The sequence below is a fragment of the Streptomyces sp. NPDC044003 genome (assembly GCF_056435185.1).
This window is the reverse complement of record NZ_JBWKFA010000006.1, coordinates 1-56,540: the sequence shown is the minus strand read 5'-3', so window position 1 is coordinate 56,540 and position 56,540 is coordinate 1. Positions and strand designations below refer to the sequence as shown.

The 56,540-nt window shown below is 69.6% G+C and carries 54 protein-coding genes (1 of these 54 running past the window's edge); 25 read left to right on the top strand and 29 right to left on the bottom strand.

Annotated elements, in window-relative coordinates; genetic code table 11:
- From gnd to dnaA, 3 genes are all read right to left on the bottom strand, one after another.
- Positions 1-354, bottom strand: the start of a protein-coding gene (gene gnd, locus AC07AW_RS23640; RefSeq protein WP_478817438.1) for a phosphogluconate dehydrogenase (NAD(+)-dependent, decarboxylating). Its footprint begins 525 nt before the window's first position; 354 of the gene's 879 nt are visible here — the first part of the coding sequence; its start codon is at positions 352-354; its stop codon lies beyond the left edge, outside the window.
- A gap of 111 nt (positions 355-465) precedes the next feature.
- Positions 466-1,596, bottom strand: coding sequence for a DNA polymerase III subunit beta (dnaN, locus tag AC07AW_RS23635; RefSeq protein WP_478817437.1), 1,131 nt, complete (start codon positions 1,594-1,596; stop codon positions 466-468).
- Between the two features lie 828 nt (positions 1,597-2,424).
- On the bottom strand, positions 2,425-4,197 hold the full coding sequence (gene dnaA, locus AC07AW_RS23630) for a chromosomal replication initiator protein DnaA (protein ID WP_478817436.1): 1,773 nt from the start codon (positions 4,195-4,197) through the stop codon (positions 2,425-2,427).
- Positions 4,198-4,594: 397 nt separating this feature from the next.
- On the opposite strand from dnaA, the gene rpmH reads away from it, so the two are divergent.
- The 9 genes from rpmH (at position 4,595) to AC07AW_RS23585 (ending at position 11,254) form a co-directional block, all read left to right on the top strand.
- Complete coding sequence (rpmH, locus tag AC07AW_RS23625; protein ID WP_469754110.1) at positions 4,595-4,732, top strand: 50S ribosomal protein L34; 138 nt, start codon at positions 4,595-4,597, stop codon at positions 4,730-4,732.
- A 21-nt stretch (positions 4,733-4,753) separates the two neighbouring features.
- A complete protein-coding gene (rnpA, locus tag AC07AW_RS23620; protein ID WP_478817435.1) occupies positions 4,754-5,125 on the top strand; it encodes a ribonuclease P protein component in 372 nt (123 codons plus the stop codon).
- Positions 5,122-5,448 (top strand): membrane protein insertion efficiency factor YidD, encoded by a 327-nt coding sequence (gene yidD, locus AC07AW_RS23615; protein WP_369145306.1) that lies wholly within the window; start codon positions 5,122-5,124, stop codon positions 5,446-5,448. The genes rnpA and yidD overlap by 4 nt, the downstream gene beginning before the upstream one ends.
- 3 nt (positions 5,449-5,451) lie before the next feature.
- Complete coding sequence (yidC, locus tag AC07AW_RS23610; protein WP_478817434.1) at positions 5,452-6,765, top strand: membrane protein insertase YidC; 1,314 nt, start codon at positions 5,452-5,454, stop codon at positions 6,763-6,765.
- Positions 6,766-6,795: 30 nt separating this feature from the next.
- A complete protein-coding gene (locus AC07AW_RS23605; RefSeq protein WP_030685783.1) occupies positions 6,796-7,308 on the top strand; it encodes a Jag family protein in 513 nt (170 codons plus the stop codon).
- A gap of 118 nt (positions 7,309-7,426) precedes the next feature.
- Positions 7,427-8,143: a 16S rRNA (guanine(527)-N(7))-methyltransferase RsmG gene (rsmG, locus tag AC07AW_RS23600; RefSeq protein ID WP_369145308.1), complete on the top strand. Its 717-nt coding sequence runs from the start codon at positions 7,427-7,429 to the stop codon at positions 8,141-8,143.
- Positions 8,144-8,379: 236 nt separating this feature from the next.
- Positions 8,380-9,456, top strand: coding sequence for a ParA family protein (locus AC07AW_RS23595; RefSeq protein WP_478817433.1), 1,077 nt, complete (start codon positions 8,380-8,382; stop codon positions 9,454-9,456).
- Entirely contained in the window at positions 9,453-10,481 is a 1,029-nt protein-coding gene (locus AC07AW_RS23590) for a ParB/RepB/Spo0J family partition protein (protein ID WP_478817432.1), read from the top strand. Before AC07AW_RS23595 ends, AC07AW_RS23590 begins: the two co-directional genes overlap by 4 nt.
- A 155-nt stretch (positions 10,482-10,636) precedes the next feature.
- On the top strand, positions 10,637-11,254 hold the full coding sequence (locus tag AC07AW_RS23585; RefSeq protein ID WP_392158936.1) for a GNAT family N-acetyltransferase: 618 nt from the start codon (positions 10,637-10,639) through the stop codon (positions 11,252-11,254).
- Between the two features lie 69 nt (positions 11,255-11,323).
- Here the strand turns inward: AC07AW_RS23585 and trxA are convergent, their stop codons facing one another.
- The 7 genes from trxA to AC07AW_RS23550 form a co-directional block, all read right to left on the bottom strand.
- On the bottom strand, positions 11,324-11,662 hold the full coding sequence (gene trxA, locus AC07AW_RS23580) for a thioredoxin (RefSeq protein ID WP_478817431.1): 339 nt from the start codon (positions 11,660-11,662) through the stop codon (positions 11,324-11,326).
- Positions 11,663-11,707: 45 nt separating this feature from the next.
- Positions 11,708-12,673, bottom strand: coding sequence for a thioredoxin-disulfide reductase (gene trxB, locus AC07AW_RS23575; protein ID WP_478817430.1), 966 nt, complete (start codon positions 12,671-12,673; stop codon positions 11,708-11,710).
- Positions 12,674-12,812: 139 nt separating this feature from the next.
- Complete coding sequence (locus tag AC07AW_RS23570) at positions 12,813-13,745, bottom strand: zf-HC2 domain-containing protein (protein WP_478817429.1); 933 nt, start codon at positions 13,743-13,745, stop codon at positions 12,813-12,815.
- Complete coding sequence (gene sigM / locus AC07AW_RS23565) at positions 13,742-14,452, bottom strand: RNA polymerase sigma factor SigM (RefSeq protein WP_478817428.1); 711 nt, start codon at positions 14,450-14,452, stop codon at positions 13,742-13,744. The genes AC07AW_RS23570 and sigM overlap by 4 nt, the downstream gene beginning before the upstream one ends.
- A 106-nt stretch (positions 14,453-14,558) precedes the next feature.
- Positions 14,559-16,283, bottom strand: a complete 1,725-nt coding sequence (locus AC07AW_RS23560) for a protein kinase family protein (RefSeq protein ID WP_478817427.1) — start codon at positions 16,281-16,283, stop codon at positions 14,559-14,561.
- Between the two features lie 118 nt (positions 16,284-16,401).
- Entirely contained in the window at positions 16,402-18,624 is a 2,223-nt protein-coding gene (murJ, locus tag AC07AW_RS23555; RefSeq protein ID WP_478817426.1) for a murein biosynthesis integral membrane protein MurJ, read from the bottom strand.
- 45 nt (positions 18,625-18,669) lie between these two features.
- Positions 18,670-21,048: a DUF6049 family protein gene (locus tag AC07AW_RS23550; protein ID WP_478817425.1), complete on the bottom strand. Its 2,379-nt coding sequence runs from the start codon at positions 21,046-21,048 to the stop codon at positions 18,670-18,672.
- A 164-nt stretch (positions 21,049-21,212) separates the two neighbouring features.
- Between AC07AW_RS23550 and AC07AW_RS23545 the strand changes: the two genes are divergently transcribed.
- Entirely contained in the window at positions 21,213-22,655 is a 1,443-nt protein-coding gene (locus tag AC07AW_RS23545) for a CCA tRNA nucleotidyltransferase (protein WP_478817424.1), read from the top strand.
- 88 nt (positions 22,656-22,743) lie between these two features.
- Here AC07AW_RS23545 and AC07AW_RS23540 read toward each other — a convergent pair whose 3' ends face one another.
- From AC07AW_RS23540 to AC07AW_RS23530, 3 genes are all read right to left on the bottom strand, one after another.
- Complete coding sequence (locus AC07AW_RS23540; protein ID WP_478817423.1) at positions 22,744-24,003, bottom strand: MFS transporter; 1,260 nt, start codon at positions 24,001-24,003, stop codon at positions 22,744-22,746.
- Positions 24,004-24,078: 75 nt separating this feature from the next.
- The gene (locus AC07AW_RS23535; RefSeq protein ID WP_015034875.1) at positions 24,079-25,161 is read right to left on the bottom strand and encodes an inositol-3-phosphate synthase; all 1,083 of its coding nucleotides are present in this window, start codon (positions 25,159-25,161) and stop codon (positions 24,079-24,081) included.
- A gap of 48 nt (positions 25,162-25,209) precedes the next feature.
- Positions 25,210-25,890, bottom strand: a complete 681-nt coding sequence (locus AC07AW_RS23530; protein ID WP_189804943.1) for a PadR family transcriptional regulator — start codon at positions 25,888-25,890, stop codon at positions 25,210-25,212.
- A gap of 371 nt (positions 25,891-26,261) precedes the next feature.
- Here AC07AW_RS23530 and AC07AW_RS23525 point away from each other — a divergent pair, with 371 nt between their 5' ends.
- Together AC07AW_RS23525 and AC07AW_RS23520 are read left to right on the top strand one after the other, a co-directional pair.
- Positions 26,262-28,997, top strand: a complete 2,736-nt coding sequence (locus AC07AW_RS23525; protein WP_478817422.1) for a transglycosylase domain-containing protein — start codon at positions 26,262-26,264, stop codon at positions 28,995-28,997.
- Positions 28,998-29,122: 125 nt separating this feature from the next.
- The gene (locus AC07AW_RS23520; RefSeq protein WP_478817421.1) at positions 29,123-30,628 is read left to right on the top strand and encodes a glycosyltransferase family 87 protein; all 1,506 of its coding nucleotides are present in this window, start codon (positions 29,123-29,125) and stop codon (positions 30,626-30,628) included.
- A gap of 84 nt (positions 30,629-30,712) precedes the next feature.
- On the opposite strand, the gene AC07AW_RS23515 is transcribed toward AC07AW_RS23520, so the two are convergent.
- The 3 genes from AC07AW_RS23515 to AC07AW_RS23505 all read right to left on the bottom strand — a co-directional run bounded on the left by AC07AW_RS23515 (position 30,713) and on the right by AC07AW_RS23505 (position 33,370).
- Positions 30,713-31,744, bottom strand: a complete 1,032-nt coding sequence (locus AC07AW_RS23515) for an alanine racemase (protein WP_478817420.1) — start codon at positions 31,742-31,744, stop codon at positions 30,713-30,715.
- A 73-nt stretch (positions 31,745-31,817) separates the two neighbouring features.
- Entirely contained in the window at positions 31,818-32,936 is a 1,119-nt protein-coding gene (locus AC07AW_RS23510) for a lipid II:glycine glycyltransferase FemX (protein WP_086823884.1), read from the bottom strand.
- Between the two features lie 119 nt (positions 32,937-33,055).
- On the bottom strand, positions 33,056-33,370 hold the full coding sequence (locus AC07AW_RS23505; RefSeq protein ID WP_478817419.1) for a hypothetical protein: 315 nt from the start codon (positions 33,368-33,370) through the stop codon (positions 33,056-33,058).
- A 285-nt stretch (positions 33,371-33,655) separates the two neighbouring features.
- Between AC07AW_RS23505 and rpsF the strand changes: the two genes are divergently transcribed.
- The 4 genes from rpsF (at position 33,656) to rplI (ending at position 35,378) form a co-directional block, all read left to right on the top strand.
- Positions 33,656-33,946, top strand: coding sequence for a 30S ribosomal protein S6 (gene rpsF / locus AC07AW_RS23500; protein ID WP_015034882.1), 291 nt, complete (start codon positions 33,656-33,658; stop codon positions 33,944-33,946).
- 74 nt (positions 33,947-34,020) lie between these two features.
- The gene (locus AC07AW_RS23495; protein WP_478817418.1) at positions 34,021-34,620 is read left to right on the top strand and encodes a single-stranded DNA-binding protein; all 600 of its coding nucleotides are present in this window, start codon (positions 34,021-34,023) and stop codon (positions 34,618-34,620) included.
- Positions 34,621-34,676: 56 nt separating this feature from the next.
- On the top strand, positions 34,677-34,913 hold the full coding sequence (gene rpsR / locus AC07AW_RS23490) for a 30S ribosomal protein S18 (RefSeq protein WP_005315025.1): 237 nt from the start codon (positions 34,677-34,679) through the stop codon (positions 34,911-34,913).
- Positions 34,914-34,931: 18 nt separating this feature from the next.
- Entirely contained in the window at positions 34,932-35,378 is a 447-nt protein-coding gene (gene rplI, locus AC07AW_RS23485; RefSeq protein WP_053640001.1) for a 50S ribosomal protein L9, read from the top strand.
- A gap of 92 nt (positions 35,379-35,470) precedes the next feature.
- Here the strand turns inward: rplI and AC07AW_RS23480 are convergent, their stop codons facing one another.
- The gene (locus AC07AW_RS23480) at positions 35,471-36,808 is read right to left on the bottom strand and encodes an MATE family efflux transporter (RefSeq protein WP_478817417.1); all 1,338 of its coding nucleotides are present in this window, start codon (positions 36,806-36,808) and stop codon (positions 35,471-35,473) included.
- 424 nt (positions 36,809-37,232) lie between these two features.
- Between AC07AW_RS23480 and dnaB the strand changes: the two genes are divergently transcribed.
- Entirely contained in the window at positions 37,233-38,714 is a 1,482-nt protein-coding gene (dnaB, locus tag AC07AW_RS23475; RefSeq protein WP_478817416.1) for a replicative DNA helicase, read from the top strand.
- Positions 38,715-38,759: 45 nt separating this feature from the next.
- The gene (locus AC07AW_RS23470) at positions 38,760-40,142 is read left to right on the top strand and encodes a serine hydrolase domain-containing protein (protein ID WP_478817415.1); all 1,383 of its coding nucleotides are present in this window, start codon (positions 38,760-38,762) and stop codon (positions 40,140-40,142) included.
- A 58-nt stretch (positions 40,143-40,200) separates the two neighbouring features.
- Here AC07AW_RS23470 and AC07AW_RS23465 read toward each other — a convergent pair whose 3' ends face one another.
- The 3 genes from AC07AW_RS23465 to AC07AW_RS23455 form a co-directional block, all read right to left on the bottom strand.
- Positions 40,201-40,653: an N-acetyltransferase family protein gene (locus AC07AW_RS23465; protein WP_478817414.1), complete on the bottom strand. Its 453-nt coding sequence runs from the start codon at positions 40,651-40,653 to the stop codon at positions 40,201-40,203.
- A gap of 25 nt (positions 40,654-40,678) precedes the next feature.
- Positions 40,679-41,137, bottom strand: coding sequence for a MarR family winged helix-turn-helix transcriptional regulator (locus tag AC07AW_RS23460; RefSeq protein WP_392158741.1), 459 nt, complete (start codon positions 41,135-41,137; stop codon positions 40,679-40,681).
- A gap of 86 nt (positions 41,138-41,223) precedes the next feature.
- Positions 41,224-42,087, bottom strand: coding sequence for a GNAT family N-acetyltransferase (locus tag AC07AW_RS23455; protein WP_478817413.1), 864 nt, complete (start codon positions 42,085-42,087; stop codon positions 41,224-41,226).
- A gap of 113 nt (positions 42,088-42,200) precedes the next feature.
- On the opposite strand from AC07AW_RS23455, the gene AC07AW_RS23450 reads away from it, so the two are divergent.
- Both AC07AW_RS23450 and AC07AW_RS23445 read left to right on the top strand, forming a co-directional pair.
- A complete protein-coding gene (locus AC07AW_RS23450; protein WP_478817412.1) occupies positions 42,201-42,863 on the top strand; it encodes an HAD family hydrolase in 663 nt (220 codons plus the stop codon).
- Between the two features lie 104 nt (positions 42,864-42,967).
- Positions 42,968-44,161, top strand: coding sequence for a globin domain-containing protein (locus AC07AW_RS23445; RefSeq protein ID WP_478817411.1), 1,194 nt, complete (start codon positions 42,968-42,970; stop codon positions 44,159-44,161).
- On the opposite strand, the gene AC07AW_RS23440 is transcribed toward AC07AW_RS23445, so the two are convergent.
- The 5 genes from AC07AW_RS23440 to AC07AW_RS23420 all read right to left on the bottom strand — a co-directional run bounded on the left by AC07AW_RS23440 (position 44,158) and on the right by AC07AW_RS23420 (position 47,813).
- The gene (locus tag AC07AW_RS23440) at positions 44,158-44,637 is read right to left on the bottom strand and encodes an NUDIX domain-containing protein (RefSeq protein ID WP_116159956.1); all 480 of its coding nucleotides are present in this window, start codon (positions 44,635-44,637) and stop codon (positions 44,158-44,160) included. The genes AC07AW_RS23445 and AC07AW_RS23440 overlap by 4 nt on opposite strands.
- 35 nt (positions 44,638-44,672) lie before the next feature.
- Positions 44,673-45,569 (bottom strand): LysR family transcriptional regulator, encoded by an 897-nt coding sequence (locus tag AC07AW_RS23435; RefSeq protein ID WP_478817410.1) that lies wholly within the window; start codon positions 45,567-45,569, stop codon positions 44,673-44,675.
- A 229-nt stretch (positions 45,570-45,798) separates the two neighbouring features.
- Positions 45,799-46,938 (bottom strand): cystathionine gamma-lyase, encoded by a 1,140-nt coding sequence (locus tag AC07AW_RS23430; RefSeq protein ID WP_478817409.1) that lies wholly within the window; start codon positions 46,936-46,938, stop codon positions 45,799-45,801.
- Positions 46,935-47,426, bottom strand: coding sequence for a low molecular weight protein-tyrosine-phosphatase (locus tag AC07AW_RS23425; protein ID WP_478817408.1), 492 nt, complete (start codon positions 47,424-47,426; stop codon positions 46,935-46,937). The genes AC07AW_RS23430 and AC07AW_RS23425 overlap by 4 nt, the downstream gene beginning before the upstream one ends.
- Before the next feature lie 9 nt (positions 47,427-47,435).
- Complete coding sequence (locus tag AC07AW_RS23420; protein ID WP_369145338.1) at positions 47,436-47,813, bottom strand: phage holin family protein; 378 nt, start codon at positions 47,811-47,813, stop codon at positions 47,436-47,438.
- A 51-nt stretch (positions 47,814-47,864) separates the two neighbouring features.
- Here AC07AW_RS23420 and AC07AW_RS23415 point away from each other — a divergent pair, with 51 nt between their 5' ends.
- The 4 genes from AC07AW_RS23415 (at position 47,865) to AC07AW_RS23400 (ending at position 50,272) form a co-directional block, all read left to right on the top strand.
- The gene (locus AC07AW_RS23415) at positions 47,865-48,182 is read left to right on the top strand and encodes a cupin domain-containing protein (RefSeq protein ID WP_478817407.1); all 318 of its coding nucleotides are present in this window, start codon (positions 47,865-47,867) and stop codon (positions 48,180-48,182) included.
- Between the two features lie 284 nt (positions 48,183-48,466).
- Positions 48,467-48,685, top strand: a complete 219-nt coding sequence (locus AC07AW_RS23410) for a DUF5326 family protein (RefSeq protein WP_478817406.1) — start codon at positions 48,467-48,469, stop codon at positions 48,683-48,685.
- Positions 48,686-48,922: 237 nt separating this feature from the next.
- A complete protein-coding gene (locus AC07AW_RS23405; protein ID WP_478817405.1) occupies positions 48,923-49,693 on the top strand; it encodes an IclR family transcriptional regulator in 771 nt (256 codons plus the stop codon).
- Between the two features lie 138 nt (positions 49,694-49,831).
- Positions 49,832-50,272 (top strand): SsgA family sporulation/cell division regulator, encoded by a 441-nt coding sequence (locus tag AC07AW_RS23400; protein ID WP_189804987.1) that lies wholly within the window; start codon positions 49,832-49,834, stop codon positions 50,270-50,272.
- A gap of 63 nt (positions 50,273-50,335) precedes the next feature.
- On the opposite strand, the gene AC07AW_RS23395 is transcribed toward AC07AW_RS23400, so the two are convergent.
- A complete protein-coding gene (locus AC07AW_RS23395) occupies positions 50,336-51,706 on the bottom strand; it encodes a YibE/F family protein (RefSeq protein WP_478817404.1) in 1,371 nt (456 codons plus the stop codon).
- A 199-nt stretch (positions 51,707-51,905) separates the two neighbouring features.
- On the opposite strand from AC07AW_RS23395, the gene thiC reads away from it, so the two are divergent.
- Positions 51,906-53,690, top strand: coding sequence for a phosphomethylpyrimidine synthase ThiC (gene thiC / locus AC07AW_RS23390; RefSeq protein WP_478817403.1), 1,785 nt, complete (start codon positions 51,906-51,908; stop codon positions 53,688-53,690).
- 29 nt (positions 53,691-53,719) lie between these two features.
- On the opposite strand, the gene AC07AW_RS23385 is transcribed toward thiC, so the two are convergent.
- From AC07AW_RS23385 to AC07AW_RS23375, 3 genes are all read right to left on the bottom strand, one after another.
- Positions 53,720-54,358: a hypothetical protein gene (locus AC07AW_RS23385; RefSeq protein WP_478817402.1), complete on the bottom strand. Its 639-nt coding sequence runs from the start codon at positions 54,356-54,358 to the stop codon at positions 53,720-53,722.
- A gap of 159 nt (positions 54,359-54,517) precedes the next feature.
- Positions 54,518-55,960, bottom strand: a complete 1,443-nt coding sequence (locus AC07AW_RS23380; RefSeq protein WP_478817401.1) for a metallophosphoesterase — start codon at positions 55,958-55,960, stop codon at positions 54,518-54,520.
- Positions 55,961-56,246: 286 nt separating this feature from the next.
- Positions 56,247-56,540 (bottom strand): substrate-binding domain-containing protein (locus AC07AW_RS23375; protein ID WP_478817400.1); only part of this gene is annotated, 294 nt, incomplete at its 5' end.

Below are 56,540 nucleotides of genomic sequence, written 5' to 3'. Positions count from 1 at the left end.
CAGGCCCCACACACCGCCGGAGACGCCACAGTCGACGAAGCCGATGCCCTTGGCGGCGAGCTCCTCGGCGTGCTTCTCGTCGTCCGTCCAGCGCGAGTTCCCGCCGTCCACGACGATGTCGCCGGGGGAGAGCAGGTCGGCCAGCTCGTCGATGGTGGACTGGGTCGCGGCACCGGCCGGAACCATGACCCACACGACGCGCGGACCCTTGAGCTTGTTCACAAGCTCTTCCAGGCTGTGGACATCGGCGAGGTCCGGGTTGCGGTCGTATCCGATGACGGTGTGGCCTGCGCGGCGGATGCGCTCGCGCATGTTGCCGCCCATCTTGCCGAGACCGACGAGACCGAGCTCCATCAGAGATTCCTTAAGCGTCGTGTGCGGTTTACCCGGGTCCGAGCCTACGCCCGGACCCGGGTGCACACCTGTGGGGTCAGCCGCTCAGGCGATGCCCCCGTTCTGGGCCGATCAGCCGCTCAGCCGCACCGGCATGATCAGGTACTTGTAGGCCTCGTCCGCCTCCGCGTCGAGCGCGGGCTTGCCGCTCAGCAGCGCCGGCTTCGTGGAGGTCGTGAAGGAGAGCTGGGCGACGGGGGAGCCGATCGCGCTCAGGCCCTCCAGCAGGAAGGTCGGGTTGAAGGCGATCGAGATGTCGTCGCCGTCCAGCTGCGCGTCCACACGCTCCACAGCCTGTGCATCGTCGCTGGAGCCGGCCTCCAGGATGAGCACGCCCTGCTCGAAGCTCAGCCGGACCGGGGTGTTGCGCTCGGCCACCAGGGCCACACGCTTGACGGCCTCCACGAAGGGGGCGGTCTCGATCACCGCGATCGAGTTGAACTCGGTGGGGAAGAGCGTCCGGTACTTCGGGAGGTCGCCCTCCAGGAGGCGGGTGGTGGTGCGGCGGCCCGCGCCCTCGAAGCCGATGAGGCCCTCGCCCTTGCCGGAGCCGGAGAGCGCCAGGGTCACCGTGTCGCCGCTGGTGAGCGCCTTGGCGGTGTCCAGGAGGGTCTTCGCGGGCACCAGGGCGACCGCGGAGGCGTCCGGGGACTCCGGCTTCCACAGGAACTCGCGGACCGCGAAGCGGTACCGGTCGGTGGAGGCCAGGGTGACCGTGTCGCCCTCGATCTCGATGCGCACACCGGTGAGGACGGGCAGCGTGTCGTCACGGCCGGCGGCGATGGCCACCTGCGCGGCGGCGGAGGCGAAGACCTCACCGGGGACCGTGCCGGTCGCGGTGGGCATCTCCGGCAGTGCCGGGTACTCCTCCACAGGCAGGGTGTGGAGGGTGAAGCGGGAGGAGCCGCAGACCACGGTCGCCCGTACACCGTCTGTGGAGATCTCCACGGGACGGTTGGGGAGGGCGCGGCAGATGTCGGCGAGCAGCCGGCCGGAGACGAGGACGGTGCCGTCCTCCTCCACCTCGGCCTCGACCGAGACCCGGGCGGAGACCTCGTAGTCGAAGCTCGAGAAGCTCAGGACGCCGTCCTCGGCCTTCAGCAGAAGGCCCGCGAGTACGGGCGCCGGCGGACGGGCCGGGAGGCTGCGGGCCACCCAGGCCACCGCCTCCGCGAGTACATCGCGCTCCACCCGGATCTTCACCGGAACCGCCTCCTGCTGTTGCTGGCTCTTCGTCGACTGCGGGAACCAGTCTGACGTACGCCACCGACACTCGGTGCTGCTCGGGGTCAAGTCGCGACAAGAGCGCGTCGGAGCTCCGGCGCCGAGTTGTGCACAGGTCCCACTTCGAAGCGAATTCCGGGCTAACTCTATGTGGGAGTAGTAGTAGGGCCTGTGGAAACCGTGGATAACGCCATTTGCGCAGGTCAGGCCCGATTTTTTGTCCACCGAGGCTGTGGGTGGAGCCCGTGGACAACCGGGGGTATCTGTGGACACCCGAAAGTTCTGCACAGCCGGTACACAGGCCATGGGGAGTTCTCCCCAGCGCTGTCCCCAGCTTTCCCCAGGTTCCCCACAGCCCAAACGTCTCCCTTGGTGTGACCGCTTTCACTCGGCCCAGTGAGCGGGGCCGTTTCGTTGCCGAACAGTGGACAGCGGTGTGGAGAAGCTGTGGGCAACCGACCGCCCCCTGTGGGCAGCCAGTGGACAACCTTCAGGGCTCCCTGTGGACGAAAGATTCATCCACAGCCTGTGGAGATCGTTTGCCAACAATTCCACAAGGGTCTGACCTGCGGTGATGATCTGTCACCAGGCCGGCCTGTGGACACAATCCGGATAACTCAACAGTCCCCACCCTGTGGACGGGAGATCATCCCCCAATCTGTGGAGAACCTGCCACCGGAACGGAGTAATCGAACAGGGCAGGGGAAGTTGGGGACGGGCGGAGCACCGCGGGAACGACGAAGGGCGCCCCGGGAGGTGTCCCGGAGCGCCCTTGCGGAGCTTCTGGAGAGGCCGTGGAGGCCCGCGTCAGCCGTTCTTGATGCGGTTGGTGAGCTCGGTGACCTGGTTGTAGATGGAGCGCCGCTCCGCCATCAGGGCACGGATCTTCCGGTCCGCGTGCATCACCGTCGTGTGGTCGCGGCCGCCGAACTGCGCGCCGATCTTCGGCAGCGACAGGTCCGTGAGCTCACGGCACAGGTACATGGCGATCTGCCGGGCCGTCACCAGGACGCGGCTGCGCGAGGATCCACAGAGGTCCTCCACCGTCAGACCGAAGTAGTCGGCGGTGGCCGCCATGATCGCGGGAGCGGTGATCTCCGGCGAGCTGTCCTCGCCCCCGGGGATCAGGTCCTTGAGGACGATCTCGGTCAGCCCGAGGTCCACCGGCTGCCGGTTGAGGCTCGCGAAGGCCGTCACCCGGATCAGCGCGCCCTCCAGCTCACGGATGTTCCGCGAGATCCGGGAGGCGATGAACTCCAGCACCTCCGGCGGGGCGTTGAGCTGCTCCTGCACCGCCTTCTTGCGGAGGATCGCGATGCGCGTCTCCAGCTCCGGCGGCTGCACATCGGTGGTGAGACCCCACTCGAAGCGGTTGCGGAGCCGGTCCTCCAGGGTGACCAGCTGCTTGGGCGGCCGGTCCGAGGAGAGCACGATCTGCTTGTTCGCGTTGTGCAGGGTGTTGAAGGTGTGGAAGAACTCCTCCTGCGTCGACTCCTTGCTCGCCAGGAACTGGATGTCGTCGACGAGCAGGATGTCCACATCGCGGTAGCGCTTGCGGAAGGCGTCGCCCTTGCCGTCGCGGATCGAGTTGATGAACTCGTTGGTGAACTCCTCGGAGCTCACGTACCGCACGCGCGTGCCCGGGTAGAGGCTCCGCGCGTAGTGCCCGATCGCGTGCAGCAGGTGGGTCTTGCCCAGACCCGACTCCCCGTAGATGAAGAGCGGGTTGTACGCCTTCGCCGGCGCCTCGGCCACCGCGACGGCGGCCGCGTGCGCGAACCGGTTCGAGGAACCGATGACGAAGGTGTCGAAGAGGTACTTGGGGTTCAGCCGCGCGTGCTGCTCCCCCGGAGCGCCGGCGCCCTGCCCGGAGGACGAGGAGCCGGGACCGCCGCCCGGCACACCGCCGGGGCCGGGCACCGGACCGCCGGGGCGGGGGCCGGGACGAGGACCGTGGTTCTGCGGGTCGGGCAGCTCGGCGCGCTCGGGCCGCTGCGTCTCGTAGCCGCGGGCCGGCTCGTCGTAACGGGTCGCCCGGGACTGCTCCGGACCGGTGTACGGGGCGCGCTCCTGGTAGCCGCCGAGCCGCGGCTGCTGCCAGGAGAGGTCCTCCTGGGTGCGCGGCCAGGCACCGGGGTCGGGCCGCTGCTGCTGCGGGTAGTCCGGATAGGCGGGGCGCACGGTGGGCAGCCCGTCGTCGGGCATCGGCCGGTGGCCGTACCCCTCGTACTTCTCGTACGGCTCGGGCTGCGGACGCTCGTCGTAGCGGGGCTGCTGCACCGGGGGCGCCGGCGGCGTCGGCTCGCCGACGGAGTCGTCGACGGTGATCGCGATCCGGATCGGCCGGCCGCACTCACGGCTGAGGGTCTCGCTGATCAGCGGGGCGAGCCGGCCCTCGAGGACCCGCTTGCCCCACTCGTTGGGTACGGCGAGCAGCGCCGTGTCCGCGACCAGGGCGAGCGGCTGGCAGCGCTCGATCCACTGCTTGTCCTTGGGCTCGATTCCCTGCTGGCCCTCCGCGAGGAGCTGCTCGAGGACGCGTGGCCACACTGCGGCAAGATCGGCAGGTACGTCAGCCACGGGGCACGCTTTCTCGCAGGTCCCACGATGGTGTGGTTCTCGGGGACAGTGGGGCGAAGTCCGTGAGGACGGGTCCGCCCGGGACAGGTGAGGACAGAACGGAAAAAGATTGTGGAGACCGTCCACGGTAGTCGGGCCGGATGACGTGGTTCAAGTTGTTGTCCACAGCCTGTGCACAATGGGGGGTGGCGACAGGTCGGTTTGACCGGATGGCGTAGCCGCGCGTACCGTAACCAGGTCGAGTTGTCGATGGCTGCTGCCGCCTGCCTCCGATGGGCAAAGATCACGGTCAGTGATCGTGTAGCGGTGCACTCGGGCGTATTGCGAGCTACTCGTGGGCGCACGGTGACAGCCAGGCGATGTCCCGCCATCTACGAATCATTTCTGGAGCCCCCGAGTGAGCAAGCGCACCTTCCAGCCGAACAACCGTCGTCGCGCCAAGACCCACGGCTTCCGCCTGCGGATGCGTACGCGTGCCGGTCGAGCCATCCTTGCGAACCGCCGTTCCAAGGGTCGCGCTGAGCTGTCCGCCTGATTCTCTTAATCAGGTCATGACGTGCTGCCTACCGAGAATCGGCTGAGGCGGCGCGAGGACTTCGCAACCGCGGTACGCCGAGGTCGCCGGGCCGGTCGCCCGCTCCTCGTCGTCCACCTACGCAGCGGTGCAACGAACCCGCACGCGCCTGGGGAGAGCGCTCCCCCGACGCGTGCGGGTTTCGTCGTGAGCAAGGCCGTGGGCGGTGCGGTCGTACGCAACCAGGTGAAGCGACGTCTGCGCCATCTCGTCCGCGACCGTCTCTCCGAGCTGCCCCCCGGTAGCCTGGTGGTCGTACGGGCGTTGCCCGGAGCCGGCGACGCCGATCACGCACAGCTGGCCCGAGACCTGGACGCCGCTCTCCAGCGGCTGCTGGGAGGGGGCGCGCGATGAAGTACCCGCTGCTGGCTCTCATCAAGCTGTACCAGTGGACGATCAGCCCTCTCCTGGGCCCCGTCTGCCGGTACTACCCGTCGTGTTCCCACTACGGATTCACGGCCATCGACCGGCATGGCGCGATCAAGGGCACGGCCCTGACCGCCTGGCGGATCCTGCGGTGCAACCCGTGGTCGCCCGGCGGTGTGGATCATGTCCCCCCGCGCAAGCGCCCCCGCTGGCACGAGATGCTGCGGAACGCGCTGCGCGGCGACAAGGGCGGACCCACCGCCGAGACGAGCCCGGCCGCCGAGACCTCGCCCAATGCTCAAGGAGCCTGATTAGTGGACACGATTGCCAGTCTGTTCAGCTTCATCACCTGGCCCGTTTCCTGGGTCATCGTCCAGTTCCACAAGATGTACGGGGCGATCTTCGGCCCCGACACGGGCTGGGCCTGGGGTCTCTCCATCGTGTCCCTGGTGGTGCTGATCCGTATCTGCCTGATCCCGCTCTTCGTGAAGCAGATCAAGTCGACGCGGAACATGCAGGCGCTCCAGCCGAAGATGAAGGCGATCCAGGAGCGCTACAAGAGCGACAAGCAGCGTCAGTCCGAAGAGATGATGAAGCTGTACAAGGAGACGGGCACCAACCCGCTCTCCTCGTGCCTTCCCATCCTGGCGCAGTCGCCGTTCTTCTTCGCCCTGTACCACGTGCTCTCGTCCATCGCCAACGGCGAGACCATCGGCGTCATCAACCAGTCGCTGCTCGAGAGCGCCCGGCAGGCCCATATCTTCGGCGCCCCGCTGGCCGCCAAGTTCATGGACAGTGCTGCGGAGGCCGAGGCCCTCGGTGCCTCGATCACCAACGTCCGCATCGTCACCGCGGTCATGATCATCATGATGTCGGCCTCGCAGTTCTTCACCCAGCGCCAGCTGATGATGAAGAACGTCGACCTCTCGGTGAAGACCCCGTACATGCAGCAGCAGAAGATGCTCATGTACATCTTCCCGCTGATCTTCGCGGGCATGGGCATCAACTTCCCCGTCGGTGTCCTCGTCTACTGGCTGACCACCAACGTGTGGACCATGGGTCAGCAGATGTACGTGATCAACCAGAACCCGACCCCGGGAAGCAAGGCTCAGGACTCCTACCTCCAGCGCCTGCTGAAGAGCATCACGCAGCACGGTGAGGTCCGCGGCCGCCGCCGCAAGAACATCGTCAAGGTGATCGTGGCCAAGGGCAGCGACCGCAACGAGAACGAGCGCCGCTTCTTCACGGGCCTCTCCAAGGCCGGCTTCGCCGCCCAGGCCGACGGCACCGTGATCAAGGGCGACACCCTCGTGGCCGAGGCCGAGGGCGGTGCCGCCGCCAAGCGCCAGCAGCCCAAGCGTCAGACCAAGGCCCAGCGTCAGGCATCCGGAGCCCAGTCCGTGGCGAAGGACACCGAGGAAGCCTCCGAGCCGGCCGCCGAAGAGGCGACCACTTCGCTCGAGAAGAAGCCCCAGGGTCCTGCCAAGAGCGAGGCCAAGGACGAGGCGCAGGCCGACAAGCCCCAGCGTCCGAGCCGCGCCAACTCCGGAGGCTCCCGTCAGGGCAAGTCCGGTCAGGGGCAGCGCAAGGGCCAGCAGCGGCCCAAGCACCCGTCCTCCAAGAAGTAAGCCCTCCCAGAAGCAAGAAGGAGTCCATCCGTGACGGAAGGCACTACCTCCGCCGCCGCCGAGGGTGGCGACACCCTGACCCGCCTGGAGCAGGAGGGTGAGATCGCGGCCGACTACCTCGAGGGCCTGCTCGACATCGCCGACCTCGACGGCGACATCGACATGGACGTCGAGGCGGACCGGGCCGCGGTCTCGATCATCAGCGACTCCAGCAGCCGCGACCTGCAGAAGCTCGTGGGCCGCGACGGCGAGGTCCTGGAGGCCCTCCAGGAGCTGACCCGGCTTGCCGTGCACCGCGAGACCGGTGACCGCAGCCGACTGATGCTCGACATCGCCGGCTTCCGGGCCAAGAAGCGTGCCGAGCTCGCCGAGCTGGGCGCCAAGGCCGCGGCCGAGGTGAAGTCCACGGGCCAGCCGGTCAAGCTGGACCCGATGACGCCGTTCGAGCGCAAGGTCGTGCACGACGCGATCGCCGCCGCCGGTCTGCGCAGCGAGTCCGAGGGCGAGGAGCCGCAGCGCTTCGTCGTTGTGCTCCCGGCCTGAACCCTCACGTAGTGTCGGCCCCGTCTGTTCGCAGGCGGGGCCGATCTTTGTCAGCCTTGATAGTCAGCCACCACAGTGCGCTCGCACGCGAGTCGTGCGGTACGGAAGGACGGTTCCCGTGACGGAGGCAGCGGAGCTCCCCGAGGCGCCGGAGCAGGCGCGGACAGTCTTCGGTGAGTACTTCCCGGAGGCCGTGCGGTACGCGGAGCTGCTCGCGGACGCGGGCGTGAAGCGCGGCCTGATCGGCCCGCGCGAGGTCCCGCGTCTCTGGGAGCGCCACCTGCTGAACTGTGCCGTCCTCTCGGAGGTCGTCCCCGAGGGCGTCACCGTCTGCGATGTGGGCTCTGGCGCCGGTCTGCCCGGTATCCCCCTGGCTCTGGTCCGGCCCGACCTGAAGATCACGCTGCTTGAGCCGCTCCTGCGCAGGACGAACTTCCTCCAGGAGGTCGTGGAGCTGCTCGGCCTCGACCATGTGACCGTGGTCCGGGGGCGGGCGGAGGAGATGCTCGGCAAGATCACGCCCGTGCACGTGGTGACCGCCCGCGCGGTGGCCCCGCTCGACCGGCTGGCCGGCTGGGGCGTTCCCCTGCTGCGCCCGTACGGCGAGATGCTGGCGCTCAAGGGCGACACCGCCGAGGAGGAGATCAACGGTGCCCGCGCCGCGCTCTCCCGGCTCGGCGTGGTGGAGGCCTCGGTGCTGCACGTGGGCGAGGGGATCGTCGATCCGATGACCACGGTCGTCCGGGTGGAGGTCGGTGAGAGCCCCGGTGGTGTGCGGTTCGCGGCCAAGCGGGCCAAGGCCGCCCGGACGAGCAAGACCCGTCGGCGCCGCTGAGCGTCGCATACGTACCATTTCGGAGTGTCGAACGGTCCCGGCCGGGCGGCAGGGGCATGGTGTTTCACGTGAAACGTCGCTCACTGCTGCAGGGGATCATCAGCCGCGGTCGCGCGGCTGCCACGTCCCGGGACCGTAGACCCCGCGTGAAGCCACCCGCGAGGGTTACGGAGTTGTCCACAGAGGTGGATTCGCCCACAGAACCACCGACCTCGCTGGTTCACGACCCCGAAAGCATGGCAGGCTCTCCTCATCGCGAGCCTGAAGCCGAGGAGAGTGAATCCTTGCGGTCCGACGCCAACATCGCGGGACCGATGACCGATCCGGTCCCCGGTCCCCGAACCGAATCGGTGGGGGACGATGTTTCACGTGAAACATTGCCCCCGATGGACGACACCCCCATTGGTCGTGCTGCCCAGCTGGCAGTAGAGGCGCTGGGTCGTGCCGGTGAGGGTCTTCCCCGCCCGGCCCAGACTCGCGTGATGGTCGTCGCCAATCAGAAGGGCGGCGTGGGCAAGACGACCACGACGGTCAACCTTGCCGCGTCCCTGGCACTGCACGGCGCCCGCGTCCTGGTCATCGACCTGGACCCGCAGGGCAATGCCTCGACGGCGCTGGGCATCGACCACCACGCCGAGGTCCCCTCGATCTACGACGTTCTCGTGGACAGCAAGCCGCTCTCGGAGGTCGTGCAGCCGGTCATGGACGTCGAGGGCCTCTTCTGCGCCCCCGCCACCATCGACCTGGCCGGCGCGGAGATCGAGCTGGTGTCGCTGGTGGCCCGTGAGAGCCGCCTGCAGCGGGCGATCCAGGCCTATGAGCAGCCGCTGGACTACATCCTGATCGACTGCCCGCCCTCGCTCGGCCTCCTCACGGTCAACGCCATGGTGGCGGGCGCGGAGGTACTGATCCCGATCCAGTGCGAGTACTACGCGCTGGAGGGGCTCGGGCAGCTCCTGCGGAACGTCGACCTGGTCCGAGGGCACCTCAACCCGGCGCTCCACGTCTCGACGATTCTGCTCACCATGTACGACGGCAGGACGAGGCTCGCCTCCCAGGTCGCCGACGAGGTGCGCAGTCACTTCGCCGAGGAGGTGCTGCGGACCAGTATTCCGAGGTCCGTCCGTATCTCGGAGGCGCCGAGCTACGGACAGACGGTCCTCACCTACGACCCGGGTTCCAGCGGCGCCCTGTCGTATCTCGAAGCGGCCCGTGAGATCGCCCTGCGGGGGGTCGCCGTGCAGTACGACCCGCAGCACGCCCATGTAGGGCACCAGAACAACCAGCGCAGCATGTCGGAGGGGATCCAGTGAGCGAGCGACGTAGGGGATTGGGGCGTGGGCTCGGTGCGCTGATCCCGGCTGCTCCCCAGGAACGGCAGGTGGAGCGAGGGGTGGCCGCCGCGAAGCTGGCGACGCTGCCGCAGAGCGCGCAGGCCCCGGACTCGATGCCGGTGTGGAACGAGCCGGAGCCGCTGGCCCTGCCGGAGTCTCCGGCCGGTGCCTACTTCACCGAGCTTCCGATCGACGCCATCGTCCCCAACCGGCATCAGCCGCGTGAGATCTTCGACGAGGACGCGCTGGCGGAGCTCGTCACCTCCATCAAGGAGGTCGGCCTGCTCCAGCCCGTGGTCGTGCGCAAGATCGAGGCCGACCGCTACGAGCTCGTCATGGGTGAGCGTCGTCTGCGGGCGTCGACGACGGCGGGTCTTGAGCGGATCCCGGCGATCGTCCGGGACACCGACGACGAGAAGATGCTCCTGGACGCGCTCCTGGAGAACCTTCACCGGGCCCAGCTGAACGCGATCGAAGAGGCCCACGCCTACGAGCAGCTGCTCAAGGACTTCGGCTGCACCCATGACCAGCTCGCGGAGCGGATCGGGCGCTCCCGCCCGCAGATCTCCAACACGCTGCGGCTGCTGCGGCTCTCGCTGCCGGTGCAGCGCCGGGTCGCCGCCGGAGTGCTCTCCGCCGGCCACGCCCGGGCCCTGCTCGGCGTGGAGGACCCGGACGCCCAGGACAAGCTGGCGTACCGGATCGTCTCCGAGGGCCTCTCGGTGCGCAGCGTCGAGGAGATCGTGAGTCTGATGGGCTCCGAGGAGCCCGCGTCCGCGGTCAAGCCGAAGGGCCCGCGGGCCGGTGGCCGTGTCTCGCCCGCGCTCACGGACCTCGCCTCCCGGCTCTCGGACCGCTTCGAGACCCGGGTGAAGGTCGACCTGGGGCAGAAGAAGGGCAAGATCGTCGTCGAGTTCGCCTCGATGGACGATCTGGACCGGATCCTCTCGACCCTGGCTCCCGGCGAGGGACGGGTCATAGACCACAAGAACACCGAGGACTGATCTCCTCACCGAGGCCGCCGAGGGCGGGCCGTGCTCCGGTCTTCACCGGAACGCGGCCCGCCCTTTGCCTGTGAGCGGTATCGCCCCGATCGCCCGATCGATACGATTCCGAGAGGCGTATCCGTGCTCGAAGGCGAGGGAAACGAGGAGCAGCCGTGGGGCGTCGGCTCGTACCGCTCACGCTGGACAACCTGCCGGATCTCCCCAAGCGGTGTCGGTCCTGTGTCTTCTGGGAGCTCGACCCGGTCAGTGGTGAGGCGGCGGTCAAGGCGGGGCGCCCGGAGCTGGAGAAGGAGGCCTGGATCTCGGCCGTTCTCCTGGAGTGGGGCTCCTGTGGCCGGGTGGTCTACGTCGACGAGGTGCCGGTCGGTTACGTCCTCTACGCTCCCCCGGCCTATGTGCCGCGTTCGACGGCCTTCCCGACGAGCCCTGTGGCGGCGGACGCCGTCCAGCTGATGACGGCCTGGATCATGCCGGGTTATCAGGGGCAGGGACTGGGCCGTGTGGTGGTGCAGACCGTGGCCAAGGACGTGATGAGGCGGGGCTTCAAGGCGATCGAGGCCTTCGGGGACGCCCGGTGGAAGGAGCCGGCCTGTGTGCTGCCGGCCGACCATCTTCTGGCGGTGGGCTTCAAGACCGTGCGCCCCCACCATGCCTTCCCCCGGTTGAGGCTGGAGCTGAGGACGACGCTCTCCTGGAAGGAGGATGTCGAGATGGCTCTGGACCGTCTGCTCGGCGCCGTGCAGAAAGAGCCTGCCCTGCGGCCTCTCTAGTGTCGGAGAACGAGAACGGCCCGCCCCCACAGGGGGGCGGGCCGTTTCACGTGAAACATGCGGCGGGTGTCAGGCCTTGCTGGGCTCGACGAAGTCCGCCAGGTCGCGCAGGATGGCGGCCTTCGGCTTGGCACCGACGATGGTCTTCGCGACCTCGCCGCCCTGGTAGACGTTGAGCGTCGGGATGGACATGACGCCGTACTTGGCAGCCGTGGCCGGGTTCTCGTCGATGTTGAGCTTCACGACCTCGATCTCGCCGTGCTCGGCGGCGATGGCCTCGAGCGACGGGGCGATCTGACGGCACGGGCCGCACCAGGCAGCCCAGAAGTCCACCAGGACGGGCTTGTCGCTCTTGAGGACGACCTCGTCGAAGTCTGCGTCGGTCACGTTCTTCAGGGCGCCGGCCACGGCGGCCTCCTTATTTCGCGGGGTGTGGGGTGGGGAGAGACGGGGTCAGACCGCGGGGGTCTCGGCCAGCTTCTCGCTGTCGGCGAGGGCGGCCAGGAAGCGCTCGGCGTCGAGTGCGGAGGAGCAGCCGGTGCCGGCGGCCGTGATGGCCTGGCGGTAGGTGTGGTCGACGACGTCGCCGGCGGCGAAGACACCCGTGAGGTTCGTGCGCGTCGACGGGGCGGCGACCTTGAGGTAGCCCTCCTCGTCGAGGTCCAGCTGGCCCTTGAAGAGCTCGGTCCGCGGGTCGTGGCCGACGGCGATGAAGAGGCCGGTGACGGGGAGCTGGCGGGTCTCACCGGTCTTCGTGTCGCGCAGGGTCAGACCGCTGAGCTTCTGCTCACCGTGGATCTCGGTGACCTCGCTGTCCCAGGCGAAGGAGATCTTCGGGTCGGCGAAGGCGCGCTCCTGCATGGCCTTGGAGGCACGCAGGGTGTCGCGGCGGTGGACGATCGTGACGGACTTGGCGAAGCGCGAGAGGAAGGTGGCCTCCTCGATCGCGGTGTCGCCGCCGCCGACGACGGCGATGTCCTGGTCCTTGAAGAAGAACCCGTCGCAGGTGGCGCACCAGGAGACACCGCGGCCGGAGAGCGCGTCCTCGTTGGGGAGGCCGAGCTTGCGGTGCTGGGAGCCGGTGGTGACGATCACGGCCTTGGCGCGGTGCACGGTGCCGGCGGTGTCGGTGACGGTCTTGATGTCGCCGGTCAGGTCGACGGCGACGACATCGTCCGGGACCAGCTCGGCGCCGAAGCGCTCGGCCTGGGCCCGCATGTTGTCCATGAGGTCCGGGCCCATGATGCCGTCACGGAAACCGGGGAAGTTCTCGACCTCGGTGGTGTTCATCAGGGCGCCACCGGCGGTGACGGCACCCTCGAAGACCAGAGGCTTCAGCGACGCTCGGGCCGTGTAGAGCGCTGCGGTGTAACCCGCGGGCCCGGAGCCGATGATGATCACGTTACGGACGTCGCTCACGGGTTTCTTCCTCGTCTCTGCAGACTGCCACTGCCTACGGGGGCGGTTGTCTCGGTCGCTCTCACCCCACCCAACGGATCCTAAGGGGCGTGCATTCCCGAGACCGCCGCGCGGCACCGTGGCCGGGCGGGAAGAGAGGTCAGGAGCGGGGGTACGTCTGGCTGAGCAGGACGTCGGCGGCCGGGCTTCCGCTCTCCGTGGGCCGCTCGGCGCAGGAGGCGTCGAGCACATAGGCCTGGACTCGTGTGCTGTCCGTCGGATCCGTCATGACGAGCAGATAGGCCGGTGTCCCCTGGTACTCGCCGCGCTCGTGGCCGAGCACCCCGTCGGTGCGGCCGGTGCCGGCAAGGACACAGTCGGGAACGGCGTCGGCCGCGTTGCGCTGGGCAGTGTCGCTGCCGGCCTCTGCGGACATGGATTCGGGGCCCACCCCCTGGGGGGTCTTGGGCGCGCGGTTCTCTGAGAGGAGGGCGTGGACGCGGTCCTCGACGGGTGCACCGGAGAAGGGACTGAGGGACGCGCTCGCGAACGTGTCGGCCTTCTGGGCGGCCGGACTGCTGGCGGTCGGGTTGCCCGCCTGGCTGAGATAGAGGCTCGTACCGAGCACCACGGCTCCGAAGGCGGCGCCGATCGTGGCGAACAGTGCGGTCCGGCGACGGCGTCGCGTGCCGGGTCGGCCGGGGCCGGTGGCCGCCCGAGGGCGTCCGGCAGGACGGTCCGCGGCCGGGGAGGACGGGGAGGGGGCCGCGGTCTCGGCGGAGGCGCGCGATGTTTCACGTGAAACAGGGGTGTCGCTCTCCGGGGAGGTGGCGTTGAGGAGGGCTTCGGCGGCCAGGGCGGCGTCGATGCGTCCGGCGATCTCGGCGGGCATGCGGGGCGGCCCGGGCAGGGTGCCGAGCAGACCCCGGATCTCCTCCAGGGAGGACCGGACGTCGGCGCAGAGGGGACAGCCCTCCAGGTGCCGTCGTACGGCCGCCGAACGGGTCGGTGAGAGCAGCCCCTCGGTCAGATCGGAGATCTCCGAGACGTCCGGGTGCTGTGTGGTGTCGGCCTTGCCGGCCGTGGAAGTCACGTGCGCCCACCTCCGCCCTTCACAGCAGCTGGATCTGTCGGTCCGGTATCCGTCGGCCCCGGCACCGGTGGGACGGATGTCCCCGGCGTCCGGTTCCTTCCCCCTTCGGCGGCCTCGTTACCCACGGTGTCGGCGCGCAGATGAGTGACCATCGGAAGGAGGCGTGCCCGCCCGCGCGCGCAGCGGCTCTTCACGGTCCCGGTGGGGACGCCGAGGATACGGGCTGCCTCCGCGACCGGGTATCCCTGCATGTCGACCAGGACCAGGGCGGCTCGCTGGTCCTCGGGGATCGCGGCGAGAGCGGCCAGGAGCTGACGGTTGAGGTCCTGGCGCTCCACGGGTGCCTCGGCCGACTCGTGGGGGTCGAGAAGCTGCTCGAAGCGGTCCGTGTCGTCGACCGGCGAGGTCCGGCGCGAGGCGGCCTTGCGCGCACGGTCGAGGCAGGCGTTCACCGTGATGCGGTGGAGCCAGGTTGTGACGGCCGACTGGCCGCGGAAGGTGTGGGCGGCCCGGAAGGCGGAGATCAGGGCGTCCTGGACGGCGTCAGCGGCTTCCTCGCGGTCCCCCAGGGTCCGCAGGGCCACCGCCCACAGCCGGTCGCGATGGCGCCGCACAAGCTCACCGAAGGCATCGGGGTCCCCGGCGACATGGCGGGCGAGGAGTTCCTCGTCCGCCGCCGTCCGGGGGTCGTCAGCCGGAGGCGTCACGGTTCCCTCCTCGATCGGCAGCCGTGCAGGCATTCAATCCGGTCCGTGCCCGGAAGTAAATGAGCGCCGAGCTGGGCTCGGCGCTCATCGATGGTGCGGGTGGTGACTAAGGGGCGGACCCCTGGAAGGACACGTTCGTGATGGCCTGCTTGTAGCCGGCTCCGAAGAACTGGTCACCGTCGGCGTACGGCGCGGAGGTCATCCAGAGGAGCACGTAGCGCGTCTTGACCGGTGTCTTCGTCTCCGGCTTCGCCGTCGTGTCCGAGGTCTCGACCGTGGCGATCCGCTTCATCGACTCCACGGGACCCGAAGGGGTCAGCGAGTCCGCCGCGTACAGGGTGATCGCGGTCTGCGGGCCGCCGTAGCGGAGCGCTATGGAGGCCGAGGTCACGTTCTGCTCGCTGCCGAGGTCGTAGACGATGCCGACGCCCTGCTTGTAGGGAGCGAGGACAGGGCCGCCCGTGAACGTCTTGGTGCGCCAGTACGTGGAGCTGTCGCTGTCGTAGGTGTTGTGGACCCCGCTGGTGTCCTGCGCCCTGCCGTCGGGGGCGTACTCCTCGGCCCCCTCGATGGCGAGCGGCTTCGGCGGTGCGGGCTTCTCGTCGACGGTCGGTGAGGTGACCGGGGTCTCGGTCTGCGTGCCGTCGGGCGCGAGCAGCCGGTCCGCGATCTGCCAGCTGCCGAGCCCGAGGGCAGCGATCAGGAGGGCCGAGACGGCCCACTTGAGCGCCTTGCCGGTGCGGCTCTGCAGCGGAGGCGGCGGCACCACGACCGTCTGGGTGACCACGGGACGCGGCTGCGGGCGTCCGTAGGTGCCCTGCTGGTACGTCGTGTGCTGGTACTCGGGCGGGGCGGTGAACTCCGGCTCCGGCGGCCTGACACGGGGCATCGCCGCCACGGCCTTCGCCAGCTCGTCCGGAGTGGTGCAGGGCGGCTCCTGACGCGAGGCGGTGGCCCCGTCGTTCGCGAGGGCGCGCATGGCGATCTCGGAGAGACCCCGGTGGACACCGGCGCGGACCTGATCCGGCGCCAACAGCCCGACGCCCTTGGGGAGGCCGGAGAGCCCATAGGCGTCGCTGTCGTACGGCCAGCGCTGGGTGAGCGCGGCGTACAGCAGGGCGCCGATGGCCTCGGTGTCGCTGCGCTGCGGACGCTCGGCGGTGATGCCGCGCAGCGCGGCGTTCACGGCCAGGCCGCGGATCCGGTACTGACCGGTGGAGCTGCGCAGGACGGCGCTCGGGGTGAGCCGGAGGTGGGCGAGGCCTTCGCGGTGGGCGGCGGCCATGGCCTGGGAGACCTGGCTGACGAGCTGGTACGCGTCGTGGGGCTCCAGGGGGCCGGCCGCGAGCAACGCGGTCAGCTCGGTGGAGTCCGGCAGCCATTCGTGCACGACGTACACGAGGTCGTTCTCCTCGACGGCGTCGAGGACCTGGACGAAGCGGGGGTCGCCGAGGAGGGCCGAGGAGCGGGCAGCGGCCAGCACCGACCGAGCTCTGGGATGGTCGGCCGGCAGCAGGTGGACCCCGACCGCGCGACGCAGCTTCTCGTCGACGGCACGCCAGCTGCTGAAGCCGTCCAGACGAGTGACGCACTCCTCCAGCCGGTAGCGTCTGGCCAGTTTGTGACCGCTGTGCAGTTCGGGTGCCGTGATGGAGGGCTGTTCGCCGCTCTGTCGTTCGACCGCCTTGCTCTCCGTGGCCTCGGCGGACTTCTCCGCCGTCTTCTGCTCTTCCGCCACCCCGTCGGTCGCGGCCGTGTCCGCCTTGGCGGTCAGCGGGTCGTCACCGCTGTTGTCGGCCACGTCGACGGCAGCCGTGCTACGTTCCGCCACCGTCGTTCCTGCCTCCCCATCCGTTGCGCCACATCCAACAGCCAAGCCAATTGTGCCCACAGTCGGACGCTATGCACGACACGCGGTTCCCGCCGATGGTTGTGCGGGACTGCGGGGTTCAGCGTCCCAGACGTCCGCGGACCATGCCGACCAGGGTGTTCAGTTCCGCGATCCGCATGCGCTTCGCGGCGACGAAGAAGACTCCGAGGAGCACCGCCCCGCCGACCACGAGGGCGGCGAGCGAGCCCAGGGCGCCCTCGCCGAGCAGCTTCAGCAGGCCGAAACCGACGGCACCGGCGACGATCGCCGCGGGCACGGAGGCCATGCAGAGCCGCGCGTAGGTCCGCATCACGTGGGTGCCGTCCAGGTCCCCGCCCAGGCGCTTGCGGAGCCGGCGCCACGCGATACCGACGCCGACGGCGTAGGCGAGGCCGTACGACGCGGCCATGCCGACCACGGCCCACTGGGCGGGCAGGACGACGTAGCAGAGCGCCGAGGCGGCCGCGTTGACGGCGGCGACGATCACCGTGTTGTAGAAGGGCGTCCGGGTGTCCTCGTAGGCGTAGAAGCCGCGGAGCACGACGTACTGGACGGAGTAGGGGATCAGGCCGAGGCCGAAGGCCATCAGGATGAAGCCCATGCCCTGGGCCGCTTCGACGCCGCTGGAGGCGTAGAGCAGGGTGCACATCGGGACGCCGAGCGCCAGGAACGCGAAGGAGACCGGGACGATCGCGACGGCCGAGTTCCGCAGGCCCTGGGAGATGTCGTCCCGGACGGCACCGGGGTCGTCGTCGTGGGCGGCGCGGGAGATCCGCGGCAGCAGCGCGGCCATGACGGAGACCGTGATGATGGCCTGCGGCATGCCCCAGATCAGCTGGGCGTTGGAGTAGGCGAGGAAGCCGGCACCGTTCTTCCCGGACTCCTCACCGGCGGCGGTGGCGAGCTGGGTGACGACCAGGACGCCCGCCTGGTTGGCGAGGACGAAGAGGACCGTCCACTTGGCCAGCTTGACCGTCTTGCCGAGCCCGTGGCCCTTCCAGTCGAAGCGGGGGCGGAAGCGGAAGCCCGTCTCGCGCAGGTACGGGATCATCGCCAGGGCCTGGACGACGAGGCCCAGCAGGGTGCCGATGCCGAGCAGTCGGATGCCCTCGTCGGGAATGGTCTGCACGCCCATGTGGGACTCGGCGGAGGTGCCGTACACCCAGATGAACAGGCCGAAGGTGACGATCATGACGATGTTGTTGAGGACCGGCGTCCACATCATCGCGCCGAACTTGCCGCGGGCGTTGAGGATCTGACCCATCACCACGTGCACGCCCATGAAGAAGATCGTGGGCAGGCAGTAGCGGGCGAACGTCACGGCCACGCTGTTGGCCGCCGCGTCGTCGGCGATGGTGTTCGACATCAGCCGGATCAGCAGCGGCGCCGCGAAGACGGCCAGCGCCACGATGAGGCCGAGCGCCACCATGACCAGCGTGAGCAGCCGGTTGGCGTACGCCTCGCCGCCGTCCTCGTCGTTCTTCATGGAGCGGACGAGCTGCGGGACGAAGACCGAGTTGAGGCCACCGCCGACGGTGAGGATGTAGATCATCGTCGGCAGGGTGTAGGCGATGGTGAACGTGTCACCGAGCAGGGCCGCGCCGAGCGCACCGGTGATCACCAGGCTGCGGACGAAGCCCGTCAGCCGGGAGACCAGCGTGCCGGCCGCCATCACCGCGCTCGACTTCAGCAGCCCGGAGGCACGGCCGGACTTCTTGGGGGCGGGCGCGGGCAGCGGGTCCGGCTCCGGGGCGGGCGGCGGCACCTGGCCGGGCGCCTGCTGGTCCCGGTAGAGGTGCGCGAACGCGTCCGGCTCCGGCGTCTCCTCGCTCGCCCGGGTCACCAGGTCGTCGACCCCGGTGAACTGGACCGTGCGCGCGTCGTCGCCGTACGGCAGATGCCGCGAGGGACCGTCCGGCTCGGGCGCCGGGGTCTGGGCCCACACCCGGGGGTCGGGGGCGTGCTGCGGTGAGGCCGGCTGCTGGTAGAGCGCGTGGGGGTCCTGGTACGTGCCGGGCGGGGGCGGCGGGTGCGCGGCGCGGTCGTAGAGCGCCTCGGTCACCGGGTCCTGCGCGGACAGGTCCTGGGCCTGGTACGGGTCGTGGGCGAAGGCGTCCTGGACGTAGGGGTCCTGGGCGTACGGGTTCTGCGCGTAGGGGTCCTGTCCCTGCGCGCCAGGGGCGCCCTGCTGCGGGGGCGGCACCGGCGGGTGGCCGGCACCGGGAGGCGCCGCGGGCGTCCCAGCGGACGGCGCCGGGCCGCCCGCGCCCTGGCCGCGGTCACCGTCGTACGGCGCGTTCATGGTTACCCCACCTCATCGTCCCCGGCCGACCGGCCACGACATCGCTCAACGGTCCACTTTCTCACTCGGGCCCGACGGGTCGCCGCTTTCGGACCCGGTGTCCGGTGTCAGGTCACTCGGCTGCACGGGTTCGTCCGCGTCGGACTCCCCTTCGCCGGGCGCGTCCTCGCCGGACTCCGAAGCGGCGTCGTCCTCGGCGGGGTCGTCCTCGGTGGTCTCGGCCGCTTCGGCCGCCTCGGCCTCGGCGTTCCGGGCGGCCACCCGCTTGCGCTGGCTGTACATGCGCACGCCGGCGAGCACGAGGAGGAGGACACCGCCGGCGATCACGAGCATCACCGTGGGAGTGATCTCGGAGACCCGCACCGTGAAGTTCATCGGCTGCCCGTACGGGGTGCCGTCCTCGGTGTAGAGCTGGGCCGTCATCGGCACCTGGCCGTTGACGTTGGCCGAGGCGGTGAACTTCACCGACTGGCTGTGTCCGCCGCCGACCTTCACCGGGAGCTCGGCGAACCTCTCGCCGTTCAGCTCCAGCCGGTTCTTGTTGCCGGAGGTGAGGCGCAGCTTCAGGTTGTCCACGCCCTGGAGCAGCTTGTTCTGGACGGTCACGGGAATCGTCGCGCTGCGGCCGGAGAGCGTGAGGTCCGACTTGTCGACCAGCTGGACGCCCTTGGTGAGGGTCTGCAGATAGTCCAGGACGTTGTTCCGGTAGATCGCGGCGGCCCGGGCCTCACCGCGCCAGGAGGTCGACATCTCGCGGTTGATCGCGTTGCCGAAGGGCGTCACGACGCGTTCCGGCTGGGTCAGGACGACCTTGAAGTCGTCCAGCTCGTCCCGAGTGGTCTTCATGTCGCGGAAGGCCTGGACGGGGAGCTCCCGGTCGCGCAGCTTCTTCGGGTAGCGGGAGCGGCTCGGCACCGTGGTGGAGGCGTCCGGGTCCGGCTTGGCCGCGGCGGCCGCGAGGAGGTCGCTCGGCTCGGTCCAGCGCCGGCCGGAGAGGCCCGTCAGGGCGGTCGCCATGGACTGGGCCTGCGTGACCGTCGGCATCCGCTGCGGGGCGACGACGATGCTGCGCTGGTCCTCCGGCTGCTCCAGGGTGACCGCGAGCGACTGGGCGAGGAACTCCTGGACCGCGAGCGTGGAGTTCTCCGCGCGGACCATGTCCCCTTCGAAGGCGGTGGACATCAGCGCGTCGCTCACCACGGCCGTGGTGCTGCCGTTGCCGAGCGGGCGGGCTGCCGTGGGCGTGTAGGAGAGGTCGTCGCGGACGCTGTCGCTGCGCGCGATCACCTTCTCGGCTCCGGCCGAGGTCGCCACCGCCACGATGGACGGGTCGACGGCACCGTCGACGGGCCAGGCGAAGTCGGTGGCCGCCTGTACGTGGAGGACGGTCTCGACCGTCATGCCCGCCAGGGCGGTCGCCGACTGGAGGTGTCCGAGGGAGCCGGGAACGTCCTTGCCCCGATGGGCCAGCGAGGCCAGGTCGGGGTCGGCGAAGGGAAGGGCGACGACCTTGTGCCCCTGGACCGCCTTCTCCAGAGCGTCCAGCCACTGCTCGGCGACGGCCTGGTGCTTGCCGGGGATGTCCAGCTCGCCGTCCTTGACGCGGTAGCCGTTCGCCATGGCGTCGACGGAGGCCAGCAGGTCCGGGTCGACCACCCAGGTGACCGGGAGGTCCTTGCCCAGGGAGACCAGCTCGTTCAGGCGCCCGCCCGGACCCAGCTCGGCCGCCAGGTCGTCGTCCTCGAAGACCGGGGTCTGCTGGTCGTCCGTGGCCGTCTGCGCCGAGACGTGCGCCGAGCCGATGAGCGGCCACAGGTAGGTGAGCTGGGTCTTCTTCTCGGTGGCCTCGGGCTGGTACGGCAGGAAGGTCCGCTCGATGCCGAGCACCCGCTCGTACTGCCGGTCAGAGGTCTGCCCGGTGAGCGAGACGCCCAGCTGGTAGACCCCCTCCTCGTCGAGCCCCAGCGCGGAGACGGGGACGGAGAGCGAGAACTCCGTGCTGAGGCCGGCGCCCAGCCGGGGAATCTTGACGGTCGGGGCGTCCTCGAGGGGCGCGGGGTCGCTGTCGTTCCGGAAACCGGTGCGCCCCGTCACCTGCTCGATCTCGCTGCGGCTCGTCATCCTCGGTCCGACGCGCAGGTTCACGGTCGCGTCGGTGACGGTCTTCTTGCCCCGGTTGGTCACCGAGCCCGTCACGGTGACGGTGTCCCCCTCGACGGGCGCGCTCGGCGCCAGCGTGTCGAGTGACACATCGACCGTCCTGGAGCCGGTGGCATCCTCGGCCGCGGCCGCCGGGGCGGCGACGAGGGGGGCCTGGAGCAGGCCGGCGAGAAGGGGTGCCCCGAAGGCGACGGTGAGCGTGCGCCGCAGCCATCGGCGGGCAGGTGAGGGACCGGTTCCCTGGATGTCTGCCGCCTCGGCCACGCGTTCGCCCGTCCTCGTCGTTGTCTGTGAAGTCAGTGGTGTCGATGGTTCCCGGTTGCTGTGTCCAGGCATGGTAACGAGGCTGGCTGGGGGCAAGTGCCGGGGACTGCTCCAGCCGAAAACGGGAACGCCGCGGTGAGCCGGGGCACGTACCCTTTTCTGTTGTGCCGAACGCCAACGAAGACACCCCGACTGCACTGAGCCAGGTGCAACGCCGCGCGGTCAGTGAACTACTCCGTGTGTCCCCTGTCGCCGACGACCTCGCCCGCCGTTTCCAGGAGGCCGGGTTCAGCCTCGCGCTGGTCGGTGGCTCGGTGCGGGACGCGTTGCTCGGCCGGCTCGGCAACGACCTGGACTTCACCACCGACGCCCGCCCCGAGGACGTACTGAAGATCGTCCGTCCGTGGGCCGACGCAGTGTGGGAGGTCGGCATCGCCTTCGGGACCGTCGGCTCCCAGAAGGACGGCTACCTGATCGAGGTCACCACGTACCGCTCGGAGGCGTACGACCGGACCTCCCGGAAGCCCGAGGTCTCCTACGGCGACTCCATCGACGAGGACCTCGTCCGGCGTGACTTCACCGTCAACGCCATGGCCGTGGCGCTCCCCGAGAAGGAGTTCATCGACCCGTACGGCGGTCTTGAGGACCTGTCCGCCCGGGTCCTGCGCACCCCGGGTACGCCGGAGGAGTCCTTCTCCGACGACCCGCTGCGCATGATGCGGGCCGCGCGGTTCGCCGCACAGCTGGACTTCGAGGTCGCCCCCGAGGTCGTCACGGCCATGAAGGAGATGTCCGCCCGGATCGAGATCGTCTCCGCCGAGCGTGTCCGTGAGGAGCTCAACAAGCTGCTGGTCTCGGCACACCCCCGGAAGGGCCTCGGGCTCCTCGTGGACACGGGCCTCGCCGAGCACGTGCTGCCCGAGCTGCCTGCGCTGCGTCTGGAGAGCGATGAGCACCACCGGCACAAGGACGTCTACGAGCACTCGCTGACCGTGCTCGACCAGGCGATCGACCTGGAGGAGGACGGCCCCGACCTCGTGCTGCGTCTCGCCGCCCTGCTCCATGACATCGGCAAGCCGCGCACCCGCCGCTTCGAGAAGGACGGCCGGGTCTCCTTCCACCACCACGAGGTGGTCGGCGCGAAGATGACGAAGAAGCGCATGACCGCGCTCAAGTACTCCAACGAGATGATCAAGGACGTCTCGCGCCTCGTGGAGCTGCACCTGCGCTTCCACGGCTACGGGGACGGCGAGTGGACCGACTCGGCCGTGCGGCGTTACGTCCGCGACGGCGGGCCGCTGCTCTCGCGGCTGCACAAGCTGACTCGCTCGGACTGCACCACGCGGAACAAGCGCAAGGCGGCGGCGCTCTCCCGGACCTACGACGGTCTTGAGACCCGCATCGCCCAGCTCCAGGAGCAGGAGGAGCTGGACGCGATCCGCCCGGACCTCGACGGCAACCAGATCCAGGAGATTCTGGGCATCGGACCGGGGCCGGCCATCGGTCAGGCGTACAAGTTCCTGCTGGAGCTTCGGCTGGAGAACGGGCCGATGGAGCACGACCAGGCCGTCGCCGCGCTCAAGGAGTGGTGGGCAGCGCGCGACTGAGTCGAGCCGGCGCCCGGACGGGGCCGATGTTTCACGTGAAACATCGGCCCGCTCGACGCTCTGGAGGGGTGGTGTTTCACGTGAAACATCACCCCTCCTGGCGTTCCCGGTGCAGGACCGCCGCGAGCGCCGCGTAGATCACGGCCACCAGCACGACCAGAAGAGGCGACTGGCCGTCGGGCGGCAGCATCAAGGCCGCGACGCCCGCCGCGCCCACGAAGGCGACGTTGAACAGCACGTCGTAGAGCGAGAAGACCCGTCCTCGATAGGAGTCGTCCACGGCCGTCTGGACCACCGTGTCCGTCGCGATCTTGGCTCCCTGGGTGATGAGCCCGAGGAGGAAGGCGGCGACGAGGAAGGGGGTCGGGGTGAAGGTCAGGCAGAGCGCCGGCACGAGGACGGCGGCCGCGGCCGTGCACACCGTCATCCACCCGAAGGGGCCGAAGCGCCCCACCGCCCAGGGGGAGAGGACGGCGGCCGCGAAGAAGCCGGCGCCCGAGGCCGCGACGGCGATTCCGAGCAGTCCGAGGCCCTCGGACTCCGTGGAGCTCCAGGTGTAGCGGCAGAGCATGAGCACGGCGACGAGCAGGGCGCCGTAACAGAAACGCATGAGGGCCACCACGGCGAGCGCCCGTGCGGCGGGACGTCGCTCGGCGAGATGCCGCAGCCCCTCGACCAGACCGTGGGCGGTCGACTTCAGGGCTGAGACGAGGGGCTGTGGCGTGACGTCGGCGTCGGGGCCGAGGAGCTCCCGGGACATCCGCAGGGAGGCGAGGGCGGCGCAGAGATAGAGGACGGCTCCGAAGGCGACGACGACCGCGTCGGAGTCGTCGGCGATGAGCCGGACACCGAACGCGAGACCGCCGCCGAGGGTCGCGGCGAGGGTGCCCGCGGTCGGCGAGAGCGAGTTCGCCACGACGAGCCGCTCCTCGTCGACGACACGGGGGAGGGAGGCCGACAACCCCGCCAGGACGAACCGGTTGACGGCGGTGACGGAGAGGGCGGAGGCGTAGAAGAGCCAGTCCGGTACGGAGGCGAGGACGAGGACGGCGGTCCCGCAGGCGAGCAGGGAGCGCAGGAGGTTCCCGTACAGGAAGACCTGACGGCGCTGCCAGCGGTCGAGGAGCACTCCGGCGAAGGGCCCGACGAGCGAGTACGGGAGCAGGAGCACCGCCATGGCGGAGGCGATCGCGGTGGGGGAGGTCTGTTTCTCGGGGGAGAAGACGACGTACGTGGCCAGGGCCACCTGGTAGACGCCGTCGGCGCACTGGGAGAGCAGCCGGACGGCAAGCAGGCGGCGGAAGTTCGTCAGGCGCAGGAGTACGCGCAGATCACGTACGACGGACATGGCAGCAAGACTCACATACGAAGAGGGCCCCCGGGCAGTGGCTCGGGGACCCTCGATCGACAAGCGTGCGGCGCTTTAGCGCTCGACCTCACCCTTGATGAACTTCTCGACGTTGGCCAGGGCCTCGTCGTCGAAGTACTGGACCGGCGGGGACTTCATGAAGTAGCTCGACGCGGAGAGGATCGGGCCACCGATGCCCCGGTCCTTGGCGATCTTCGCGGCGCGCAGGGCGTCGATGATGACACCGGCGGAGTTCGGGGAGTCCCACACCTCGAGCTTGTACTCGAGGTTCAGCGGGACGTCGCCGAAGGCGCGGCCCTCGAGGCGCACGTACGCCCACTTGCGGTCGTCCAGCCAGGCCACGTAGTCCGACGGGCCGATGTGGACGTTCTTCTCGCCCAGCTCGCGGTCCGGGATCTGCGAGGTGACGGCCTGCGTCTTGGAGATCTTCTTGGACTCCAGGCGGTCGCGCTCGAGCATGTTCTTGAAGTCCATGTTGCCGCCGACGTTGAGCTGCATCGTGCGCTCAAGACGGACACCACGGTCCTCGAACAGCTTCGCCATCACGCGGTGCGTGATGGTCGCGCCGACCTGCGACTTGATGTCGTCGCCGACGATCGGGACGCCCGCCTCGGTGAACTTGTCAGCCCACTCCTTGGTGCCGGCGATGAAGACCGGAAGGGCGTTGACGAAGGCGACCTTGGCGTCGATGGCGCACTGGGCGTAGAACTTCGCCGCGTCCTCGGAACCGACGGGCAGGTAGCAGACGAGAACGTCGACCTGGCGGTCCTTGAGGATCTGGACGACGTCGACGGGCTCCTCGGCGGACTCCTCGATGGTCAGGCGGTAGTACTTGCCGAGACCGTCGAGCGTGTGACCGCGCTGGACCGTGACGCCCTTGTTCGGGACGTCGCAGATCTTGATGGTGTTGTTCTCGCTGGCGCCGATGGCGTCGGAGAGGTCGAGGCCGACCTTCTTCGCGTCGACGTCGAAGGCGGCGACGAACTCGACGTCACCGACGTGGTAGTCGCCGAACTGGACGTGCATCAGGCCGGGCACCTTGGCCGCCGGGTCGGCGTCCTTGTAGTACTCGACGCCCTGCACCAGCGAGGCGGCGCAGTTGCCCACGCCGACGATGGCTACGCGAACCGAACCCATTCCGGTTGCTCCCTGTGTGATCGTGGAAGCCCTGCGGTGCGCAGGGTTTCACTTGGCGGTGTCGTCGGACGGATCCGGCCGGGTACTGCCCCCGTGCCGGGGCAGGCCGCCCGTCTCTCCAGAATCGTTGTCGTGCAGAGCGGGGGCGTCGGGGCCGGATCGCTGATCCCGCCCTGCCCGCTCGCTCTCGATGAGCTCGTTCAGCCAGCGCACTTCGCGCTCCACGGACTCCATACCGTGGCGCTGTAGCTCAAGCGTGTAGTCGTCCAGGCGCTCGCGTGTCCGGGCCAGGGAGGCGCGCATCTTCTCCAGGCGCTCCTCCAGTCGGCTGCGGCGGCCTTCGAGCACGCGCATCCGGACCTCGCGCTCGGTCTGCCCGAAGAAGGCGAAGCGGGCCGCGAAGTGCTCGTCCTCCCAGGCGTCCGGGCCGGTGTGGGAGAGGAGCTCCTCGAAGTGCTCCTTACCTGCCGGGGTCAACCGGTAGACGATCTTGGCCCGGCGCCCTGCGAGTGAAGCGGCGAGGGCCTCCTCGGGCGCGCTGCCCGGCTCCTCGATCAACCAGCCGTTGGCGACCAGCGTCTTGAGGCAGGGATACAGCGTTCCGTAGCTGAAGGCCCGGAAGACGCCCAGCGAGGTGTTGAGGCGCTTCCGCAGCTCGTACCCGTGCATGGGGGCCTCGCGCAGCAGGCCGAGAACGGCGAACTCGAGGATGCCGGAGCGTCTGCTCATCCGTCGCCTCCTCCTCCGCCTTCGGGACCCTTATGCCGTGCTGATGTATCGACTCGATACATCAGCACGATAGAACGGCCTCCCTGTCTCGACAAGCGGGGGTGCAGTGACCGGCGTCACATCGTCAATTCACAGCGTTCGACTTGCCTGATTTGGGGTGAAGTCCGGCCGTAGGTGGGTTTTGGCCGTGCGTAGTCTGTGCGGCATGCAGACCACCGGGAACCGAGCGATGCCCTGGGGCGTCAGTGCTGCGGGTGACCGGCTGCGGTACGGGGGGGCCTCCAATGGGGTTCCGCCGTGCGCATTTCGGGGGGACCGGAACTCAACTGCCGCTTCCAGGCGTACACGCCTGCCCGAGGAGTAGTCGTTCGATGAGCGAGCATCGTCGCAAAATGCCGCCGCAGCAGCCGCCGACGGGCGGTCGCGCGGCGGCACGGCGCGCTGCCCAGCAGCCGGGCCGCAGGTCGGCCCCGGCCCATGACGTCGGTATGGGGGCCCCTTCGGCCTCGTACGGTCCTCCCTCCTCTCATGGAGAGGAGGAGCGTCCCTACGGCGGGCGCGCGGAGGCCCGTCGGGCTGCCCAGCGCGGCAGCCGGCGCAGGGGCGCCGACGCGGGCCCCGGCGGCCCCGGCGGCCCCGGCGGTCCCGGAGGGGGACGGCGCGGTGGCGGCGGTGGCGGCAGTGGTCCGGGGCGGGGCTCCGGCGGTCGCCCGCCGGGCAAGAAGCGGATGATCGACTACCCGCGTTACGGAAAGTACGGCTGGCGTCGCTGGATGCCGTCGTGGAAGCTCGTGTCGGGCACGTTCCTGTTCTGCGTGGCGAGTGTGATGGGCGTTGCCTACATCGCGTACTCGCAGGTGGAGATCCCCAAGGAAGCCGATACCGCGGTCTCGCAGAACAACATCTACTACTGGGCCGACAACTCCCGGATGGTCGCGACGGGCAGTGGTGCCAACCGCCAGATCGTCCAGTTCTCGGAGATCCCGAAGTCCATGCAGGACGCGGTGATCTCGGCGGAGAACAAGACCTTCTGGACAGACTCCGGTGTCGACCCCATGGGTATCGCCCGCGCCGTGTGGAACATGGCCAAGGGCGGCGAGACCCAGGGTGGTTCGACCATCACCCAGCAGTACGTGAAGAACAACCGCCTGGACGACCAGTCGCAGACCCTCACACGGAAGGTGAAGGAACTCTTCATCTCCATGAAGGTCGGCAACGAGGTCCCCAAGGATCAGGTCATGGCCGGCTACCTGAACACCTCGTACTACGGACGTGGTGCGTACGGCATTCAGGCGGCGGCCCGCGCTTACTTCAACGTGGACGCCCAGGACCTGAACCCCAGCCAGTCGGCGCTGCTCGCCGCGGTGCTGAAGGGCGCGACGTACTACGACCCCGCCGGCTACCCCGAGATCGACCCCGAGGCGTCGCCCCAGAACAACACCGAGCGAGCCACCAAGCGGTGGAACTGGATCCTCGGTGAGATGCAGAAGGACGGGCATCTCACCGCCGAGGAGCGGGCGAAGTACCCGACCTTCCCCAAGGTGAAGAAGCCGGGCCAGAGCGCCAACCTGAGCGGCCAGATCGGCTACCTGGTCAAGACCGCCAACGCGAACATCAAGGCCCAGTTCGGCATCACGCTCCCGGAGCTGGAACGCGGCGGCTACGAGATCCACACGACCTTCGACAAGAAGAAGGTGCAGACGCTCGAGAAGTCGGTCCAGAAGATCATCAAGGAGAACATCGACACGAAGGAGCGCCCGAAGGACGACACGCACGTCCAGTTCGGCGGTGCTTCCGTCGACACGGCCACCGGGAAGATCGTCGCTCTCTACGGCGGTGTCGACGCCACCAAGCACTTCACCAACAACGCCGACGCCACCGGCGCCATGGTCGGATCGACGTTCAAGCCGTTCGTGCTCGCCGCCTCGATGAAGTACGGCGTTCGGAACCCGAAGCTCGGGCCCGACCAGGACGAGTCCACCCGCACGATCGTGGACCCGGACAAGAGCCGCTACGCGGGCAAGGACAAGCAGGTCGTCCGCACGTACAGCGGCGACATCTGGGTCAACGAGAAGGGTCAGGAGTGGCGTCAGAGCAACGACGAACACGCCAGCTACCCCAGCATCACCCTTCGCCGTGCGATGGTCCGCTCCGCCAACTCGCCGTACGTGCAGCTCGGCATGGACATCGGTATCGACAAGGTGCGTGAGACCGCCGAGGACGCCGGCCTGCTGGACAGCTCCCTCGTCGAGGGCGAGGTGCCCTCGTTCTCCCTCGGTATCTCCAGCCCGAGCGCGATCCGCATGGCCGGCGCCTACTCCACCTTCGCCAACGAGGGGGAGCAGAACGATCCCTACTCGGTGGAGAGCGTCTCGAAGGACGGCGTGGAGATCAAGAAGCACAAGGCCAAGCCCAAGACCGCCTTCACGCCGGCCATCGCCAACAACGTCACCGACGTTCTGCGAAGCGTCGTGGACGAGGACGAGGGCACCGGCAGGAGGGCCCGCATTCCGGGCCGTGCCGTGGCCGGCAAGACCGGTACGACCGACGCCAACAAGTCGGCCTGGTTCGTCGGGTACACCAAGCAGCTGGCTACCGCGATCGACATGTACCGCTACGACGACGACGACACGAAGAAGAACCGCGAGTTCCTGGAGATGTACGGCACCGGTGGCATGGAGAAGGTCCACGGTTCGTCGTTCCCCTCGCGGATCTGGCAGGACTACATGTCGCAGGCTGTCGAGGACATGGCGGTCGTAGACTTCCCCGAGCCGGAGAAGATCGAGGGAGCCGAGCCCGTCTACGGCGCCGGCGCCCCGAGCCCGACGCCGACGCCGACGGCCACTCCGACGCCCACCGAGTCGACGACGCCGACGACGACTCCCCCGGCCACCCCGACGACGACTCCCCCGGCGACCAAGACGCCGAAGCCGGGCAAGACGACGTGCAGCATCTGGGACATCAACTGCAACAACACGGGCAATCCCGGCGGCAGTACCGGGGAGCCCACCACCGCGCCACCCACGACACCGACGCCGACCGACTCACCGACGGCCGCCGACGGGGGGAACGGGAACGGTAAACCCGGGTTCGGGACCTTCCCCTGATCCCTCGCCCTGAGGGATGACCCGGGCACCTCCTGAGGGCCGCCGCGACCGCTCCGTACTTTCCGTACGGGCCGGCCGCGGCGGCCCTCGCCGTTTTCCCAGGGACGTACGGCAGGATGTCCCCCATGCCGAGCCTCCAGAAGTCGAGTGCGCCGCAGGAGCGCTCGCAGACGGTCATCCCCACCCACCGGGACAAGGTGGCCGCCGCGGGCAGCGAACTGATCGGTGGCCCCTACGGGCGTCGGGCGATGGCAGGCACCGGGCAGCTGACGCCCGTGCGGGTGATCGCGCTCGTGGCCCTCGGCATGTACGCCCTCGGCATGGTGCAGAAACTGCCCTGCTACAACTGGGCCTGGTTCCAGGGCGCGACCTCCCAGTACACGCACGCGTGCTACTCGGACATCCCGCACCTCTTCACCGGGCGGGGCTTCGCGGACGGCCTGGTCCCGTACTTCGACCGGCTGGGCGGCGACATACCGTTCCTGGAGTACCCGGTGCTGACCGGCCTCTTCATGGAGGTCGCGGCCTGGCTGACGCCGGGCGGCGGCGACATGACGCAGCGGGAGCAGTGGTACTGGCTGGTCAACGCGGGCCTGCTGATGGTCTGCGCGGCCGTCCTTGCGGTCTGTGTGGCCCGGACGCACCGTCTGCGCCCCTGGGACGGTCTCCTGGTCGCGCTCGCGCCCTCGGTCGCGCTCACCGCCACGATCAACTGGGACATACTGGCCGTCGCGCTGACCGCCGCCGCCGTCCTGATGTGGTCGCGGAGCCGGCCGCTGGCCTTCGGGATCCTGCTGGGTCTGGCCACCGCCGCGAAGTTCTACCCGATACTGCTCCTCTGCCCGCTGCTGCTGCTCTGCTGGCGTGCCGGGAAGTGGCGGGCGTACGGGACCGCCGTGCTCGGCGCGTGCGGCGCGTGGCTGGTCGTGAACCTGCCCGTGATGCTGCTCGCGCCGGAGGGGTGGAAGCAGTTCTATCTCTTCAGCCGGGACCGGAACGTCGACTTCGGCTCGATCTGGCTGCTGCTCAGCCAGCGGACCGGTGACGTGATCACGCCGGGGCGGGCCAATCTGTACGCGCTGCTGCTGATGGCGGCCGCGGTGGCCGGTCTGGTGTTCCTGGCGTTCACGGCGCCGCGCAGGCCCCGCTTCGCCCAGCTGGCCTTCCTGATCGTCGCCGCGTTCGTGCTGACCAACAAGGTGTACTCGCCGCAGTACGTCCTGTGGCTGGTCCCGCTGGCCGCGCTCGCCCGGCCCCGCTGGCGCGACTTCCTGGTCTGGCAGGGCTGCGAGGTCGTGTACTTCGTCGGCGTCTGGATGTACCTGGCCTTCACGACCAGCGGCAACAAGCAGGGCCTTCCGGTGGACGGCTACCAGTTCGCGATCGTCGTGCACCTGCTCGGCACGCTGTACCTGTGCGCGATGGTCGTACGGGACATCCTGGCGCCCGAGAAGGATCCCGTCCGGCAGGACGGCGCGGACGACCCCTCGGGGGGCGTCCTGGACGGCGCCGAGGACGTCGTCGTGGCGGGCAGGGCGGCCCATCCGGCCCGGCACGCCGCCCCGGTCGTGGAGGAGGGGCAGCGGGTCCGCTGGGGCACCGCCGACGACCCCTGGCGCGCACCCGAGTAGCCACCGACGAATCACCCCCGGGAGCAGGGCTCCCGGGGGTGATTCGTTTCGGCAGGCTCAGCCGGTTGGTGCGTCCCGGTCGGCTCAGCGCTCGACGAGGCGGTCGAACTGCGTCGTGGTGTGGCGCAGATGCGCCACGAGCTCGTCGCCCACCCGGGGCTCCTGGGCGTCGGCCGGCACGAACAGGATCGACACCTGCATGTGCGGCGGCTCGGCGAACCAGCGCTGCTTCCCGGCCCAGACGAAGGGCGAGAGGTTGCGGTTGACGGTGGCGAGGCCCGCGCGGGCGACGCCCTTGGCGCGCGGCATGACGCCGTGCATCGCCTTCGGGGCCTCCAGGCCCACGCCGTGGGAGGTACCGCCGGCGACGACGACCAGCCAGCCGTCCGACGCGGCCTTCTGCTGGCGGTAGCCGAACCGGTCGCCCTTGGCGACCCGGGTCACGTCGAGGACCGCGCCCCGGTACTCCGTGGCCTCGTGGTCGCCCAGCCACAGCCGGGTGCCGATGCGGGCGCGGAAGCGGGTCTGCGGGAACTGCTGCTGGAGCCGCGCCTGCTCCTCGGCCCGCAGGTGGCTGACGAACATGGTGTGCAGCGGCAGCCCGGCGGTCCGCAGCCGGTCCATCCAGGTGATGACCTCCTCGACCGCGTCGGTGCCGTCCGGGCGGTCCAGGGGCAGGTGGAGGGCGAAGCCCTCCAGGCGGACGTCCTCGATGGCCGCGTGGAGCTGCTGGAGCTCCTCCTCGCGCACGCCGTGCCGCTTCATCGAGCTCATGCACTCGATCACGACCCGGGCGCCCACCAGGGCGTGGACGCCGTCCACGGACGACACGGAACGGATCACCCGGTCGGGCAGCGGAACCGGTTCCTCACCCCGGCGGAAGGGGGTGAGGACCAGCAGGTCGCCGCCGAACCAGTCCTTGATCTTCGCGGCTTCGTACGTGGTGCCCACGGCGAGCATGTCGGCGCCGAAGCGCGACGCCTCGTCCGCGAGGCGCTCGTGGCCGAAGCCGTACCCGTTGCCCTTGCAGACCGGGATGAGACCAGGGAACTGGTCGATCACGGTCTTCTGGTGCGCCCGCCAGCGAGCGGTGTCGACGTAGAGGGAGAGCGCCATGGCCGGCCCGGAACCTTTCTGACGGCAGCGGTGTATCAAAGGTGTGTACGAGACTACGAAGCCTACGGAACGGTCAGCGGCGCGACATGTAGATGTCGAGCGCCTTGTGCAGCAGCTTGTTCAGCGGGAAGTCCCACTCGCCGACGTACTCGACGGCCTCGCCGCCCGTGCCCACCTTGAACTGGATGAGGCCGAAGAGGTGGTCGGTCTCGTCGAGCGAGTCCGAGATGCCCCGCAGGTCGTAGACGGTGGCGCCCATGGCGTACGCGTCGCGCAGCATCCGCCACTGCATCGCGTTCGAGGGCCGGACCTCACGGCCGATGTTGTCGGAGGCACCGTAGGAGTACCAGACGTGACCGCCGACGACGAGCATGGTCGCGGCGGAGAGGTTCACCCCGTTGTGACGCGCGAAGTAGAGCCGCATGCGGTTGGGGTCCTCGTTGTTGAGGACGGTCCACATGCGCTGGAAGTACGAGAGCGGGCGCGGCCGGAAGTGGTCGCGGACGGCCGTGATCTCGTACAGCCGCTGCCACTCGGCCAGGTCCTCGTAGCCGCCCTGGACGACCTCGACACCGGCCTTCTCGGCCTTCTTGATGTTGCGGCGCCACAGCTGGTTGAAGCCCTTGAGGACGTCGTCGAGCGAGCGGTTCGCGAGCGGGACCTGGAAGACGTAGCGGGGCTGCACGTCGCCGAAGCCGGCACCGCCGTCCTCGCCCTGTTGCCAGCCCATCTTCCGCAGCCGGTCCGCGACTTCGAAGGCGCGCGGCTCGATGTGGGTGGCCTCGACGTCCTTGAGGCGCTTGACGTCCGGGTCCTGGATGCCGGCCTTGATGGCGGTCGAGTCCCAGCGGCGGATGACCACCGGCGGGCCCATCTTCACCGAGAAGGCGCCCTGGTGCTTGAGGTGCGCCAGCATCGGCTGCAGCCAGTCGTCCAGGTTCGGCGCGTACCAGTTGATGACCGGGCCCTCGGGCAGATAGGCGAGGTAGCGCTTGATCTTCGGGAGCTGGCGGTAGAGCACCAGGCCGGCGCCGACGAGCTCACCGGACTTGTCGAACCAGCCGAGGTTCTCCGAGCGCCACTCGGTCTTCACATCAGCCCATGCCGGGACCTGGCAGTGACTCGCGGCAGGCTGGCTCTGGATGAATGCCAGATGCTGCTCACGGCTGATGGTCCTCAGGGTCAGGCTCATGCGGGGCGCTCCTCGGCAGGTGTGTCCCCATCGGTCAGGGGCTCCGGCTCTCGCGCCGAAGCCTACTGTGACCGGGGAGCGCCCCGAATGGGTGTGTGTGCCCTGACGTGCCGCCGGGCTCAGCTGATGACGCCGCCGAAGAGGCCGCCGTGCGCCATTCCGAGGTAGAAGCCGAACGCCGAGGCGCCGAGTCCGAGGATCAGCAGGAAGCGCTCGCGTGTCGTCACGGAGATGAACTGTCCGTACGCGCCGGTCAGGATGCCGACCAGGCCCGACCAGGAACTCAGCAGATGCAGGTTGTCGAACTGCGCGGTGGTGAAGGAGATGATCCCCAGCACCAGCGTCACGGCCATCAGGGTGTCCTGGAGCGGGTGGGGTTTGCCGTCGGTCGCGAAGAGAGAGTGGCCGGGGTCGGGTCGCATTGCCTGTGCCATGGGGCACCTCCTGGCGTGCCTGCCGGAAGGCGGCGCATCGTAGCGCCGCCGACATCCGTTGTGTACAGATTGCGTCCCCTTCCCGGAGAATTTCAACCGCAAGCCGATGTGCGGGTACTCTGTACAGCTGCGCCGGTGTCTGCCCAGGTCCCTCCGGGATCCCCGACAGCGCTCCTCGCTCGCCGAGGGGGACTGTCAGTGGTGGCGGATACCGTTGCTTACGCATCACGACCCTCCTGCCACGGAACGACCGTGGCCGCTGAGTCCAAAGGAGGTGGGTTCCACATGCGTCACTACGAGGTGATGGTCATCCTCGACCCCGATCTCGAGGAGCGCGCTGTCTCCCCGCTGATCGAGAACTTCCTCTCCGTCGTCCGTGAGGGCAACGGAAAGGTCGAGAAGGTCGACACCTGGGGCCGTCGTCGTCTCGCCTACGAGATCAAGAAGAAGCCCGAGGGCATCTACTCGGTCATCGACCTGCAGGCCGAGCCTGCGGTCGTCAAGGAGCTCGACCGCCAGCTCAACCTGAACGAGTCGGTCCTCCGGACCAAGGTCCTCCGTCCCGAGACCCACTGAGCTTCTAGCTCAGAGGTCATCGGGTTCGAGTAGCAACACAGCAGCCAGAAGCAAACCCGCCGAGAGGTTCCCCCATGGCAGGCGAGACCGTCATCACGGTCGTCGGCAATCTTGTCGACGACCCCGAGCTGCGCTTCACCCCGTCCGGTGCGGCGGTCGCGAAGTTCCGTATCGCGTCCACCCCCCGCACCTTCGACCGTCAGACCAATGAGTGGAAGGACGGCGAGAGCCTGTTCCTGACCTGCTCGGTCTGGCGTCAGGCGGCGGAGAACGTCGCCGAGTCGCTCCAGCGAGGCATGCGCGTCGTCGTGCAGGGCCGGCTGAAGCAGCGGTCCTACGAGGACCGTGAGGGCGTCAAGCGCACGGTCTATGAGCTGGACGTCGAGGAAGTCGGCCCCAGCCTCAAGAACGCCACGGCCAAGGTCACCAAGACCACCGGTCGAGGCGGCCAGGGTGGATACGGCGGCGGCGGCCAGCAGGGCGGCGGCGGTGGCGGTGGCGGCTGGGGTGGAAACTCCGGCGGCGGTGGCCAGCAGGGTGGCGGCGGTGCTCCCGCCGACGACCCGTGGGCGACCGGCAGCCCCTCCGGCGGCGGCCAGCAGGGCGGCGGCGGTGGCGGTGGCGGCTGGGGTGGAAACTCCGGCGGCGGCTACTCGGACGAGCCTCCCTTCTAGGGCACGCCCTCGAAGCAGCTCGTACCCCCACTTCTTGATCACACAGGAGAAACACCATGGCGAAGCCGCCTGTGCGCAAGCCTAAGAAGAAGGTCTGCGCGTTCTGCAAGGACAAGACCGCGTACGTGGACTACAAGGACACGAACATGCTGCGGAAGTTCATTTCCGACCGCGGCAAGATCCGTGCCCGCCGCGTGACCGGCAACTGCACGCAGCACCAGCGTGACGTCGCCACGGCCGTCAAGAACAGCCGTGAGATGGCGCTGCTGCCCTACACGTCCACCGCGCGATAAGGGAAGGGTGACCGAAAAATGAAGATCATCCTCACCCACGAGGTCTCCGGCCTCGGTGCCGCTGGCGACGTTGTCGACGTCAAGGACGGCTACGCTCGCAACTACCTGGTCCCGCGCGGTTTCGCGATCCGCTGGACCAAGGGTGGCGAGAAGGACGTGGCGCAGATCCGCCGCGCCCGCAAGATCCACGAGATCGCGACCATCGAGCAGGCCAACGAGATCAAGGCCCAGCTCGAGGGCACGAAGGTGCGCCTGGCCGTTCGCTCCGGCGACGCCGGCCGTCTCTTCGGCTCCGTGACCCCGGCCGACATCGCCTCGGCGATCAAGACCGCGGGTGGCCCGGACGTCGACAAGCGTCGCGTCGAGCTCGGTTCGCCGATCAAGACCCTGGGCTCGCACCAGGTGTCCGTGCGTCTGCACCCCGAGGTTGCCGCGAAGCTCGGCGTCGAGGTCGTCGCCGCGTAACGCTGCCCTTGGCAGTCTGCGCTCAGCAGTGAGGAAGGGCCGTACCCCTCGGGGTGCGGCCCTTCCGCCGTTTCACGTGAAACGTGCGCTCCTCAGCGGGTGGCGCCGGTGACGATCCAGCGGCCGGAGCGCATACGGAGCCAGAGGGTTCCCATCCGGACCGCCATCATCAGGGTCATCGCCCACCAGAGCGCCGTCAGCCCGCCGCCGAGGGTCGGGACGAGAAGCGCGACCGGGGCGAAGACGGCCAGCGTGAGCAGCATGGCCCAGGCCAGGTAGGGGCCGTCTCCCGCGCCCATGAGCACGCCGTCCAGGACGAAGACCACGCCGGAGATCGGCTGGGAGAGGGCGACGACCAGGAGTGCGGGGAGCAGAGTGTCCTGCACGGTGGTGTCGTCGGTGAAGAGCGGGACGAACAAGGGGCGCGCGACGATGAGCAGCGCACCGAGCACCACCCCGGAGACCACGCCCCACTGGACCATGCGGCGGCAGACCTGCCGTGCGCCGTCGGCGTCGTCGGCGCCGAGGTAGCGGCCGATGATGGCCTGGCCCGCGATGGCGATCGCGTCGAGCGCGAAGGCCATCAGGCTCCACAGGGACAGGATGATCTGGTGGGCGGCGACCTCCGCGTCTCCCAGCCGGGCGGCGACGGCCGTGGCGATCATCAGGACCGCGCGGAGCGAGAGCGTACGGACCAGGAGCGGGACGCCGGCCTGGGCGGAGGCGCGAATGCCGGCCGGGTCGGGACGGAGGGAGGCGCCGTGGCGCCGGGCGCCCCGTACGACCACGACGAGGTAGGCGGCGGCCATGCCGCACTGGGCGATGACCGTGCCCCAGGCGGAGCCGGCGATGCCCAGGCCGGCCCCGTAGACCAGGCCGATGTTGAGTGCGCCGTTGGCGGCGAAGCCGGCGATGGCCACGTAGAGCGGTGTACGGGTGTCCTGGAGGCCGCGCAGGACGCCGGTGGCGGCCAGGACCACCAGCATGGCGGGGATTCCGAGGCCGGAGATCCTGAGGTAGGTGACGGCGTACGGGGCGGCGGTGTCCGAGGCCCCGAAGAGGTCGACGAGCCACGGCGCGGCGGGCAGGGTCAGCGCGACGACGGCGACGCCGAGGAGGAGCGCGAGCCAGATGCCGTCCATGCCCTGCCGGATGGCGGCCGGGAGGTCGCCCGCGCCCACGCGCCGGGCGACGGCGGCCGTGGTGGCGTAGGCCAGGAAGACGAAGACGCTGACGGCGGTGGAGAGCAGGGCCGCGGCGATCGCGAGGCCCGCGAGCTGAGGTGTGCCGAGGTGGCCGACGATGGCGCTGTCGACGATGAGGAACAGCGGCTCGGCGACGAGAGCGCCGAAGGCCGGCAGGGCGAGGGAGACGATCTCGCGGTCGTGCTGTCGGCGGACGCCCTTGGGGGTCGCGGGGGCCTGAGTCATGGGCTCAATCTAATCTTCCACAGGTAAGAGACGCAATTGCTTAGTGCTCCTTACTCTTCGCTGGTGCGGGGCTTCGGGTGTGGGCCGTTTGTTCTGATCTTGGTCCCGGGGGAGAACTTTTTCTCCCCCACAGCCCGTGGATGGGAAACATGCAGGTCAGATGCGTGGGAGCGGGGGTGTTATGAGTTTGTCCACATGGCTGTCCCCCGCTCCGTGCACAGGATCCGGCGAGTTCTCCACAGCATCTGGGCCTTCACCCACAGGGCCTGTGGATAACCAGATTGGCTGACGCCTCCCGCGGGCCTACCGTGGTCCGGCGCCCGACGCGCCAGCAGCGGTCGCAAAGCCACTCTTTGATCAAGGCCGTGGCGTAAGAAAGAGTGGCACGGCGAGGTCCGCGGAGCGGACGGGAGGAGGTGGCTTGGTGAGCGTTCCCGAGCCCATGGACGACCCTTGGGCCGACACCGGACCGAGTGACCGGCTGCCCACCCGTACCCGAGGCGAAGGCCGCGGCCGGGGCCGCGGGCGCGACGACCAGCACGAGCGGGGCGGCGACGGTCCCTGGGACGGCGGGCTCTCCGGCTTCGAGCGCGTTCCCCCGCAGGATCTCGACGCCGAGCAGTCCGTCCTCGGCGGCATGCTGCTCTCCAAGGACGCCATCGCGGACGTCGTGGAGATCATCAAGGGCCAGGACTTCTACAAGCCGGCCCACGAGACCGTCTACGCGGCGATCCTCGACCTCTACGCCAAGGGCGAGCCGGCCGACCCGATCACCGTCGGCGCCGAGCTCACCAAGCGCGGCGAGATCACCCGCGTCGGCGGCGCCTCCTACCTCCACACCCTGGTCCAGTCGGTACCGACCGCGGCCAACGCCTCGTACTACGCGGAGATCGTCCACGAGCGCGCGGTCCTGCGCCGCCTCGTGGAGGCCGGCACCAAGATCACGCAGATGGGCTATGCGGCCGACGGGGACGTCGACGAGATCGTGAACTCGGCCCAGGCCGAGATCTACGCGGTCACCGAACAGCGCACCACCGAGGACTACCTGCCGCTCGGCGACATCATGGAGGGTGCCCTCGACGAGATCGAGGCGATCGGCTCCCGCAGCGGTGAGATGACGGGTGTGCCCACCGGTTTCACCGACCTCGACTCGCTCACCAACGGACTGCACCCCGGCCAGATGATCATCATCGCGGCCCGCCCCGCCATGGGTAAGTCGACCCTCGCGCTGGACTTCGCCCGGGCGGCCTCCATCAAGCACAACCTGCCCAGCGTCATCTTCTCCCTCGAAATGGGCCGCAACGAGATCGCGATGCGTCTCCTTTCGGCCGAGGCCCGGGTCGCGCTCCACCACATGCGCTCCGGCACGATGACCGACGAGGACTGGACCCGGCTCGCCCGCCGGATGCCGGACGTCTCCCAGGCCCCGCTGTACATCGACGACTCCCCGAACCTGTCGATGATGGAGATCCGGGCGAAGTGCCGGCGGCTCAAGCAGCGCAACGGCCTCAAGCTCGTCATCATCGACTATCTGCAGCTCATGCAGTCGGGCGGTTCCAAGCGGCAGGAGAGCCGTCAGCAAGAGGTCTCCGACATGTCGCGAAACCTGAAGCTCCTCGCCAAGGAGCTGGAACTGCCGGTGATCGCGCTCTCCCAGCTGAACCGTGGTCCCGAGCAGCGCACCGACAAGAAGCCGATGGTCTCCGACCTGCGTGAGTCCGGCTCGATCGAGCAGGACGCCGACATGGTGATCCTGCTGCACCGTGAGGACGCCTACGAGAAGGAGTCACCGCGCGCGGGCGAGGCGGACATCATCGTCGGCAAGCACCGTAACGGTCCGACGGCGACCATCACCGTGGCCTTCCAGGGCCACTACTCACGTTTCGTGGACATGGCCCAGACCTGATCCGATCGGGAAGGGCCGGGGCAGTGATCGCGTTGGATGGTGTCTATGACGACATCATTCGAAGCCTTGTTGCCCGGTACCGAGCGGGCTCTGCTCCACCGTGTCGCGGTGGCCCAGAGCGAGGGGCGGACGCCTTCCTTCGTGGGGGCGGTGGTCCGCGACGGAGCGTTGGTGTGGAGCGGCTCGCGCAGCTGTGTGGACGGCCACGCGCCCGATACGGACACCCAGTTCAGGATCGGGTCGATCACCAAGGTGTTCACCGCCGTACTGGTGATGCGGCTGCGGGACGAGGGCCTGCTCGGGCTCGACGATCCGCTGGAGCGGCACCTCAAGGGCGCGGGCGTCGGTGAGGTGACGATCGCTCAACTCCTCGGCCACACCGGTGGTCTCGCGGCCGAGACGCCCGGTGCGTGGTGGGAGCGGTCCTCCGCGGAGCTGCGGCCGGAGCTCTCCGACGTTCTGGGGGAGCAGCCCTTCCTCCAGTCGCCGGGGCGCCGGCACCACTACTCCAACCCCGGCTACACGCTGCTCGGTTCACTCGTCGAGGCGGTCCGGGGAGTGGCCTGGGAGGAGGCGCTGCGGCGCGAGATCCTGGAGCCGCTGGGGATGAGCCGGACGACGGTCGATCCTGTCGCCCCGCACGCGGGCGGCTGGGCCGTGCACCCCTGGGCCGACGTCATGATGCCCGAGCCGTCCGAGGACCTCGGTCTGATGGCACCGGCCGGGCAGCTCTGGTCGACGGCCGCCGACCTGGCCCGGTTCGCCGCCTTCCTCGCGGCGGGGGACGAGCGGGTGCTCGTCACGTCGTCCGTGGAGGAGATGCGGGCTCCCGCCTCCCCGCCCGGGGAAGGCGACTGGGAAGGGGGCTACGGGCTCGGCATCCAGCTGCTGCGCAGGGACGGCCGCACCCTGATCGGCCACACCGGCTCCCTCCCGGGCTTCGTCGCCTGTCTGTGGGTGAGCGTGGAGGACGGCCTTGCGGGGATCGCCCTCTCCAACGCCACCTCGGGCCCGTTGGCGGCGACTGTGGCCGCCGATCTCGTGCGGATCGTGGCGGAGGCGGAGCCGAGGTTCCCGGAGCCGTGGCGGCCCCTTCCCGAGGCCGAGGTCGACGAGGAGCTGCTCTCCCTCACGGGGCCTTGGTACTGGGGCACGTACGCCTACGGGCTTCGGCTCGGTCCCGAGCGGAGCGTCGTGCTCGAACCCCTGCGGGGCGCCGGACGACGGGCCCGGTTCCGGGCGCTGCCCGAGGGCGGCTGGGTCGGGCTGAACGGCTACTACGCGGGGGAGACGCTCAGGGCGGTGCGGCGCGCCGACGGCAGCGTGAGCCATCTCGACCTCGGGTCGTTCGTCTTCACGCGGGAGCCGTACGACCCGGCGGACGCGGTCCCCGGCGGCGTGGACGAGGCGGGCTGGCGCGGTCTCTGAGTCGCCGGGAGATCGGGTGTTTCACGTGAAACCGTCGTGTTTCACGTGAAACGCGTCCTCAGAGGCTCTTCTTGAAGCCCACGTGGGAGGCCTCGAAGCCGAGGCGCTCGTAGAAGCGATGGGCGTCGGTGCGGGTGACGTCGGAGGTCAGCTGGACGAGGCGGCAGTCCTGGCGTTCGGACTCCGCGACGGCCCACTCGATGAGCTGCGTCCCGAGGCCGCTGCCGCGTTCGTCGGAGTGGATGCGGACGCCCTCGATGATCGAACGGGTGGTGCCCCGACGGGAGAGCCCGGGGATGACCGTCAGCTGGAGGGTGCCGACGATCTTGTCCTCGCGGACGGCCACGACGACGTGCTGGTTCGGGTCGTTCGCGAGGCGCTCGAAGGCGGTGAGGTACGGGGCGAGGTCGTCGGGGGACTCGCGCTGGGCGCCCAGGGGGTCGTCGGCGAGCATGGCGACGATGGCCGGAAGGTCCTCCGCGGTGGCGGGGCGTATCTCAAGATCGCTCATGCCCCGCAGCGTACGCGTGCCCGCGTCAGGCGGGCGTGCTCACGCCCTCCACGACCTGGACGAGCGCTGCCAGCTCCGGGTTCTTGGCGGCTTCGTCGAGGGCCTCGCGCAGCGCGCTGTCGTTGGTCGGGCGCGCCTCTTCGAGGAGCTTCAGGCCGGCCTCGGTGACATCGGTGTAGATGCCGCGGCGGTCGGTGGCGCAGAGGTACCGGGTGAGCAGACCGCGGTCCTCCAGCCGGGTGACGAGCCGGGTGGTGGCGCTCTGGCTGAGCACGACGGCGTCGGCGACCTGCTTCATCTGGAGGTGGCCGCCGGGGCCGCTGTGCTGACGGCTGAGGACGTCGAGCAGCGAGTACTCCCGCACGCTCAGACCGTGCCCGGACTCCAGGGCGCGCTCGAGGTGGGCCTCGATCCTGCCGTGCAGCAGGGAGAGAGCGCACCAGCGCTGGGAGAGCGCGGTGAGGGCGGGGTCCGTCGCGGTCATGGTCTCTCCTCGGTCTCTCCTCGCGCGGGGCGGCGCGTGATCCAGGGTAGACGAAGGGACACAATTATGCGCGTCTGCAAGTAAACCTATCCGGCGGCGACCGTCAGGGGAGCGAAGCGGCGTCGCCAGTCGCCGGGGAGGTCGGGCAGGGAGCGGATCATCACCGACGTCGTGGCGATCGTGTCGATGCCGTTCTCCTTCGCCCAGCTCAGCAGGGAGGTGTGGCGTACGTCGATGTCCGTGCGCAGCGGTCGGTCGGTGGCGGTCGCCAGGGAGGCGATCAGAGCCTGGGCCGTACCCGGGTCCCGGGCGATCAGGGGCCCGATGACATGGGTGTCCATATTGGGCCAGGCGGCCGCGAAGCCGGTGATCTCGCCGTCCTCCTCCGCGACCCGGAGGTGGTCCGCGAACGCGGGGAGCCGGGCGAGCATGTGGGTGCGGTCGAGACCGAAGACCTCGTGGTCCAGGCGCAGGACGGCCGGAAGGTCCTCCGCCGTCGCCGGGCGGACCGGGATGTCCGGGGCGGGCGTGGTGAAGGTGAAGTGCCCGAGCACCATCTCCGACCGGCTCGTCTCGGTGAAGCCCAGCTGCTCGTACAAGGGCTGCCCGTTCGACGTGGCGTACAGCGTGACCGGGGTGTCTCCGGCCTCCGCCAGGACGTGCCGCATGAGCCGGCGTCCCACGCCCTGGCGTGCGTACCGCTCGGCGACGAGCATCATGCCGATCGCGGCGAGCCCCGGTCCGTACGAGGTGACCACGGAGCAGGCGGCGAGGCCGGGGCCGTCGGGGTCGTCGATGCCGTAGCCGGTGCCGGCGGTGAGCAGCAGTCCCCACTTGTGTTCCTCGCGGAGCCATCCCCGGTTCTCGGAGAGGTCGGCGCAGGCGAGGAGGTCTTCCGAGGTGAGACGCCGGATCGGGAGCTGAGCGAGGGGAGCGGGGGAAAGCGGCATGCCTTTCAGGCTGTCCGACGCGATGATCTCCCGTCCACCGCTTTAACGGATCCGGCCGACCCCACGGGCCGATACCCGAGGAGCCGTTGCTTCCGTCCCGTGGCGCACGGACGATGTTTCACGTGAAACCCCGAACCTCCCGTACACGACGTCTGCACCTCTTCGACCTCGACGGCACCCTGATCCGGGGCTCGGCCGCCGCGGTGGAGATCTCCCGGCAACTGGGCCTGGTGGACGAGATCGCCGCGTTGGAGGAGGGGTTCCTGCGGGGCCTCACGCCGGACGAGTTCGCCGTCCAGGCCCGCGCACTGTGGTCCGCGCTCACTCCCGAGCAGGTCGCGGCGGCCTTCGAAGGGGCGCCCTGGCTCGTCGGCATCCGCGAGGTCTGGGCGGACATCCGGGCGCAGGGAGACCGCTGTGCGGTCATCTCCCTCTCGCCCGACTTCTTCGTCGAGCGGCTTCTCGACTGGGGCGCCGACACGACGCACGGTTCGCTCTGGCCGGCGGTCCCCTTCACGGAGCCGATCCACCGACCAGGCATTCTCGACGCGCGAGCGAAGGTGCGCATCGCGCGGGAGCTCTGCGCGGGGTACGGAGTGGACCCGGCCGACTGCGTCGCGTACGGGGACTCGATGTCGGACGCGGAGCTCTTCGCGATCGTGCCGGAGACCGTCGCCGTGAACGCGGACCATCATCTCGCCGGGCTCTCCCGCCACAGCTACTCCGGAGGGGACCTGCGCGAGGCCTACGCCCTGGTCCGAAACAGCGCAGCCTAGCCAGAAAACCGGGCCTATGGCCCGAGAATGCCACTTTCTGCCCGAAGCGCCGGTCGGAAGCGCCATGCTGCGATCAGGAAGCCGGCCAGCGTGAGGCGAGGCAGATGATGGATGCTCCGACGACCACGACGGACGACCGGGAGTCCCCGACGCCGGAGGGGAAGGAACCCCGGATATCCGAGGGACCCTCCGCCGACGCCGTGCTCGTCCGTCGCACCCTGGCGGAGATCGCACCGGTCGCCGACCGGGTGACCTCGTACTTCTACGCCCTGCTCTTCGTGCACCACCCCGAGCTGCGTCAGATGTTCCCCGCGGCCATGGACGCCCAGCGGGACCGGCTCCTGAAGGCCCTTCTGACGGCGGCCGAGCACATGGACGACGCCCCGGTCCTCACCGCGTACCTGGAGAACCTCGGCAGGGGACACCGGAAGTACGGGACGCAGGCCGCCCACTATCCGGCCGTCGGCGAGGCCCTCATCGGCGCTCTTGTGCGGTACGCGGAGAAGAGCTGGGACGAGGAGACCGAGGCGGCCTGGGTCCGCACGTACACGACGATCTCCCAGATCATGATCGACGCGGCGGCGGAGAACGAGCGGACCGCGCCCGCCTGGTGGCAGGCCGAGGTGGTCTCGCACGACCTGCGCACCCCGGACATCGCCGTCGTCACGCTCAGGCCCGACCAGCCCTACCCCTTCCTCGCCGGGCAGTACACGACGCTGGAGACCCCGTGGTGGCCCCGGATATGGCGCCACTACTCCTTCGCCTCGGCACCCCGGCCGGACGGGCTGCTCTCCCTCCACGTCAAGGCCGTCCCGGCCGGCTGGGTGTCCAACGCGCTGGTCCACCGGGCCCGCCCCGGGGACGTACTGCGGCTGGGTCCGCCGGCCGGCTCGATGACGGTCGACCACTCCACGGACACCGGCCTGCTCTGCATGGGCGGCGGCACCGGGATCGCACCGATCAAGGCGCTGGTCGAGGACGTCGCCGAGCACGGGGACCGGCGCCCGGTCGACGTCTTCTACGGGGCGCGCAGCGGACACGACCTGTACGACATCGACACGATGCTGCGGCTCCAGAAGACCTTCCCGTGGCTCTCCGTCCACCCGGTCACCGAGGAGCAGGGAAGGCTCCCGGACGCCGTCTGCCGCTACGGCCCGTGGAACGAACGCGACGCCTACCTCTCGGGCCCGCTCGACATGGTCCGCCGCGGGGTCGACGCACTGCGCGGAGCGGGCGTCCCCTCGGACCGCATCCGCCATGACTTCCTCGCGGAGCTCACCCCCGCGGCCGCGGGCTAGCCCAAGTCGGGGGCGTGCATGGCGCGGACGCCCTCGATGTTGCCGTCGAGGTAGTGGCGCAAGGAGAGCGGGACGAGGTGCACGGCGGCGATGCCGACCCGGCTGAAGGGCACCCGGACGATCTCGTACTCGCCGACCGGTTCCTCGATCTCGGGGCCGTGTCGCAGGGAGGGGTCCATGGAGCCGAGCCGGCACACGAAGAAGTGCTGGACCTTCACTCCGGAGACTCCGCCGTCGACGATGTGCTCGACGGTGTCGACGAAGCAGGGCACCACATCGGTGATCTTGGCGCCGAGCTCTTCGAGTACTTCGCGGTGCAGGGCCTCGACGACGGTGGCGTCGGTGGGCTCCACTCCGCCGCCGGGCGTCAGCCAGTAGGGATCCATCCCGGGCTTGGTCCGCTTGATGAGGATCAGGTCGTCCCCGTCGAGCAGGATGGCGCGTGCGGTGCGCTTGATCACGGGCCGTTCGGTCATGGGAAGAAAATGGCCCGTCCGAGGTGTCCTGAAACTCACCAGTCCCCGGCGGCGCGCAGCAACTGCTCATGGGCCCGTGCGAGAGGGGACAGCGCGAGCGTCCCCGTCCGGGCGACCAGGAAGTACGTCCGGAGCGGAGGGACCGGGGGATCGAGCAGCGGTACGAGGTGTCCCTGCCGCAGGGCTTCCTCGCAGAGGTAGCGCGGCAGGACGGCGAGCCCGGCGCCGGAGGCGGCCGAGTCCCGCACGGCCCGCAGATCGGGGGCGATGACGGTGGCGGCGGCCGCCGGTTTGGTCTCGAAGACGCTCGCCCAGTACCGGGAGACGAAGGGCAGCGACTCGTGGACCTCCACCACCGGCAGCTGTTCCAGGACCACCGCGCCCTCGCTCAGGAGCACCTCGGGGGAGAGCCGGGCGGCCCACCGGGGGGCCGCGACCAGGACGTGCTCCTCGTCGCAGAGCGGGGTGGAGACGAGCAGACCGCCCCGGGGGCGGGTGGTGGCGATGGCCAGATCGTGATGGCCCGCGGCGAGTCCGTCGAGGATCTCCTCGGTGTTGCCGGGGAAGGAGGCCCGCACGGCGAGTCCCTGGCCGACCAGCGGGGTGAGGGCGGGCAGCGCACGGAGCGCGGTGAACTCCGGTGGCCCGGCGAGATGGAGGGTGCGGACCCCGCTCTCCTCGGCGAGCCCGGTCTCGGCGATCTCCACGAGGGCGTCCAGATGGGGCGCCGCGCGGTGCGCCAGCTCGTCGCCGATGGTCGTCGGGGTGACTCCGCGCGCCTGTCTGAGGAAGAGCGGCCGCCCCAGCTGTCGTTCCAGGGTCCGGATCTGGCTGGTGACGGCGGGCTGGGAGAGGCCCAGGAGCGCGGCGGCGCGGGTGAAGGAGCCGGCCCGGTGCACCGTGACGAACGTGCGCAGCAGGGCCAGATCCATGTCCGCCCCCTCCCGGCCGTGCGGCCGTTCGACTCAGGCGGTCGGCTGACTGCGCCTCAGGACCGTCCAACTATAAATAAGTCGATAGGTCGCTGTCGCTACCGTGATTGGACACTGACGCACAGTCAACTAGCCTTGTTCAGGCGGTCTCCGCGCGTGGAACCGGGGGCGTTCCGAGCCATGAGGGGGGAGGCTCGGAGCGTCCTCGGTCCGTGCCCCCGCCCCGTGATCAGCCCGCGCTTCCGGCCTCGTCGAGGGCGCGCAGCACATCGGCGATCAGGTCCTCCGGGTCCTCGGCCCCGACCGAGAAGCGGATGAAGCCCTCCGCGACCGCGTCCCCGCCCCAGCGCCCGCGTCGCTCCGCCGTGGACCGCACCCCGCCGAAACTGGTGGCGTCGTCCACGAGCCGCAGCTCCTCCAGGAACCGCTCGGCGCGCTTCCGGTCCGCCAGCTCGAAGGAGACCACCGGTCCGAAGCGCCGCATCTGCCGGGCGGCCACCTCGTGCGAGGGGTCGTCGGGCAGTCCGGGGTAGCGCAGCCCGGTCACGTCCGCGCGCTCGGCGAGCGTCCGCGCCAGCGTCAGCGCGGTGGAGCACTGCCGGTCGATCCGCAGTTGGAGCGTGGCGAGCGAACGGTGGGCGAGCCACGCCTCCATGGGGCCGGGGATGGCGCCGACCATCTTGCGCCAGCGCCGTACGTCCGCCGCCAGCCGAGGATCCCGGCAGCTCACATGGCCGAGCAGGATGTCGCCGTGCCCGGTCATGCCCTTGGTGTCGCTGGCGACGGAGAAGTCCGCGCCCAGTGCGAGCGGGCGCTGGCCGAGCGGGGTGGCGAGGGTGTTGTCGACGGCGACGAGTGCCCCGGCAGCGTGTGCCTCCCGCACCATGCGGCGGATGTCGCAGACATCGAGACCGGGGTTGGAGGGGGTCTCGATCCACAGCAGCCGAGCCCCGTCCAGTACGGACAGCTGGGCGTCGCCGCCGGTCGGCGCGGTACGGACCTCGACGCCGTACGCCCGCAGCTGTTCGTGCAGCAGGGGCACTGCCTGGTAGCCGTCGGACGGCAGCACCACGGCGTCGCCGGCCTTCAGCTGCGAGAGCAGGACGGCGGAGATCGCGGCCATGCCGGACGCGAAGATCAGTGTCTCCACGCCCTCCTCCCCCGGCGCCTCCAGCTCGCCGATCGCCCGCTCCAGATGCGTCCAGGTCGGGTTCTCGTCGCGGCCGTAGGTGTACGGGCCGGTCGGCTCGCCCGGCAGATGGAAGTGGGCCGCGAAGACCGGCCCCGGCAGGGTCGGTTCGTACTTCACGGGCTCGGGCAGTCCTGCCCGTACCGCCCGCGTGCCGTCGCCGAGTTCCTCGTGCGTCACGGTGTCCGTTCCTCCAGTTCCGTGCGTACGGCCGCGAGCAGTCCCTCGGTCGCGGCCTCCACCATCTCCAGGCATTCCTCGAACTCCTCGTGGCCCCCGTAATAGGGGTCGGGGACGTCGAGTCCGGGCCCGGCGGCCGGGTCGTAGGAGCGCAGGAGCCGTATTCTCGCTGCCTCCTCGGGGGTGCGGGCGAGCCGCCGGAGCTCGCGCAGATGCCCTTCGTCCAGGGCGATGACCAGGTCGAGGGCGGGGAACCACGAGGAACGGAACTGCCGGGCGGTGTGCGTGGAGGTGTATCCGTTCTCGTCGAGCACGGCGACCGTGCGCGGGTCGGCTCCGTCGCCCTCGTGCCAGCCTCCGGTGCCCGCGCTGTCGACCGCCACCAGCTCGCCGAGGCCGGCCTCCTCCACCCGACGGCGGAAGACGTGCTCGGCCATCGGCGAGCGGCAGATGTTGCCCGTGCAGACGAAGCAGACGCGGTAGGTCATGGATTCCACTCAGTCGCCGTCGGGGAGCACGACGTTCAGCGCCCAGGAGACGACGGAGATGATCAGGCCGCCCAGGACGGCGGTCCAGAAGCCCTCCACGTGGAAGCTGAGGTCGAGCTGATCGGCCAGCCAGGACGTGAGGAGCAGCATCAGGGCGTTGACCACCAGGGTGATCAGGCCGAGGGTCAGGATGAAGAGGGGAAGCGTCAGCAGCTTGACGATCGGCTTCACCAGGAAGTTCACCAGACCGAAGACCAGGGCGACGAGAATCAGCGTCCAGGCCTTCTTGCCGGTGCTGTCACCGGTCAGGGTGATGTCCTGGAGCAGCCAGATGGCGACTCCGAGGGCGCCCGCGTTCGCGAGCGTCTTGACTACGAAATTCTTCATGTGTCTGATCGTGGCAGACGTGATCGGGCCTAGGGCAGGGGCGAGCAGGCGATGAAGGCATTCCGGCTGGACGAACTGGAGGCGGAGCGCGCCGCGAACAAGGGTGCGTACCTCCAGTTCCTGCGCGAGCGGAACATGTCGGTGGGCCTGTACGCGCTCGACGCCGGGGAGCTCGACCCGCAGCAGCCGCACGGCCAGGACGAGGTGTACTTCGTGGTCAGCGGCCGGGCGGCGATCACGGTCGGGACGGAGACGACCCAGGTGGCGCGCGGCAGCGTCGTCTATGTGCCGGCCGGGGTGGAGCACAAGTTCCATCACATCAGCGAGGACCTGCGGGTCATGGTGGTCTTCTCCCCGCCGGAGCGCTGAGCCGGACCCCGGAGCGCTGAGCCGGACCCCGGAGCGCTGAGCCGGACCCCGAAGGGCTGAGCCGGACCCCGGAGCGCTGAGCCGGACCCTTGAGCGTCGAGCCGGACCATGAGCACTGAGCCGGACCCGGAGGACCGAGGGGCGCAGAGGCCTTGAGCCCCTAGGGGTCGGATCAGGGGAGAGCGGGGGCCGCAGGGCCCCCACGGGCTTCCTCCCGCCCCTAGCCTTGAGAGTGTTCGGGCGCGGAGTGCGCCGAGACGTTCTTCGAGAGCGAGGTAGGGACGATGGCCGTACGGGAGATTCTCGCGGGGATGCCCTGGTGGGTGAAGTGGGTCGCCATACCTCTTCTCGCCCTGTTCGTCTTCGGGGGGCTGATCACCAGCGTCCTGACCTTCGTGGTCGCTCTGCTCTTCAAGGTGCTGCTCTTCGTGGCCCTCGTCGCCGGACTGATCTACGTGGTGCGCAAGTTCAGCTCCTCCGGCAGGTCGCGTGAGGACTGGTAGCACAAGCTACTGATCAGTATGAAGCCGACGGCGGGCATTAGCCCGGGCGAGGGAACGCACCGGGCTAATCAGGGTGTGGGCCCCAGGGCTGCCACTAGAGTGGAATCCCTCCGCCGCATTGGGGACTACAGGCGTAGACCTCCATACTGACCAGCGGTTTCCCAGGCCCGGCGGGCGCGCGGGGGCGGCCCCCGCGGGCGGGTGCACTGCATCCGTCGTCACGCCTGGGGGTGACCTTTGGCCACGGCTACGCAGACGGCTGCGCCTACCCTGATCGGCTCGGTACAGCGGGCGCTGAGACTCCTGGAGGCCGTTGCCTCCCACGCGGAGGGCGCCCCGGCCAAACAGCTCGCCCGTGAGACGGGCCTTCCGCTGCCCACCACGTACCACTTGCTCCGCACCCTGACGCACGAGGGCTATCTGCTCCGCGACAAGGGTGTGTTCGTCCTGGGCGACGCCGCCGTCCGACTGGCCGGCGGCGGAGCTGTGCAGAATCGTCGCATCAAGATCGAAGACTCCCTGGCCCACTGGCGGGACGAGATCGGTGTACCCATCTACTTCGCCCTCTACCGCGAGGGCGAGATCGAGCTCGTCGCCGTCGCCGACACCCCCAACGCACCCGCGGTGGAGGAATGGGCCGACTTCCGCGAGACCGCGCACGCCCACGCGATCGGGCAGTGCCTGCTGAGTCAACTCGATCTGAAATCTCGTCAAGGCCACCTCGACCGCCACCCGGTGGAAGCCATCACTCCGTACACGGTGCGTAACCAGCGTGCCTTTTTGGAGCGTTTGGGCAATTTGGACCGAATGGAACCCGTGGTGGAGCGTCAGGAATATGCGCTCGGCACGGTCTGTGCCGCCATTCCCATCACCGCGGGCTCCGCGGCGGCCACGTTGGCGATTTCCCTCCCCCTTCACCAGGAAGAACGGTTGCTCCCAGCAGTCGAGCGGCTACGTACGGAGATCGGGAAGCTCTTCGATTCACTCGCGTTCTCTATCAGTATCTGAAAAATCACTCCTTGTGATCTGCTAACGCGTACAGCACGATTGCGTCAAGAGGGCCACGGGGGATCATTCCTGGCCGTTTCGGTCACAGCTTTCAGCAGCTGTGTTTACACAACTGCTTCATCTACTGCGGGGTACATGATGCGAGAGTCGGTTCAGGCCGAGGTCCTGATGAGCTTCCTCGTCTCCGAGGAGCTCTCCTTCAAGATCCCGGTCGAACTCCGATATGAGACCCGGGATCCCTACGCGGTGCGGATGACCTTCCACCTCCCCGGAGACGCGCCCGTGACCTGGGCGTTCGGACGGGAGCTGCTGCTCGACGGGATCAACCGGCCGAGTGGGGACGGCGATGTGCACATCGCCCCGACGGAGCCGGAGGGGCTCTCGGACGTCTCCATCCGGCTCCAGGTGGGCGGCGATCGCGCGCTCTTCCGGGCCAGCGCGCCGCCGCTGGTCGCCTTCCTCGACCGAACGGACAAACTGGTTCCACTTGGTCAGGAACGGACACTCGGTGACTTCGAGGACCACCTGGAGGCCGCACTGGGCCGGATTCTGGCCGAAGAGAACGCCGGACCCGCCTGAGCGGGGCCGTTCGAGCCGGACCCTCCCCGAGCCGGGCCGGCCCGAGTCCTCAGCAGCGACACCTCACTTGGCGCGGCGGCGCCGCCCTCCCCGTACCGCCGCGGGCTTCCCACCCCCGGAAGCCGGCCGGTCGGCGGAGACGACCAGCGCCGCGAGCACCGTGGTGACCGGCACCGACGCCACCAGACCGATCGACCCGACCAGCGTCCGGACGATCTCCTCGGCGACCAGTTCGCTGTTCGCCACCGTCCCCATGCTGCTCTGGGCGATGGAGAAGAGCAGCAGCAGCGGCAGGGCGGCGCCCGCGTAGGCGAGCACCAGCGTGTTCACGACCGAGGCGATGTGGTCACGGCCGATCCGGATCCCGGCCCGGTACAGGCCGCGCGGACCCATGTCCGGATCGGCCTGATGCAGCTCCCAGACCGCCGAGGTCTGGGTGACCGTCACATCGTCGAGCACACCGAGCGAACCGATGATGATCCCGGCGAGCAGCAGGCCGGACATGTCGATCTCCGGGTACAGGCCGTGGATCAGACCGGTGTAGTCGTCGGTGTTGCCGCTGAGCGAGGTCCAGCCGATGAAGAGCGAACCGAGCAGACCGATCAGCAGCAGCGAGATCAGGGTGCCGAGCACGGCGACCGAGGTACGGGCCGAGAGCCCGTGGCACATGTAGAGCGCGATGAGCATGATCGCGCTCGACCCGACCACCGCCACGATCAGCGGGTTCGACCCCTGCAGGATCGCCGGCAGGATGAAGTACGTCAGCAGGAGGAAACTCACGGCGAGCGAGATGAGCGCCATGACACCTCGCATCCGGCCGACCACCACGACCGCGACGGCGAAGATGCCGGCGAGCAGCGTCAGCGGCAGCTTGCGGTTCACATCGGTCACCGAGTACTGCAGGTCGTGCGGTGCGTCGGGGGCGTACGCCACCACCACGCCCTGCCCCTCGTGCAGTTGGCGCGGGGCGTCCGGCTGCACGATCTCGACGAACGTGCGCCCCGCGTCCGGGCCGCTGGTGACCTCGATCGTCGCCTTCTCGCACTGTCCCTGCTGGGCGTTGACCGCCTCGCGGCCCTCCGGAGTGGAGGTGTCACCGGTCGGCGGGACCTGGGCGGCGTTCACGTCCTTGCAGTCGACGTGCTCGACGGAGACGACCTTGCCCTGCTGGGTCTGCCGGTCGAAGCCGACGCCGGTACGCGCGTGCTCCGGGGTGCCGCCCGGCCACAGGACCACCAGCCCGACCGCGACGGCGGTGGCGAAGGGGATCAGGATGGCGGCGATGACCTTGCGCAGATGCCGCGAGACCGGGGCGGCGGGCCCGTGACCGTGGCTGTGGCCATGGCCGCCTCCGTGGCCGTGGGAGGGCCCGGAGTCGTGTCCGGGACCGTGGGCGTGGCCGTGCGGCTCGGGGCTCTGTTGGGGGGAAGTCACCGACCGATCATCGCAAGAACGGCGGGGGCCCACTGTTCAGCACGCCAGGGATGACGCTAGCGTGGTGGCACCTTTGCACACGCGGGAGCTCGGAGCACCGGGCTGAGAGGGCGCTGATCACCGTACGCACGTACGGGAGGAGGCTGCGCCGACCGCCGAACCTGTTACCGGGTAATGCCGGCGTAGGGAGATCGGTCTCATGACCATTCAGGATGCACGCACGCCTGCCTCCGACCAGAACCAGGCCGACGGGCAGGAGCGCACGCCGGGCTGGCACAAGGGGTACGTCCAGGGCTCGCGCCCCGACCTCCGGGTGCCCGTCCGCCAGGTGCACCTCACCAACGGCAAGGACGTCACGCTGTACGACACGTCCGGCCCGTACACCGACCCCGCCATCGACACCGACGTCCGGCGGGGCCTTCCGCCGCTGCGTGAGAACTGGATCATCGCGCGCGGAGACACCGAGGAGTACGCGGGCCGTCCGGTCCGCCCCGAGGACGACGGCATCAAGCACACCTCGCCGCGCGGCGGTGGGCTGAAGAACCTCGACGCCGTCTTCCCCGGCCGCCCCCGCCTGCCGCGCCGGGGCCGCACCGGCCAGGCCGTGACCCAGCTCGGGTACGCCCGCCGGGGCGAGATCACCCCGGAGATGGAGTACGTCGCGATCCGAGAGAACGTCTCCCCCGAGGTCGTACGGGAGGAGATCGCCGCGGGCCGCGCCGTGCTGCCGGCGAACGTGAACCACCCGGAGATCGAGCCGATGATCATCGGCAAGCGGTTCCTGGTGAAGGTCAACGCCAACATCGGCAACTCCGCCGTCACCTCCTCCATCGAGGAGGAGGTGGAGAAGATGACCTGGGCGACCAAGTGGGGCGCCGACACGGTCATGGACCTGTCCACCGGCCGCAACATCCACACCACCCGCGAGTGGGTGCTGCGCAACTCCCCCGTGCCGATCGGCACCGTGCCGCTCTACCAGGCCCTGGAGAAGGTCGACGGCAAGGCCGAGGAGCTGACCTGGGAGATCTACAAGGACACGGTCATCGAGCAGGCCGAGCAGGGCGTCGACTACATGACGGTGCACGCCGGCGTGCTCCTGCCGTACGTGCCGCTCACCGCGCGCCGCAAGACCGGCATCGTCTCGCGCGGCGGCTCGATCATGGCCGCCTGGTGCCTCGCGCATCACAAGGAGAACTTCCTCTACACGAACTTCGAGGAGCTCTGCGAGATCCTGGCGGCGTACGACGTCACCTACTCGCTCGGCGACGGTCTGCGCCCCGGCTCGATCGCGGACGCCAACGACGAGGCGCAGTTCGCGGAGCTGCGGACGCTCGGCGAGCTGAACACGATCGCCAAGCGCCACAACGTCCAGACGATGATCGAGGGCCCGGGCCACGTCCCGATGCACAAGATCAAGGAGAACATCGACCTCCAGCAGGAGATCTGCGAGGAGGCGCCGTTCTACACGCTCGGCCCGCTGACCACGGACGTCGCCCCGGCGTACGACCACATCACCTCGGGCATCGGCGCGGCGATGATCGCCTGGTGGGGCACGGCGATGCTCTGCTACGTCACGCCCAAGGAGCACCTGGGCCTGCCGAACCGCGACGACGTGAAGACCGGTGTCATCACGTACAAGATCGCGGCGCACGCGGCGGACCTCGCCAAGGGCCACCCGGGCGCCCAGGAGTGGGACGACGCGCTGTCGGACGCGCGGTTCGAGTTCCGCTGGGAGGACCAGTTCAACCTGGCCATGGACCCGGTCACGGCCCGCGAGTTCCACGACGAGACGCTGCCGGCGGAGCCCGCGAAGACCGCGCACTTCTGCTCGATGTGCGGTCCGAAGTTCTGCTCGATGAAGATCTCCCAGGACATCCGCCGTGAGCACGGCGGCACGCAGCAGGAGATCGAGGCCGGCATGGCCGAGAAGTCGAAGGAGTTCGCGGAGAGCGGCAACCGGGTCTACCTGCCGCTGGCGGAGTAGTCCCGATCAGCCCCCGGACCGGCCGCCCCTCAGGGCTTCGGCGGGTCCGGGGGATCGGTCGCGGCGAGGGCGGCCCGGAGGAAGGGAAGGATGCCGCGTTCCAGGAGGGCGCGGCGCCAGGCCTCGCGGGCGCGGGTCAGTTCGTCGTCGGCCGTGGCGGTTCCGTCCGCCGCGGCCGGTCTGTTGCGCAGGGCGGTCAGGAGAAGGCCGGCGCCCGCGCTGAGCAGGCCGGCGGCGGCGAGGGCGGCGAAGACGAGGCCGGCCGTCAGCAGGGTCTCGCCGAACACGACCGTGGGGGCGAGGGCGTGCAGGACCGCCCCGACGAGCAGGAGTATCGCGGCGGCGGTGCCCGCGAGGACGGGCACCATCACGGTGACGATGGCGACGACTCCGGCGCCCGTGCCGGGGTCCGCCAGGGGTATGCGGGTGTCGATGGCCACGCGGTTCTGCTCGCGGACCTTCACGAAGTGGTCGTACTCGCTCGCCGCGGCGGTGGTGATCAGCGCTGTCGCGTTCAGCGTCATGGCGCGCAGCTGCGCGACCGTGAGCCGCGTTCCGACTCCGTCGAGATCCGGACGTGCGTGGGCGGTGCTCAGTGCGTCGTCGAGGACCCGCTCGTACTCGGCGCGGTCCTCGGTCAGCAGGTGCGGAGCCACGTTCATGTGCATCCCCCGATGCTCCGTAGGCCCGGATCAGCCGTGGGAAACGGTCGGTTGGGCGGAAACGGAGGAGAGCCTGCTACGGATGACCCGATGGTATTGCGGTGACGCCACGACCTGACAGGGTGTTTCCGGAAATCGACTTCCCCGGATGCGCAGGGTTATGCGTCAGCCGTTCAGGGGGAGTTGGACGACCAGTAGCTTTCCGGCCATGGTCACGCCGCCGTCCATGGCGATCGCGAGACCGTCGGCGTACACGTGCGGTCCGTCGACGACCGGGCCCCCGCCGCCCTCGCCTTCCTCCGTGCCGACCTGGCCGAGGAGGTACGGGATGGGGCTGTGGCCGTGCACGATCCGGCGGCCGCCGTACATGGAGAGCAGCTCCTGGACGGCCTGCGGGCCGCCGTCGTCGCGGAACGCGAAGCGCTTGGTGAACTTCCGGAAGAGGTCCCAGACCTCGTCGGCGTCGTTCCGGTTGAGGACCTCGTGGACCGTGTCGTTGACGTCCTCGATGGTCTGGCCGTATTCGAGGTACGCGGTGGTGTCGGAGTGCACGAGGAGGTGGTCGTCCTCGCGGACCACGGCGTCCAGCCGGGACATCCACTGGAGGTGGACGTCCTGGAGCCGGTCCATGTCGTGCTTCTGGCCGCCGTTGAGCAGCCAGGCGGCCTGGAAGGTGGCGGTGCCCGCGCCGGAGTTGACGGGCGTGTCGCCGAAGCGCTTGGCGCCGATGAGCAGCAGCTCGTGGTTGCCCATGAGGGCCTTGCAGTAGCCGCCCGCGGCGGCGGCCTCGGCGGAGAGGCGCATGACGAGGTCGATGACCCCGATGCCGTCGGGGCCGCGGTCGGTGAAGTCGCCGAGGAACCAGAGCCGGGCGTTGCCCGCGGACCAGTTGCCGTTCTCGTCGATGAGGCCCTGGGCGCGCAGCGCGGCGATGAGCTCGTCGAGGTAGCCGTGGACGTCGCCGACGACGTAGAGGGGGCCGGGTCCGTCGCCGTTCGCGGGCACCGGGGCCGGGGCCGGCTGCTCGGGGGTGACCGGGACCTGGACGGTGTCGCCGCGGTTGATGACCGGGAGGTCGCGCTCGGTCGGGGTGTATCCCTCGGGCTCCCCCTCGGGGAAGGCGTTGCCGGGGTGACCGGTGGCGACGGAGACGATGGAGGAGCCGGTCGTGGAGGTGGTGTACCCCGCGGCGAGGCGGTGACCCAGATGGAGGGTCGGCGCGGCGGGCATCGGCGCGGCCGCGGGTGGCTGCGGCGCGGGGGGTACGGGCTGGGTGACGGATGCGGCCGGGGCGGCGGGCGCGACCGGGGCGGCGGGCGCGACCGGCGCGGCTGCGGCCCGCGGGGGCGCGGTCTGCGGGGTCGGCATCGGGACGGCCTCGACCGGGGAAGGGGCGACCGGGGGCAGGTGCGCGGCGGACGCCGGATGCTCGATGGGGGTCAGACGTTCGACGGGTGCGGTCTCGACCACGGGAGCCGACACCGGTTCCTCCGGGGAGAGCGGCTCGGCGGCATGACCCTGCACGGGCACGCGGGCGTACGGCGGTACGCGGAAGTCACGCAATGTCGCCGTGCGTACCACGGGCTCCTGACCGGCCCCCTGAGTCATCGACCCCTCCACCACCGTCGCGATGCCCTGCACATCGCGGACCGGCCTGGTCGGGGTGGTCCGCGGTGTCGTCCGCCCATCATAGGAATGAGCGTCCTCCTGTGTGACGCACCAGGGGTGGTGAATCCGGGTCCACTCCGGGTTCACCGGTTGTTTCGCCCGAATTGAGAAGGTCCAGTCCAGGGTAGAGGCCGGTACGTCGACCGGTTTCGCCGTCCCTGCCCACGGGCAGGGGCGGGGACGGCGGGTCGGATGACGGCGGGTTCGGGCGCCGCCGCCCGTGGCGTCAGTCCTTCGCGGGTGAGCGCGGCGGGCTGACCGTGGTGCGCGGCGAGCGCCGCTGCGAGGAGGTGCGGACGATGAGTTCGGTCGGTATCACCTGCTCGACCGGTCCGTCGGTGTCGATCCCCTCGATGGCGTCGATGAGGAGCTGGACGACGGCCGTGCCGATCCTGCGGGGTTTGAGCGAGAGCGTCGTGATGGGCGGTTCGGTGGTGGCGTAGACGGTGGATTCGCTGCAGCAGACGATCTGGAGGTCGTCCGGGACGCGTAGTCCGTAGCGGCGGGCGGCGGCCAGGAG

What these genes read in the sequence shown, in the direction of transcription:
- yidD (WP_369145306.1), top strand. Translation starts at nt 5,122, where the DNA reads ATGAAGTACCCGCTGCTGGCTCTCATCAAGCTGTACCAGTGGACGATC.
- AC07AW_RS23595 (WP_478817433.1), top strand. Translation starts at nt 8,380, where the DNA reads ATGGCAGGCTCTCCTCATCGCGAGCCTGAAGCCGAGGAGAGTGAATCC.
- murJ (WP_478817426.1), bottom strand. Translation starts at nt 18,624, where the DNA reads ATGAACGCGCCGTACGACGGTGACCGCGGCCAGGGCGCGGGCGGCCCG.
- AC07AW_RS23540 (WP_478817423.1), bottom strand. Translation starts at nt 24,003, where the DNA reads ATGTCCGTCGTACGTGATCTGCGCGTACTCCTGCGCCTGACGAACTTC.
- AC07AW_RS23535 (WP_015034875.1), bottom strand. Translation starts at nt 25,161, where the DNA reads ATGGGTTCGGTTCGCGTAGCCATCGTCGGCGTGGGCAACTGCGCCGCC.
- AC07AW_RS23530 (WP_189804943.1), bottom strand. Translation starts at nt 25,890, where the DNA reads ATGAGCAGACGCTCCGGCATCCTCGAGTTCGCCGTTCTCGGCCTGCTG.
- AC07AW_RS23525 (WP_478817422.1), top strand. Translation starts at nt 26,262, where the DNA reads ATGAGCGAGCATCGTCGCAAAATGCCGCCGCAGCAGCCGCCGACGGGC.
- AC07AW_RS23520 (WP_478817421.1), top strand. Translation starts at nt 29,123, where the DNA reads ATGCCGAGCCTCCAGAAGTCGAGTGCGCCGCAGGAGCGCTCGCAGACG.
- AC07AW_RS23515 (WP_478817420.1), bottom strand. Translation starts at nt 31,744, where the DNA reads ATGGCGCTCTCCCTCTACGTCGACACCGCTCGCTGGCGGGCGCACCAG.
- AC07AW_RS23510 (WP_086823884.1), bottom strand. Translation starts at nt 32,936, where the DNA reads ATGAGCCTGACCCTGAGGACCATCAGCCGTGAGCAGCATCTGGCATTC.
- AC07AW_RS23505 (WP_478817419.1), bottom strand. Translation starts at nt 33,370, where the DNA reads ATGGCACAGGCAATGCGACCCGACCCCGGCCACTCTCTCTTCGCGACC.
- rpsF (WP_015034882.1), top strand. Translation starts at nt 33,656, where the DNA reads ATGCGTCACTACGAGGTGATGGTCATCCTCGACCCCGATCTCGAGGAG.
- AC07AW_RS23495 (WP_478817418.1), top strand. Translation starts at nt 34,021, where the DNA reads ATGGCAGGCGAGACCGTCATCACGGTCGTCGGCAATCTTGTCGACGAC.
- rpsR (WP_005315025.1), top strand. Translation starts at nt 34,677, where the DNA reads ATGGCGAAGCCGCCTGTGCGCAAGCCTAAGAAGAAGGTCTGCGCGTTC.
- rplI (WP_053640001.1), top strand. Translation starts at nt 34,932, where the DNA reads ATGAAGATCATCCTCACCCACGAGGTCTCCGGCCTCGGTGCCGCTGGC.
- AC07AW_RS23480 (WP_478817417.1), bottom strand. Translation starts at nt 36,808, where the DNA reads ATGACTCAGGCCCCCGCGACCCCCAAGGGCGTCCGCCGACAGCACGAC.
- AC07AW_RS23470 (WP_478817415.1), top strand. Translation starts at nt 38,760, where the DNA reads ATGACGACATCATTCGAAGCCTTGTTGCCCGGTACCGAGCGGGCTCTG.
- AC07AW_RS23465 (WP_478817414.1), bottom strand. Translation starts at nt 40,653, where the DNA reads ATGAGCGATCTTGAGATACGCCCCGCCACCGCGGAGGACCTTCCGGCC.
- AC07AW_RS23460 (WP_392158741.1), bottom strand. Translation starts at nt 41,137, where the DNA reads ATGACCGCGACGGACCCCGCCCTCACCGCGCTCTCCCAGCGCTGGTGC.
- AC07AW_RS23455 (WP_478817413.1), bottom strand. Translation starts at nt 42,087, where the DNA reads ATGCCGCTTTCCCCCGCTCCCCTCGCTCAGCTCCCGATCCGGCGTCTC.
- AC07AW_RS23450 (WP_478817412.1), top strand. Translation starts at nt 42,201, where the DNA reads ATGTTTCACGTGAAACCCCGAACCTCCCGTACACGACGTCTGCACCTC.
- AC07AW_RS23445 (WP_478817411.1), top strand. Translation starts at nt 42,968, where the DNA reads ATGATGGATGCTCCGACGACCACGACGGACGACCGGGAGTCCCCGACG.
- AC07AW_RS23440 (WP_116159956.1), bottom strand. Translation starts at nt 44,637, where the DNA reads ATGACCGAACGGCCCGTGATCAAGCGCACCGCACGCGCCATCCTGCTC.
- AC07AW_RS23435 (WP_478817410.1), bottom strand. Translation starts at nt 45,569, where the DNA reads ATGGATCTGGCCCTGCTGCGCACGTTCGTCACGGTGCACCGGGCCGGC.
- AC07AW_RS23425 (WP_478817408.1), bottom strand. Translation starts at nt 47,426, where the DNA reads ATGACCTACCGCGTCTGCTTCGTCTGCACGGGCAACATCTGCCGCTCG.
- AC07AW_RS23420 (WP_369145338.1), bottom strand. Translation starts at nt 47,813, where the DNA reads ATGAAGAATTTCGTAGTCAAGACGCTCGCGAACGCGGGCGCCCTCGGA.
- AC07AW_RS23415 (WP_478817407.1), top strand. Translation starts at nt 47,865, where the DNA reads ATGAAGGCATTCCGGCTGGACGAACTGGAGGCGGAGCGCGCCGCGAAC.
- AC07AW_RS23410 (WP_478817406.1), top strand. Translation starts at nt 48,467, where the DNA reads ATGGCCGTACGGGAGATTCTCGCGGGGATGCCCTGGTGGGTGAAGTGG.
- AC07AW_RS23400 (WP_189804987.1), top strand. Translation starts at nt 49,832, where the DNA reads ATGCGAGAGTCGGTTCAGGCCGAGGTCCTGATGAGCTTCCTCGTCTCC.
- thiC (WP_478817403.1), top strand. Translation starts at nt 51,906, where the DNA reads ATGACCATTCAGGATGCACGCACGCCTGCCTCCGACCAGAACCAGGCC.
- AC07AW_RS23385 (WP_478817402.1), bottom strand. Translation starts at nt 54,358, where the DNA reads ATGCACATGAACGTGGCTCCGCACCTGCTGACCGAGGACCGCGCCGAG.
- AC07AW_RS23380 (WP_478817401.1), bottom strand. Translation starts at nt 55,960, where the DNA reads ATGACTCAGGGGGCCGGTCAGGAGCCCGTGGTACGCACGGCGACATTG.